This window comes from Halorussus amylolyticus, from assembly GCF_004143485.2.
Lineage (GTDB): Archaea > Halobacteriota > Halobacteria > Halobacteriales > Haladaptataceae > Halorussus > Halorussus amylolyticus.
Genome location: NZ_ML974131.1, coordinates 288,152 through 335,738, shown reverse-complemented (window position 1 = coordinate 335,738; position 47,587 = coordinate 288,152). Strand labels below are relative to the sequence as shown.

The 47,587-nt window shown below is 65.0% G+C and carries 46 protein-coding genes and 2 tRNA genes (1 of these 48 only partly in view); 16 read left to right on the top strand and 32 right to left on the bottom strand.

Translation table 11 applies throughout. The annotated features are described in order from the left end of the window. Nucleotides 1-119 precede the first annotated feature (119 nt). The 6 genes from EKH81_RS05540 to EKH81_RS05515 all read left to right on the top strand — a co-directional run bounded on the left by EKH81_RS05540 (nt 120) and on the right by EKH81_RS05515 (nt 5,891). On the top strand, nt 120-401 hold the full coding sequence (locus tag EKH81_RS05540; RefSeq protein ID WP_132056991.1) for a 50S ribosomal protein L37ae: 282 nt from the start codon (nt 120-122) through the stop codon (nt 399-401). After that, nucleotides 398-532 (top strand): DNA-directed RNA polymerase subunit P, encoded by a 135-nt coding sequence (locus tag EKH81_RS05535; protein WP_132056989.1) that lies wholly within the window; start codon nt 398-400, stop codon nt 530-532. Before EKH81_RS05540 ends, EKH81_RS05535 begins: the two co-directional genes overlap by 4 nt. 4 nt (nt 533-536) lie before the next feature. Further along, nucleotides 537-788: a KEOPS complex subunit Pcc1 gene (locus EKH81_RS05530; protein ID WP_132056987.1), complete on the top strand. Its 252-nt coding sequence runs from the start codon at nt 537-539 to the stop codon at nt 786-788. 86 nt (nt 789-874) lie between these two features. Beyond that, nucleotides 875-1,180, top strand: coding sequence for a DUF7518 family protein (locus tag EKH81_RS05525; protein ID WP_238392126.1), 306 nt, complete (start codon nt 875-877; stop codon nt 1,178-1,180). A gap of 21 nt (nt 1,181-1,201) precedes the next feature. Further along, on the top strand, nt 1,202-4,783 hold the full coding sequence (gene smc / locus EKH81_RS05520) for a chromosome segregation protein SMC (protein WP_132056983.1): 3,582 nt from the start codon (nt 1,202-1,204) through the stop codon (nt 4,781-4,783). Next, entirely contained in the window at nt 4,776-5,891 is a 1,116-nt protein-coding gene (locus EKH81_RS05515; RefSeq protein ID WP_162224502.1) for a segregation and condensation protein A, read from the top strand. Before smc ends, EKH81_RS05515 begins: the two co-directional genes overlap by 8 nt. Nucleotides 5,892-6,111: 220 nt before the next feature. Here EKH81_RS05515 and mtnP read toward each other — a convergent pair whose 3' ends face one another. From mtnP to EKH81_RS05500, 3 genes are all read right to left on the bottom strand, one after another. After that, nucleotides 6,112-6,966, bottom strand: coding sequence for an S-methyl-5'-thioadenosine phosphorylase (gene mtnP / locus EKH81_RS05510; RefSeq protein ID WP_132056979.1), 855 nt, complete (start codon nt 6,964-6,966; stop codon nt 6,112-6,114). Between the two features lie 32 nt (nt 6,967-6,998). After that, nucleotides 6,999-7,256 carry a hypothetical protein gene (locus tag EKH81_RS05505; RefSeq protein WP_132056977.1) on the bottom strand — a complete coding sequence of 86 codons (258 nt, stop codon included), beginning with the start codon at nt 7,254-7,256 and terminating at the stop codon, nt 6,999-7,001. Between the two features lie 396 nt (nt 7,257-7,652). Continuing rightward, nucleotides 7,653-8,363, bottom strand: coding sequence for a phosphoribosyltransferase (locus EKH81_RS05500; protein WP_132056975.1), 711 nt, complete (start codon nt 8,361-8,363; stop codon nt 7,653-7,655). Between the two features lie 120 nt (nt 8,364-8,483). Between EKH81_RS05500 and EKH81_RS05495 the strand changes: the two genes are divergently transcribed. Together EKH81_RS05495 and EKH81_RS05490 are read left to right on the top strand one after the other, a co-directional pair. Beyond that, nucleotides 8,484-9,389 carry a PhzF family phenazine biosynthesis protein gene (locus EKH81_RS05495; protein WP_132056973.1) on the top strand — a complete coding sequence of 302 codons (906 nt, stop codon included), beginning with the start codon at nt 8,484-8,486 and terminating at the stop codon, nt 9,387-9,389. Nucleotides 9,390-9,522: 133 nt separating this feature from the next. Then, nucleotides 9,523-10,263, top strand: a complete 741-nt coding sequence (locus EKH81_RS05490) for an SDR family oxidoreductase (RefSeq protein WP_132056971.1) — start codon at nt 9,523-9,525, stop codon at nt 10,261-10,263. A gap of 13 nt (nt 10,264-10,276) precedes the next feature. On the opposite strand, the gene EKH81_RS05485 is transcribed toward EKH81_RS05490, so the two are convergent. From EKH81_RS05485 to uvrA, 5 genes are all read right to left on the bottom strand, one after another. Further along, nucleotides 10,277-10,729 carry a CBS domain-containing protein gene (locus EKH81_RS05485; protein ID WP_132056969.1) on the bottom strand — a complete coding sequence of 151 codons (453 nt, stop codon included), beginning with the start codon at nt 10,727-10,729 and terminating at the stop codon, nt 10,277-10,279. A 50-nt stretch (nt 10,730-10,779) separates the two neighbouring features. After that, on the bottom strand, nt 10,780-10,938 hold the full coding sequence (locus EKH81_RS19255; protein ID WP_202935067.1) for a hypothetical protein: 159 nt from the start codon (nt 10,936-10,938) through the stop codon (nt 10,780-10,782). A gap of 2 nt (nt 10,939-10,940) precedes the next feature. Beyond that, nucleotides 10,941-12,032, bottom strand: coding sequence for a geranylgeranyl reductase family protein (locus EKH81_RS05475; RefSeq protein WP_132056967.1), 1,092 nt, complete (start codon nt 12,030-12,032; stop codon nt 10,941-10,943). A 63-nt stretch (nt 12,033-12,095) separates the two neighbouring features. Further along, complete coding sequence (locus EKH81_RS05470) at nt 12,096-12,650, bottom strand: DUF7344 domain-containing protein (protein WP_132056965.1); 555 nt, start codon at nt 12,648-12,650, stop codon at nt 12,096-12,098. 206 nt (nt 12,651-12,856) lie between these two features. Next, complete coding sequence (gene uvrA / locus EKH81_RS05465; RefSeq protein ID WP_132056963.1) at nt 12,857-15,817, bottom strand: excinuclease ABC subunit UvrA; 2,961 nt, start codon at nt 15,815-15,817, stop codon at nt 12,857-12,859. Nucleotides 15,818-16,240: 423 nt separating this feature from the next. On the opposite strand from uvrA, the gene EKH81_RS05460 reads away from it, so the two are divergent. After that, complete coding sequence (locus tag EKH81_RS05460; RefSeq protein ID WP_132056961.1) at nt 16,241-17,239, top strand: AI-2E family transporter; 999 nt, start codon at nt 16,241-16,243, stop codon at nt 17,237-17,239. A gap of 121 nt (nt 17,240-17,360) precedes the next feature. Here the strand turns inward: EKH81_RS05460 and ygfZ are convergent, their stop codons facing one another. Further along, a complete protein-coding gene (gene ygfZ, locus EKH81_RS05455) occupies nt 17,361-18,482 on the bottom strand; it encodes a CAF17-like 4Fe-4S cluster assembly/insertion protein YgfZ (RefSeq protein ID WP_132056959.1) in 1,122 nt (373 codons plus the stop codon). Between the two features lie 126 nt (nt 18,483-18,608). Beyond that, a complete protein-coding gene (locus EKH81_RS05450) occupies nt 18,609-18,905 on the bottom strand; it encodes a DUF6432 family protein (protein WP_132056957.1) in 297 nt (98 codons plus the stop codon). An 85-nt stretch (nt 18,906-18,990) separates the two neighbouring features. Between EKH81_RS05450 and EKH81_RS05445 the strand changes: the two genes are divergently transcribed. Next, a complete protein-coding gene (locus EKH81_RS05445) occupies nt 18,991-19,470 on the top strand; it encodes an RNA-binding protein (protein WP_132056955.1) in 480 nt (159 codons plus the stop codon). A gap of 141 nt (nt 19,471-19,611) precedes the next feature. Here the strand turns inward: EKH81_RS05445 and EKH81_RS05440 are convergent, their stop codons facing one another. Next, nucleotides 19,612-21,069 (bottom strand): S8 family peptidase, encoded by a 1,458-nt coding sequence (locus EKH81_RS05440; protein ID WP_132056953.1) that lies wholly within the window; start codon nt 21,067-21,069, stop codon nt 19,612-19,614. A gap of 152 nt (nt 21,070-21,221) precedes the next feature. Between EKH81_RS05440 and EKH81_RS05435 the strand changes: the two genes are divergently transcribed. Next, on the top strand, nt 21,222-21,581 hold the full coding sequence (locus EKH81_RS05435) for a cell division protein SepF (RefSeq protein WP_132056951.1): 360 nt from the start codon (nt 21,222-21,224) through the stop codon (nt 21,579-21,581). Nucleotides 21,582-21,679: 98 nt separating this feature from the next. On the opposite strand, the gene EKH81_RS05430 is transcribed toward EKH81_RS05435, so the two are convergent. Further along, the gene (locus EKH81_RS05430; RefSeq protein ID WP_132056949.1) at nt 21,680-22,072 is read right to left on the bottom strand and encodes a DUF5611 family protein; all 393 of its coding nucleotides are present in this window, start codon (nt 22,070-22,072) and stop codon (nt 21,680-21,682) included. A 69-nt stretch (nt 22,073-22,141) separates the two neighbouring features. After that, nucleotides 22,142-23,035, bottom strand: a complete 894-nt coding sequence (locus EKH81_RS05425; protein ID WP_132056947.1) for a DUF7093 family protein — start codon at nt 23,033-23,035, stop codon at nt 22,142-22,144. A gap of 107 nt (nt 23,036-23,142) precedes the next feature. Here EKH81_RS05425 and EKH81_RS05420 point away from each other — a divergent pair, with 107 nt between their 5' ends. Beyond that, nucleotides 23,143-24,162, top strand: a complete 1,020-nt coding sequence (locus EKH81_RS05420) for an NADP-dependent oxidoreductase (protein ID WP_132056945.1) — start codon at nt 23,143-23,145, stop codon at nt 24,160-24,162. Between the two features lie 375 nt (nt 24,163-24,537). Here the strand turns inward: EKH81_RS05420 and EKH81_RS05415 are convergent. The 8 genes from EKH81_RS05415 to EKH81_RS05380 all read right to left on the bottom strand — a co-directional run bounded on the left by EKH81_RS05415 (nt 24,538) and on the right by EKH81_RS05380 (nt 31,302). Further along, nucleotides 24,538-24,609, bottom strand: a tRNA-Ala gene (locus EKH81_RS05415). A 40-nt stretch (nt 24,610-24,649) separates the two neighbouring features. Beyond that, nucleotides 24,650-25,279 (bottom strand): rhomboid family intramembrane serine protease, encoded by a 630-nt coding sequence (locus EKH81_RS05410; protein ID WP_132056943.1) that lies wholly within the window; start codon nt 25,277-25,279, stop codon nt 24,650-24,652. A gap of 141 nt (nt 25,280-25,420) precedes the next feature. Continuing rightward, on the bottom strand, nt 25,421-25,729 hold the full coding sequence (gene rpsJ / locus EKH81_RS05405; RefSeq protein WP_115794767.1) for a 30S ribosomal protein S10: 309 nt from the start codon (nt 25,727-25,729) through the stop codon (nt 25,421-25,423). Nucleotides 25,730-25,731: 2 nt separating this feature from the next. Then, nucleotides 25,732-26,997 carry a translation elongation factor EF-1 subunit alpha gene (tuf, locus tag EKH81_RS05400; protein ID WP_132056941.1) on the bottom strand — a complete coding sequence of 422 codons (1,266 nt, stop codon included), beginning with the start codon at nt 26,995-26,997 and terminating at the stop codon, nt 25,732-25,734. 221 nt (nt 26,998-27,218) lie between these two features. Next, nucleotides 27,219-28,163, bottom strand: coding sequence for a homoserine dehydrogenase (locus EKH81_RS05395; RefSeq protein WP_132056939.1), 945 nt, complete (start codon nt 28,161-28,163; stop codon nt 27,219-27,221). Next, the gene (locus EKH81_RS05390) at nt 28,160-28,702 is read right to left on the bottom strand and encodes an amino acid-binding protein (RefSeq protein WP_132056937.1); all 543 of its coding nucleotides are present in this window, start codon (nt 28,700-28,702) and stop codon (nt 28,160-28,162) included. Before EKH81_RS05390 ends, EKH81_RS05395 begins: the two co-directional genes overlap by 4 nt. Before the next feature lie 87 nt (nt 28,703-28,789). Next, nucleotides 28,790-28,927, bottom strand: a complete 138-nt coding sequence (locus tag EKH81_RS05385; protein ID WP_162224501.1) for a hypothetical protein — start codon at nt 28,925-28,927, stop codon at nt 28,790-28,792. Nucleotides 28,928-29,115: 188 nt separating this feature from the next. After that, nucleotides 29,116-31,302, bottom strand: a complete 2,187-nt coding sequence (locus EKH81_RS05380) for an elongation factor EF-2 (RefSeq protein ID WP_132056936.1) — start codon at nt 31,300-31,302, stop codon at nt 29,116-29,118. Nucleotides 31,303-31,431: 129 nt separating this feature from the next. Here EKH81_RS05380 and EKH81_RS05375 point away from each other — a divergent pair, with 129 nt between their 5' ends. Further along, on the top strand, nt 31,432-32,205 hold the full coding sequence (locus EKH81_RS05375) for a DUF5781 family protein (RefSeq protein WP_132056934.1): 774 nt from the start codon (nt 31,432-31,434) through the stop codon (nt 32,203-32,205). Between the two features lie 3 nt (nt 32,206-32,208). On the opposite strand, the gene EKH81_RS05370 is transcribed toward EKH81_RS05375, so the two are convergent. The 3 genes from EKH81_RS05370 to EKH81_RS05360 all read right to left on the bottom strand — a co-directional run bounded on the left by EKH81_RS05370 (nt 32,209) and on the right by EKH81_RS05360 (nt 36,277). Beyond that, entirely contained in the window at nt 32,209-33,006 is a 798-nt protein-coding gene (locus EKH81_RS05370; RefSeq protein WP_132056932.1) for a phosphatase PAP2 family protein, read from the bottom strand. Between the two features lie 7 nt (nt 33,007-33,013). Then, a complete protein-coding gene (locus EKH81_RS05365) occupies nt 33,014-34,786 on the bottom strand; it encodes an ABC transporter substrate-binding protein (RefSeq protein ID WP_132056930.1) in 1,773 nt (590 codons plus the stop codon). 129 nt (nt 34,787-34,915) lie between these two features. Then, complete coding sequence (locus EKH81_RS05360; protein WP_132056928.1) at nt 34,916-36,277, bottom strand: PQQ-dependent sugar dehydrogenase; 1,362 nt, start codon at nt 36,275-36,277, stop codon at nt 34,916-34,918. An 84-nt stretch (nt 36,278-36,361) separates the two neighbouring features. Here EKH81_RS05360 and EKH81_RS05355 point away from each other — a divergent pair, with 84 nt between their 5' ends. Further along, complete coding sequence (locus EKH81_RS05355) at nt 36,362-36,688, top strand: cupin domain-containing protein (protein ID WP_132056926.1); 327 nt, start codon at nt 36,362-36,364, stop codon at nt 36,686-36,688. Nucleotides 36,689-36,776: 88 nt separating this feature from the next. Here the strand turns inward: EKH81_RS05355 and EKH81_RS05350 are convergent, their stop codons facing one another. The 8 genes from EKH81_RS05350 to EKH81_RS05315 all read right to left on the bottom strand — a co-directional run bounded on the left by EKH81_RS05350 (nt 36,777) and on the right by EKH81_RS05315 (nt 46,745). Continuing rightward, nucleotides 36,777-37,394: a 30S ribosomal protein S7 gene (locus EKH81_RS05350; protein WP_132056924.1), complete on the bottom strand. Its 618-nt coding sequence runs from the start codon at nt 37,392-37,394 to the stop codon at nt 36,777-36,779. A gap of 2 nt (nt 37,395-37,396) precedes the next feature. Next, on the bottom strand, nt 37,397-37,825 hold the full coding sequence (locus tag EKH81_RS05345; RefSeq protein ID WP_132056922.1) for a 30S ribosomal protein S12: 429 nt from the start codon (nt 37,823-37,825) through the stop codon (nt 37,397-37,399). Nucleotides 37,826-38,524: 699 nt separating this feature from the next. Continuing rightward, complete coding sequence (locus EKH81_RS05340; protein ID WP_132056920.1) at nt 38,525-38,980, bottom strand: NusA-like transcription termination signal-binding factor; 456 nt, start codon at nt 38,978-38,980, stop codon at nt 38,525-38,527. 1 nt (nt 38,981) lies between these two features. Then, entirely contained in the window at nt 38,982-40,175 is a 1,194-nt protein-coding gene (gene rpoA2, locus EKH81_RS05335) for a DNA-directed RNA polymerase subunit A'' (protein ID WP_132056918.1), read from the bottom strand. A gap of 12 nt (nt 40,176-40,187) precedes the next feature. Then, complete coding sequence (locus EKH81_RS05330) at nt 40,188-43,121, bottom strand: DNA-directed RNA polymerase subunit A' (RefSeq protein WP_132056917.1); 2,934 nt, start codon at nt 43,119-43,121, stop codon at nt 40,188-40,190. Nucleotides 43,122-43,124: 3 nt separating this feature from the next. Next, on the bottom strand, nt 43,125-44,951 hold the full coding sequence (gene rpoB, locus EKH81_RS05325; protein ID WP_132056915.1) for a DNA-directed RNA polymerase subunit B: 1,827 nt from the start codon (nt 44,949-44,951) through the stop codon (nt 43,125-43,127). Between the two features lies 1 nt (nt 44,952). Beyond that, a complete protein-coding gene (locus EKH81_RS05320) occupies nt 44,953-46,518 on the bottom strand; it encodes a DNA-directed RNA polymerase subunit B'' (RefSeq protein WP_132056913.1) in 1,566 nt (521 codons plus the stop codon). After that, on the bottom strand, nt 46,518-46,745 hold the full coding sequence (locus tag EKH81_RS05315) for a DNA-directed RNA polymerase subunit H (protein ID WP_132056911.1): 228 nt from the start codon (nt 46,743-46,745) through the stop codon (nt 46,518-46,520). The genes EKH81_RS05320 and EKH81_RS05315 overlap by 1 nt, the downstream gene beginning before the upstream one ends. Nucleotides 46,746-47,070: 325 nt before the next feature. On the opposite strand from EKH81_RS05315, the gene EKH81_RS05310 reads away from it, so the two are divergent. Beyond that, nucleotides 47,071-47,143, top strand: a tRNA-Asp gene (locus EKH81_RS05310). A gap of 327 nt (nt 47,144-47,470) precedes the next feature. Beyond that, nucleotides 47,471-47,587, top strand: the start of a protein-coding gene (locus EKH81_RS05305; protein ID WP_132056909.1) for a group I intron-associated PD-(D/E)XK endonuclease. It continues 309 nt past the right edge of the window; the window shows 117 of its 426 coding nt (coding positions 1-117); its start codon is at nt 47,471-47,473; the stop codon falls past the right edge of the window.

The following is a 47,587-nucleotide window of genomic DNA, read 5'->3' as shown; positions in this document are numbered from 1 at the left end:
CCCCCCCCCCCCCCCCCCCCCCCCCCCCCCGGGGGGGGGGGGGCCCCCCCCCCCCCCCCCCCCCCCCCCCCCCACGACTCAAAGCCTTTATCAGCGCGCCGGAGTAAATTCGCAGTACTATGGCCGAAGACACTCAGAGCCGAACCGGGAGCGCCGGTCGGTTCGGCGCGCGATACGGGCGGGTCGCCCGCAAGCGCGTCGCCGAAATCGAGAGCGACATGCACGACGACCACGCCTGTCCCGAGTGCGGGTCCACGACCGTGGACCGACAGGGCACCGGCATCTGGCAGTGTGGCAAGTGCGACTACAAGTTCGCCGGCGGCACGTACCGCCCCGAGACGCCCGCGGGTAAGTCCGTCACGCGGTCCATCCGCGCCGCGCTCGCAGACGACGAAGAATGAGTTACAAGTGTTCGCGGTGTAAGCGCGACGTCGAACTCGACGAGTACGGCGGGGTCCGGTGTCCCTACTGCGGCCACCGCGTCCTGCTGAAAGAGCGAAGCCGCGACGTGAAGGAAGTCGAAGTCAATTAGCGGGATGGGCGAGAGACCCCACGACGCCGCGTTTCGATTCGAGTACGAGACGCCAGCGCGCGCTCGCGTCGTGGCCCGCGCAGTTTCTCAGGAGGTGGGAGAAATCGGTGGTGACCGCTCGGTGGCGACCGTCGAGCGCGACGAGTCGGCAGTCGTCGTCCGAGTCGCCGCCGACGACCTCGTGGCGCTCCGAGCGGGATGCAACACGTGGCAGTCGCTGGTGTCGGTGGCCGAGCGGACCGTCGAAGCGGTGTAATATCGCGGGATTCCGGGGCAGAAGTGTCAAAGTTATTGACTTCGTCTGACGTACGTTTATGGTCCTTCCGTGGGGGTTCACAGATAATGAGTGACCCGGACGAACGAGTCGAGGAACTCGAAGCGCAGGTGGACCGACTCGAAGCGACCGTGCAGGGACTGACCGAGGAGCTAGTCGAAGTCAACGACCGACTCGAAACGCTGGAGTCGTCCGAGCGCGCCGACCGTTCGGATGGGTCGGCGCGCTCGGACGAGTCGGCGCGTTCGGCCGCGTCTGAGAGCGCGTCTCGCGCTCCCGAACCCGAAAACGACGAGTCTAAGACCGACGAGACCCAGACAGAAGACGAGACGGAAGACGATTCCGGGCTGGGCGACGACATCATCGTCGCGTAGCGCGGCCCGCCACGAGCAACCATGCACATCAAAACGCTCGTCCTAGACAACTTCAAGAGCTTCGGTCGCAGGACCGAAATCCCGTTCTACGAGGATTTCACGACGGTCAGCGGTCCGAACGGCTCCGGAAAGAGCAACATCATCGACAGCGTGCTGTTCGCGCTCGGTCTCGCCCGGACGCGGGGCATCCGAGCCGAGAAACTCACCGACCTCATCTACAACCCCGGCCACGCCGACGGGAGCGAGGAGCGAAGCGGTTCGCGCGAGGCCAGCGTCGAGGTCGTCCTCGACAACGCCGACCGGACCGTAGAGCGCGCGCAGGTGGTCAACGCCGCCGGAACCGAGAGCGTCGGCGACGTGGACGAAATCACCATCAAGCGCCGTGTCAAGGAGACCGAGGACAACTACTACTCCTACTACTACCTCAACGGACGGTCGGTGAACCTCTCGGACATCCAGGACCTGCTCGCTCAGGCGGGCGTCACCCCCGAGGGGTACAACGTCGTCATGCAGGGCGACGTGACCGAAATCATCAACATGACCCCGTTCGAGCGCCGCGAGATTCTCGACGAAATCGCGGGAGTCGCTGAGTTCGACGCCAAGAAGGCCGACGCGCTCGAAGAACTCGAAGTCGTCAAAGACCGGGTGGACGAGGCCGAACTCCGCATCGAGGAGAAGCGCGACCGCCTCGAACAGTTGGAAGACGAGCGCGAGACCGCCCTCGAATATCAAGGCCTGCGCGACGAGAAAGAGGAGTACGAGGGCTACCTCCGGGCCGCCGAACTCGAAGAGAAGCGCGACGACCTCAGCCACACTCGCGAGGACATCGACGAGCGCGAAGACGAACTCGCCGCGCTCCAGACCGAGTTGGACGAGAAACAGGGGAAGGTCATCCGACTCGAAGACGACCTCGAAGAACTCAACGCCGAAATCGAGCGGAAGGGCGAGGACGAACAGCTCGCGATTAAGAGCGAAATCGAGGAGGTCAAGGGCGAGATTTCGCGGCTCGAAGACGCCATCGACACCGCCGAAGAGAAGATTCAGGACGCCGAGAACACTCGCAGGCAGGCGTTCGTGGAAATCGACCGCAAGCAGGAGACGGTGGACGAACTCGCGGGCGACGTTCGGGACATCAAAATCGAGAAGTCGTCGGTGAAAGCCGACGTCCAGCAGAAAGAATCCGAGTTGGCGGACATCGAGGCCGAAATCGACGCCATCGACACCGAGTACGACGAGGTGAAGGCAGAACTCGCCGAGAAGAAATCCGAACTGGAAGACCTCAAGAGCGAGAAGAACGACCTCCAGCGCGAGAACGACCGCCTGCTCGACGAGGCGCGTCGGCGGTCGAACGCCGAGACCGAGACCGAAGCCGAGTTGGACGACGCCCGCGAGCGGATTCCCGAACTCGAATCGAAGCTCGACGACCTCGAAGACGAACTCGCGAAGGCAGAGCGGAATCGCGCCCAGATAGACGAGGTGGTCGAGGACCTCAAACAGGAGAAGCGCGGGCTTCAGGACGACCTCGACTCGGTCGAGGACGAACTCCAAGCCAAGCAGAGCGAGTACGCCCAACTGGAGGCGAAGGCCGACGAGACCGGCGACTCGTCGTACGGCCGGGCGGTCTCGACCGTGCTGAACGCCGAGAAGCCCGGCGTCCACGGCACGGTCGGCCAACTCGGCGGCGTCTCCGAGAAGTACGCCACCGCGTGCGAGACCGCGGCTGGCGGCCGGATGGCGAACGTCGTGGTGGACGACGACGGCGTGGGCCAATCGTGCATCGAGTACCTCAAATCTCGGAACGCGGGCCGGGCGACCTTCCTGCCGATGACCGAGATGCACAACCGGAATCTCCCGTCGGCCCCGAACGCGCCGGGCGTGGTGGACTTCGCGTACAACCTCGTGGAGTTCGACTCGCAGTACTCGGGCATCTTCTCGTACGTCCTCGGCGACACGCTGGTCGTGGAGAACATCGAGACGGCGCGGGACTTCATGGGCGACTACCGGCTCGTGACCCTCTCGGGCGAACTGGTCGAGAAGAGCGGCGCGATGACCGGCGGGTCGAAGTCGGGCTCGCGCTACTCGTTTTCGAAGTCGGGCAAGGGCCAACTGGAGCGAGTCGCCCGGCGAATCAACGAACTGGAGGACGAGCGCCGGTCCGTCCGCGAGGACGTACGCGACGTGGAGGGCCGACTTGACGACGCGCGCGACCGCAAGAGCGACGCCACCGACCAAGTTCGGTCCATCGAGGGCGACATCGAGCGCACCGAAGGCGAACTCGACTCGGTGCGCGAGCGCATCGCCGACCTCGAAGCCGACCTCGAATCGATGGCGGCCGACCGCGAGGCGGTCAACGAGCAGATGCAGGACCTCGAAGCCGAAATCGACGAGCGCGAGGAGGCGATTGCGGCGGTCGAAGACGACATCGCGGAACTCGAAGACGAACTCGCCGATTCGCGGATTCCCGAACTCACCGCGGAGGCCGACGACATCGAGGCCGAAATCGACGACTTGGAGGACAAGATAGACGACCTCGACGGCCAACTCAACGAACTCCAGTTGGAGAAGCAGTACGCCGAGGACGCCATCGAGGACCTCCACGACGACATCGAAGCCGCCCAGAACCGCAAGGCCGAACAGGAAGAGAAGATTGCGGAGTTGGAGGGGAAAGTCGAAGACCAGGAGTCGCTCCTCGAAGATAAGCGCGAGGCGGTCGCCGAACTCGAAGACGAACTCGCGGAACTGAAAGACGAGCGCACCGACCTCAAAGACGACCTCCGGGCGGCCCAACAGGAGCGCGACGAGAAGAAGTCGGAGGTCGAGTCGGTCCAGAATCGGCTCGAAAGCCTGCGCCGGGCCGAAGACCGCCTCGAAGCCGACGTGGCTGAACTCGAAGAACAGGTGGGCGAGTACGACGCCGACGAGATTCCCGACCTCGATTCGGTCGAGGAGAACATCGCGCGACTCGAACGCCAGATGGAAGCTCTCGAACCGGTGAACATGCTCGCCATCGAGGAGTACGACGACGTGAAGGCCGACTTGGACGACCTCGAAGACCGAAAGGCCGTCCTCGTCGAGGAGCGCGAGGGCATCCGCGAGCGAATCGACTCCTACGAGGACCAGAAGCGCGCCACCTTCATGGAGGCGTACGAGGCCATCGACGACCAGTTTCAGGACATCTTCGAGCGCCTCTCGAACGGGACCGGCGACCTCCACCTCGAAGACGAAGCCGACCCCTTCGACGGCGGCCTCACGATGAAGGCCCAACCGGGAGACAAGCCCATCCAGCGCCTCGACGCGATGAGCGGGGGCGAAAAGAGCCTGACCGCGCTCGCCTTTATCTTCGCCATCCAGCGGTACAACCCCGCGCCGTTCTACGCGCTCGACGAAATCGACGCCTTCCTCGACGCCGCCAACGCCGAGCGCGTCGGCGAGATGGTGGACGAACTCGCGGGCGACGCCCAGTTCATCGTGGTGAGCCACCGGTCGGCGATGATGGAGCGCTCCGAGCGCGCCATCGGCGTGACGATGCAGGGCGACAACGTGAGCACCGTGACGGGTATCCAGTTAGGCGAGAGGGATGGCGAGGTGCCCGCCGATGACTAGCGAGACTCCGAAGGAGTCTCGAAACGCGAGCGGCGAAGCCGCGAGCAGCGATTTTCGGGAGGAATCTCGGAACGGCGAGCGGGGAGGAGCGCAGCGACGACCCGCGAGCAGCGAGGAGCTTCGCTCTGACGGCGTCTCGGCGAGCGGAGCGAGTCGAGGCTCGTCGGAGCTTCGCTCCGACGGTGGCGTCCCGCTCAACATCGCAGGCCACGAGGAAGAAAAGCGCAAGCGAGAAGCCGAGGAGTCGGGAATCCTCGACGAAGTCGCCGCCGACGCTCCCGACGCGGACGACGAGGCCGAACCGGTCGAACTCCTCGTCCAGTTGGCCGAGGACGGCGAAATCGAGCCGTGGGACATCGACATCGTGACGGTGACCGACAAATTCCTCGACCGCCTGGACGCCGCCGACCTCCGAACGTCGGGCCGGGCGCTGTTCTACGCGAGCGTCCTCCTCCGGATGAAGAGCGACGCCATGCTCGCCGACGACGACGAGGAAGTCGAGGAGGAGGCGTGGGACGAGTGGGAGCCAGGGATGGAGCCACCGACCGAGGGCGACTTCCCGGCCCACGACCCCATCGACCAGCTCGAAGCCGAGATGGAGCGCCGACTCGACCGCAAGACTGCGCGCGGAAGCCCGGAGACCTTGGACGAACTCGTCCGGGAACTCCGCGAGCGCGAACGGGGGTCGTGGTGGAAAGAGTCCCGAAGCTACGACACCTCCGGGTCGCCCCAGGGGTTCCAGCGCGGCACCCAGACCCTCGACTACCGGGCCGACGACGCGATGCGAATCGAGGACGAACCCTCCGCCGACGACGTGACCGGCACCGCCCACGCCGAGGACATCGAGGTGGTTATCGACGACGTGCGCGCGGAACTCGACACCCACTACGACGCCGGGCGGACCGAGGTGCTGTACGCCGAAATCGAGACTGTCGGCGGGTCTCGCATCGAGACGTTCCTCGCGCTGCTCTTTCTGTCCCACCGCGAGACGGTCGTCCTCGAACAGGACGACCTGTTCGGGGATTTGTGGGTCCGGAACCCCGACTCGGTGGACGACGCGACGGACGCGGACGCCGACGACCCGGAGACGGAGACGCTCGCGGACTGATTCGGGAGTGAGCGGCGTCGGCGACACGCTTATCAGCAGTCGAGTAGTATGTTAACACATGACACCGGAACGGTTCCGCGAGCGCCTCGAAGAGACCGAGGGGCGGGTAGACCGCGAGACCCTCGCGGAGGCGCTCGAATACGTCCGCGGCAGGTAGTTTGAGCGAGTGGCGTCGAGACCAGAAGGTCCGCAGCGGTCGCTCGGACGAAGCGAGGACCGCTCAGTCGAGGTACTCGCCGACGAACGCATCGACGCGCTCGCGGGTCTCGTCGGGAATCGCCTCAGTCGGCGTGTTGATGGTCCCTTCCAGTGCGTGCCCGCAGTCGCAGTCGCGCTCGTCGGGCAGATTTCGAATCGCGTGCTCGACGACTTCCTTGATTGCGTCCTCGTTTTCGGCGGCGTTCTCCAGCACTTCCTGGAGCGTGACCTCGCTGTCGCGCTTCCACACGTCGTAGTCGGTGACGCCCGCGACCGTCGCGTAGCACATCTCGGCCTCGCGGGCCAACTTCGCTTCGGGAATCGTCGTCATGCCGATGACGTCCCAGCCTTGGTCGCGGTAGAACTCGCTCTCGGCGCGGGTCGAGTACTGCGGGCCCTCGATACAGACGTAGGTGCCGCCCTCCTCGCACTCCGCGTCGGTGGCGACCTCACACGACTCGGAGAGGTGCGAGACCATATGCGGACAGTACGGTTCTGCGAACGGCATGTGGACCACGATGCCGTCGCCGAAGAACGTCGAGTCGCGGTGCTTGGTCCGGTCGAACGTCTGGTCCGGGACGACGAGCGTCTGGGGCGGCAGGCCCTCGCGGAGGCTCCCGACCGCGTTGCTCGACAGCACGCGCTCGACACCGACCTGCTTGAGCGCGTGGATGTTCGCCTTGTACGGCGCGTTGGTCGGCGTGTGCTGGTGGTCCGGGCCGTGGCGCGGCAGGAACGCGACCTCCTCCCCGGCGAGTCGGCCGATGGTGACGGGCGCGCTCGGGTCGCCGAAGGGCGTCGAAATCTCCTCCTCGCGGGTGTCTTCGAGCGGTAGCGCGTCGTAGATTCCGCTTCCGCCGATAAAACCAATCGTCATGGCTTACAGTCGCGTCGGTGGGTACTAAACGGCTATCCTTTCGACTCTGGGCCGTGGATGATGGCGTGGCGTCGCTTTAGCTCGCGCTTTTCGTATTCGTCGCCAAGCATCGCACCTAAAACCGCGAACCCGATTGTCCCGGCGGGACCGAAAACCGACCCGAACGCCGCACCAGCGAACGCGCCGCCGACGCCTCCGATGCCGGAAGTGCCACCATCTACATCGTCCCAGTCTACGTTAGAACCGCCGTCGGCTATCGGTTCCGGCGACTGCTTGGCGGGATTGGTCATGTTTCTGAGTACATCCTCGATGCTCATAAGTTTCAGTATTACTGTGGCCGTTTGACCGGTGAGAAGTCCGAGTATCACGAACAGCAACTGCGTTCGAAAATCGAAGCTCTGGACTTGACTAATTGCCTCGACGACCGAAACCAAACCACGCCATAGCCGTGGTTGTAGTTTAAACAGAATCGCCTGAAAGAGTATCCAACCGCCGATACGGGCGGGAAGCGGAGCTTCTTGCAGTTTTCTGAGAAACCAATCCTTTCCCGCGATGATTCCACGAACCACTTGTGTTAGCCAGTCGGGCACTCGCTCGTGCATACACTCGCACCGAGTTGGTCCCGCCCTCGTATTTGAATCTCGGGGAAGAGAACAGTGAGAAATCGGGACGGCTAAGCCCCTTCGTCAGGGGTTCGCACTGTCGTTCTCCACTAACCGCCACGCCTCATCCTCGTTCTCCAACACTCCCCGGCGAGCCATCTCGTTCAGCACCTCGTCCATCCGGTCGGGTTGGGCGATTTCCATCTCGATGCGCTCGATGTCGTGGTACTCGCTCAGGTGGTGGCGAATCTCGTCGGTCGTGAACGTCTCGCCGTCGGCTTTCCCCATCACGCCCGCGGTGAGGTCTATCATGTCCTCGATGAAGTTCCACGGGTAGACGACCCACGCCCACTCCTCAAGACGCTCGCCGATGTAGTCGGGTTCGAACTCGCTGGTCTGGAGGAGTTGGAGCGTTGCGGTCCGAACTTCGCCGGAGTTGCGGTCGGTGACGTACTCGTAGGCGCGCTCGATGGACCCGCCGGTGTCGGCGATGTCGTCGATGATGAGGACGTCCTTATCCTCGACGCTCCCCTCGGGCATCGGGTAGCGTACTTCGGGGTCGCCGGTCTTCTGGGCGGTGCCAACGTAGTGTTCCATCTTGAGGCTGGTGAGGTCGTCGAGACCGAGGAAATCACAGATACACCGTCCCGCGAACCACCCGCCGCGGGCCAGCGCGACGACCACGTCGGGTTCGAACGAGTCGCGCTTGACCTGGTCGCTCACACCGCGACAAAGTCCGTAGATGTACTCCCAGTTGGTAATCGTGCACTTGAACTCGTCGGGGAGTTCGCTCATTTCACCTTGCGATTCGCACCGCAGCACACTTAACGGTTTACAGGTGGGTCTCGCGAGATTCGGTGGCTCGACACGGCCGACACGCCAACTGCTATGGGCGTCGAGTTCGTCGGACCATCCATGCGAACTCGACGCGCCCTCCAAGTGGACGCCTTCACCGACGAACCGTTCGCCGGAAACGCCGCCGGAGTGGTTCCCGACGCCGACGGCCTGACCGACGCACAGATGCAGGCCATCGCCAACGAACTCGCGGTCAGCGAGACCGCCTTCTTCCGCGAGAGCGACGACGCCGACCGGCGGATTCGGTACTTCACGCCCACGACCGAGGTGGACCTCTGCGGCCACGCCACCATCGCCTCCCACGCCCATTTGCTCGAAGATGGCGTCGTCGAACCCGGAACCCACACCCTCGAAACCAACGTCGGCGTCCTCGACATCGAGATTCGCGAGGACGGCGCGGTCTGGATGACCCAAGACGACCACGAGATTCGACGGGTGGACCTCGACTACGAGCGAATCGCGGGCGCGCTCGGCATCGACCACGCCGCGCTCCAAGACGTGGGCGCGGACCTTCCGCTCGCGGTCGCTTCGACCGGCCTGCCCTTCCTCGTGGTCCCCGTGAACTTCCTCGAACACGTGAGCGCGATGGACCCCGACTTCTCCGCAATCGAGACCATCAGCGAGGAGGTCGAGGCGGCGGGCATCTACGCCTTCACCTTCGACGCGCTCGGAGCCGACTCGACGCTCCACGGCCGGATGTTCGCGCCCGCCGCCGGGGTTCCGGAGGACCCCGTGACCGGTACCGCGAGCGGCGCGTGCGGGGCGTACCTTCGGGAGTACCGCGCCTTCGACGGGGAGTTCCCCGACGAGATGCGCTTCGAGCAGGGTCACTTCGTGGACCGGCCGGGCTACGTTCAGGTCCGCGTCGGCGACGAAGTGCAGGTCGGCGGGCGGGCCGCGACCGCACTCGACGGCGAACTCCGAGTCCCCGAGCGCGACGACGAGGACGAGATTATCGAGGTGTAACTCCCGCCGGGTTTCGGTCGGTCGCTTTCGGTCCTCGAAGTCGCTTTCACGGCTCCGAGTCGCTCCGCGACTCGGAGCCGTTCGGCCAATCGAAGCCTCAACACCGATATGTCCGGAGTCCGAACGCCCGAGCATGGTACGACCCGATTTGGACGGGCGAACCGCCTTGGTGACCGGGAGCGCGAAAGGCGTCGGCAGGGAACTCCTGTTCGCGCTCGCAGAATGCGGCGCGTCGGTCGCAGTCCACTACCGGTCGAGTTCGGACGCCGCCGAGCAGGTCGCCGAGACGGCCCGTGAGCGCGGCGCGCCCGCGGCGACCACCGTGCAGGGAGACGTGGGCGACCCCGACGACGTGGACGCGATGTTCGAAGCGGTCGAGGCAGACCTCGGTCCGGTGGACGTGCTGGTCAACAACGTCGGCCCGTTCGCGCCCCGCCACTGGGAAGACATCTCGTTCGAGGAGTGGAACACCGTCCTCCAGGCGAACGTCAACGGCACCTACCTCTGCTGTAAGCGCGCCCTGCCGAAGATGCGCGAAAGTGGGTGGGGCCGAATCGTGAACATCGGCTACGCGAGTTCCGAGAAGGGACTGATGTCGGCGAAGAACGCGCCGTACTTCATCGCCAAGCAGGGCGTGCTGATGTTCACCCGGATGCTGGCGAGCGACACCCAACACGACGGCATCACCGCAAACGCGGTGTCGCCCTACGTGGTCGAGAACTCCGACGAATTTCCCGACGACCTGCCGCGGGGTCGCCCGGCGGGGTTCGGCGATATTGCGCAGGCGGTGCTGTTCTTCTTGGAGGACGAGAGCGGATATATAAGTGGGGAGAATATCGAAGTGGACGGCGGGTGGTTGCCCGAGAAGGTGTGAGCAGCGAGAGGGCTCAGTAGTTGTCTAGATTCCACCGCTCCTGTTCGGGCGACCAGCCCTGTCGACCCTGCTCCAGTCGGTGAGCCTCGTCGATGAGTTCCTCCTGCTCGCGCACCACGTCGGTCATCGTCAGCATCCCGACGATTTCCATCGACTCCACGACGGGGAGTTTCTTCACGTCTTTCTCGTGCATCGTCCGGACCGCCTTGCGTATGGTCGTGTCTGGGGTAGTGGTCACCAGCGAGTCGCTGGCCGCCTTCGAGACCGGAACCTCGGTGAACGGTCGCTCGGATAGGTAGCCCACCTTCAGCGCGTCGGTCTCGGTCACGATTCCGACGGGCGTCCCGTCTCGCTTGAGGACGACGCTACCGACGCGCTCGCGGAGCATCCGGCCGACCGCCTGCTGGAGCGAGTCGTCGGTCTCGACGGTCACTACGTCGGTCGTCATCGCGTCTCGAACGAGCATGGTCGAGACGTGGTGCGAAGGGTACGTTTTTGTTTGGGTCGCAGTCGCGGTTACTGGCTTCCGAACGTCGCCTCACCTGCATCACGGAACGCTTCCTCGCCCCATTCCTCCTCCCGAGTCCGCGTTTCGAGGTCGAGGGTTTCGCAGTGCTTGCGGTCCGGCGTTTCGTCGCCCGAGCTCGTTGTTTCGTCCGATTCTGAACTGGTCATTTTTACGAACGAGAGAGTAACTTGGTCAGATGCTCTTTCGAGAAGAACGAACTCGGCTTGTCCATGTGGACGCCGATTTCGCCCGAGAACGCCGACAGTCCCGCCTTCTGGACGCCCTCGGGAAGCGAGTAGCACTTTCGAATCCAGTGACCCAGTCGTATCTCCGTACTCAAATCGTCGCGCCACGCCGTCTCGTAGTCTGCCAGCGTTGCAGGGTCCTCGGGGTCGATTTCGCGGGCGGCGTGGTCGGCCGCGGTCATGCCGTACAGAATCCCGCCGCCGGTGAAGGGCTTGGTCTGGGCCGCCGCATCCCCAATCAGAAAGCCGCGCCGACTCGTCACCGAGTCGGCCGGGCCGACCGGAATCATGCCCGCGCAGAACTCCCCGGTCTCGATGTCGTACTCCGCCGTGAACTCCTCGAACAGTTCCTTCGCGCCGGGTTCCGAACCCGGCGGGGCCGCGAGACCGTACTCGACTCCGGCGTCGCTTCGGGGGATGCGCCACGCGAAGAATCGGGGCGCGGTGAGGTGAACGTCAACGAAGTCGCCGGGGTCGTCCTCCGCGCTGAATCCGAGGACGCCCTGTAGCTTCTCGCCGGGTTCGGGCAGGCCGAGTTCGCGACGGACCCGCGAGACGGGTCCGTCGCATCCCGCGACCATCCGGGCCTCGAACGTCTCGGTGCCGTCCGGCCCGGTCGCGGTGACTTCCACCCGGTCGGCGTGTTCTTCGACCGTCGAGACGCTGTGGTTCTCCCGGAGGTCCGCGCCCGCCTCGCGGGCCGCCTCGGCGAGGTGGCGGTCGAGACCCACCCGGTCGATGACGTTCGAGACCACCTCGCGCTTGTAGAAGGGGTAGTCGTCGCTGTCCGGCCCGCCGACGTGGAATCGCGCGCCGTACACCTCGTTCTGGAGGAGGTCCTCTCGCGCGCCCTCGGGCGTGAACCCCCAGATGTCGGTGCTGACGTGGCCCGAGCACGCGAGCGGTTCGCCGACCGACCCGCGTTCGAGCGCCAGCACGTCGTACCCTCGCTCGGCCGCCCGGCGCGAGAACCGCGACCCGGCGGGACCCGCTCCGACCACGACGAAGTCGTACATTGATTGCCTGTACGTCGCTCCGTCTCAAGTATTCTACCCTTCGAGGCGCGTACCGGTCGATAGTCACTCTTCGAGGTTGGGCGGTCGCTCCTGACGGGCGAGCTGTCGCCGCCGAACGTAGTGGGCCATCGCCGAGAGCGCGAACGCCGCCACGATGAGCACGCCCCAGACCTCGTCGGGAATCGCCTCGAACGGCGGGATTCCGAGGAGGTCGCCGACCACCAAAATGCCGCTCACGACCGCGAGACCGAGGTAGTACCGAATCCACGGAAACTCGTCCTGCGGTCGGAGGTACCCCTCCAGTTGGGCCGCGTTTCCCGAGAGTTCGACCACGCCCCGGTTCTGGTTGTAGTCCACGATGCCCGCGTCGGCGAGTTTCGGGAGATGCGTCTGATACAGCGACGTGTACACCGACTTGCGCTCGTTGGCCGACAGCCCCTCGACCGTGGTGTCGTTCTCCCACGCCGCGACCTGTTCTGCGAGTTCGCTCAGCTCGACCGGCCGGTCCTCCTGCTTGAGGTAATGAAGCGTGTACCGCCGCCGCCGGTTCTTGAGTACGTCGAAGATGAGATCTTCGGACAGTGGTTCCTGTTCCGGTGAGTTATCAGCCGAGCTCATGCTACCGAAGTCGCTCAATCGCTTGTTGCCCCGGTGCCATCGCCACCCATCGTATCACGGTACGCGGATTTCACCCGGACCGCACTTTGTTATCCAGTACTTAGCCCGGCCAAATTGTAAGGTATTTTTAAATTACGGCCGGTAATGGGGGAGTTCCCGGAGTTAGTCCGACGATACGTCGGGACCCCGGAGAAGAGTTCGGGTGCTCAGTCGTCGGTCGGAGGCGCGGCGGGTTCGGGTTCGCGGTCGGCCCGGGGGCCGTCGAGGTCCACGTCGGGGAGCAGGTCACGGAGGTACCGGCCGGTGTACGACGACTCGGTTCGGGCGACTTCCTCGGGCGTCCCTTCGGCCACGATTTCGCCGCCGTTCTCGCCGCCCTCCGGCCCGAGGTCGATGACGTGGTCGGCGTTCTTCACGAGGTCGAGTTCGTGTTCGATGACGACCACGGTGTTGCCCTTGTCGGTGAGTCGCTGGAGCACCTCGATGAGCTTGCGCTCGTCGGCGCTGTGGAGGCCGGTGGTCGGCTCGTCGAGCAGATACAGGGTGTCGCCCGCATCCTTCTTGCCGAGTTCCTCGGCGAGTTTGACGCGCTGGGCTTCCCCGCCAGAGAGCGTGGTCGAGGGCTGACCGAGTTTCATGTAGTCCAGCCCTACGTCCTTCAGAAGTTTGAGTCGCCGGGCGATTCGCTGGTCGTGTTCGAAGAAGTCGTAGGCCTCCTCGACCGACATGTCGAGCACGTCGGCGATAGTCGCGCCCTTGTAGGTCACGTCGAGGGTCTCGTCGTTGTAGCGCGCGCCGCCGCACTCCTCACAGGGGACGTACACGTCCGAGAGGAAGTTCATCTCGATTTTGACGGTGCCCTGTCCGCGACACTCCTCGCACCGGCCGCCCTTGACGTTGAACGAGAACCGACCCACCTCGTAGCCGCGCTGTTTGGCGAGCTTCGTCTCGGCGAACAGGTCGCGGATGTGGTCGAAGACGTTGGTGTAGGTCGCGGGGTTCGACCGCGGGGTTCGACCGATGGGCGACTGGTCGATGAGTCGGACCTTCTCGACGGTGTCGAGACCCTCGATGGCGTCGTGGTCGCCGGGGTCCACGCTGGTGTTGTCGTTCATCTCGCGGGCGAGTCCCTTGTAGAGGATGTCGTGCATCAGGGTGGACTTACCCGACCCCGAGACGCCCGTTATCGCGGTGAACTGGCTCACCGGAATGTCAACGTCGAGATTTTTGAGGTTGTGCTGGCGCGCGCCCACGACCGTGAGCGCGTCGTCGCTGTCCCGGCGGTCGTCGGGCACGGGAATCGCCTTCCGCCCGGCGAGGTAGTCGCCCGTTATCGACTCCTCGCACGCCTTGATTTCCTCGGTGGTCCCCTGCACGACGACTTCGCCGCCGCGCTTGCCGGGGCCGGGACCCATGTCGATGACGTTGTCGGCCCGGCGCATCGTCTCCTCGTCGTGTTCCACGACGATGAGGGTGTTGCCCAAGTCCCGGAGTTCACAGAGCGTGTTGAGCAGTCGGTCGTTGTCGCGCTGATGAAGCCCGATGGAGGGTTCGTCCAGCACGTAGAGGACGCCGACCAGCCCGGAGCCGATTTGGGTGGCGAGCCGAATCCGCTGGCTCTCGCCGCCCGAGAGGGTCGAGGCCTCGCGGTCCAAGGTCAGGTACTCCAGTCCGACCTCCTCCATGAAGCCGAGGCGGGCGCGAATCTCCTTGAGAATCTCCTCGGCAATCGTGGTCTCGCGCTCGTTCAGCGTCTGCTCCAGCCCTTCGAAGTGGTCGAGCGCGTCGCCGATGGACATCTCGTTGACCTCGGTGATGGAAGTGCCGTCCACGTACACCGACCGGCTCTGGTCGTTGAGTCGAGTGCCCTCGCAGGCGGGACACTCGGTGACGGCCATGTATTCTTCGATGTGGTCGCGAGTGCTGTCCGAGTCGGTTTCGAGGTACCGGCGTTCGAGGTTGGGAATGACGCCCTCGAATCGCTCGTCCTTCTCGCGGATGCCGTTCTTGGTCCGCCACTCGAAGTGAACCACGTCGTCGGTTCCCCAGACGAACGCCGCTTGGACGTCCTCGGGGAGGTCCTCGAACGGTGTCGAAACGCTCACGCCGAAGTGGTCGGCCACGTTGTCGAGCTGGCGCTGGTAGTACGTTCGGTTGTAGCTCCACGGCTCGAACACGTGCTTCAGCGGCTTGCTCGGGTCGACGACGACGAGGTCCTCGTCCACCTCCTTCGTCTCGCCGATGCCCTCACACTCCGGACACGCGCCGTGGGGGCTGTTGAACGAGAAGCTCCGGGTCTCTATCTCCCGGAAGTCGATGCCACAGTGAGTGCAGGCGAGGTCCTCGGAGAACTCGACCACGAGGCGGTCGTCGGCCTCTCCGGCGAGGTCGCCGGTAGACCTCGCTGTCGCTCCGCCGATGGCGTCGGCCGCCTCCTCGGGCGGGTCGGGGAGGATGACCTTGAGCGCGCCGTCAGTCTCCTCCAAGGCGGTCTCGACGCTGTCGGTGATTCGACTCCGGGCGTCCTCTGAGACCCGTACCCGGTCCACGATTACGTCAACGTCGTGGTCGTAGTTCTTGTCGAGGTCGGGCCTGTCCATCGTCAGGTCGTACTCGTCGCCGTCAACCTCGACTCGGCTGTACCCCTCAGAAACGAGGTCGTCGAACAGGTCCTCGAACGCGCCCTTCTGGTCGCGGACGACCGGCGCGGCGATTTTGGCCTTGGTGCCTTCCGGCAAATCGAGGACGCGCCGAACCATGTTCTGGGCGCTCTGTTCGCCGACCTCCTGTCCGCACTCGGGACAGTGTGGCGTCCCGATGCGGGCGTACAGCAGGCGGAAGTAGTCGTGGAGTTCCGTCACCGTACCGACCGTCGAGCGGGGGTTGTTGGCCGCGTTCTTCTGGTCGATGGAGATGGCGGGCGAGAGACCTTCGACGTTCTCGACCTGCGGTTTGTCCATCTGCCCGAGGAAGTTCCGGGCGTACGCCGACAGGCTCTCGATGTACCGGCGCTGGCCCTCGGCGTACACCGTCTCGAACGCGAGCGAGGACTTCCCCGACCCCGACAGCCCCGTCACCACGTTGAACTTCTCGCGCGGAATGGAGATATCGAGGTCCTTGAGGTTGTGCTCTTCGGCCCCCCGAACGTCGATGTAGTCCTTGCTCATTCGTGCCGGGGTAGGAAAGCGAGGCGTGAAACGCTGTCGGTTCGATGCGATACCGGGGTGAAAGTGGTCGCCGATTTCGGGGCGTTCGGCGCGACGAACGCCGGATACGCGTCGAGGAGCGCGGCGACTCCCGCCGCGGTTCGCCCCCGTCGCTGGCCGTGCCACTTTTTACCACGGACGCCCTCGTTCCACGCGAAGGGGTGACGTACGACAGCGTTTCGGCCCGCCTGCTCGCAGGCGGGCCGATATCGCCTCTTCCGGTCGAATTCGGGGGACGCCCACACGCCAGTAACGCCATGGAACGCGGACGGGGGTGGGGTTCGACCCGACGTTCGCCGTCTTTCTTTCGACGCGAGTCCGTGAGCGACGACCACCGTCGAGCGCATCGCCGCGCTTTTCCCTTCAGTTCGCGTACGCGTCGGCATGAACGCCGAGAGAGCCTTCGCAGGCGCCCTCCTCGCGGTCTCAGTGTTCCTCTCGGTGCTCGTGATTCGGCCCTTCTTCACCTACGTCGCGCTCGCGGTGCTGTTGGCGTACACGCTCTTTCCGCTCCAGCGACGACTCTCGCCGCGATTCGTGGCGGCCCTCGGACCGCGCTTCGGCCCGCGAGCGTCGGCGATCGTGCTGATGGTCGCTTCGACCGTGCTGTTCGTGCTTCCGTTCGTCCTGCTCCTGCGAGTGGTCGTCCAGCAGGCGCTCGCCGTGGTCGAGGGCGTCCAGTCCGGCGCAATCGACGTGGGGTTCGTCGGGGAGTTCTTCGAGAGCGACCTTGGACAGGAGGTCGTGGCGGCCGCCCAGTCGGGCGTCGGCGAGGTCTTTCAGGGCACCATCGGCGTCCTCGGCGGCGCGTCGAACGTCGCGGTCGGTGTCACTGTGCTCGGGTTTCTGCTGTACTACCTGCTCGTGGGCGGCGAGTCGATAGTCGCGTGGTTCCGAAAGGTCACCCCGCTCGCCCACCACGTGCAGGACGAACTCATCGCCGACCTCGACCGCCTCACCTACGCGGTCCTCATCACGACGGGCGTCATCGCGGTCGTGCAGGCCGTCCTCACCGGCATCGCGCTCGCGGTCCTCGGCTTCTCGAACGTCGTCTTCTGGACCGTCGTGGCGGTCGTCCTCGGCATCCTGCCGTTCGTCGGGTCGATGTTCATCTGGGGACCCGCGGCGCTCTACCTCCTCGCGACCGGGAGCGTCCTGCCGGGTGCGGGACTCCTGCTCTACGGGTTCGGCGTGGTGAACCTCACCGACAACTACCTCCGGCCGGTCGTCGGCGGTCGGAGCGCGAACCTCAACCCCGCCATTCTCGTCCTCGGCATCTTCGGCGGTCTCGGGGTGTTCGGCTTCACCGGCATCTTCGTGGGTCCCATCGTCCTCGGATTCACGCGGACGCTGGCCGTCGTGGTGGCCCGCGAGTACGCGTGAGAGCGATTGCGTAAGTACGGTTGCGTGCGAACACGAAGACGCTCGCGGGCGAGACGCCCGCGAGCGTCCCCCGAGAGGCGGTCGTCGCGGCTTCGATGGTCGTGGACGCCGTCGGGGAGAGTTAATAAGAGGGAATCCGGGCCGACCGGTCGCTCCCCGTCACGAACGGCAGGTCCACCACCGACGCCAGCACCTCCTCGCCGCCGACGCGGGCGGTCAGAATCGGCGCGTCGTCGGCGACGTCGAAGTCCACGAGCGCGAACGCGATTGGCTCGCCGCGCGAGGGACTCGCGACCCCGCGAGTCACCTCGCCGACGGCCTCGTCGCCCGAGAAGACGGCCGCGCCCGGTTCGGGGACTGCATCGACTCGCAGGCCGACGAGTCGCTTGCTCGGTCGGCCGCGATTTTCGACGCGCGAGACGACCTCCTGGCCGACGAAACATCCCTTCTCGAAGTCCACCGCGTTCCGCACGCCGAGGACGTTCGGAATCCGACCGTCGAGTTCGGTGTCGAACAGCGGCGTCCCGGCTTCGAGCGTGAGCGATTCCCACGTCGTCCGGCCGAACGGCGCGGCGTTCAGGCCGTGAGTCAGCAGGGCGTCGTAGACGACCGCGGCGTTCGGACGCTGTTCGCCCTTCTCGGTCTCGATGGTCCCGGTGGTACAGACCACCTCGTAGCCCTCCTCGCCGGTCGGGGCGTCGGTCCGAATCACGGTGACACCCACGTCGCCCATCCGTCCGCGGACGAACGAGAGGTGGCCCTCGGGCGTGCTCGCGCCGTTGAGGACGCTCGCTATCTTCTCGGTCGCGTTCGGGCCGTGGACGCCGAACACGCCGAAGTCGTCGGTCGCGGCCTCGATGTCCACGTCCTGAATGAACACCTTCCCGCGCCACTCGTCGGCGAGCGACTCGGCTTCGCCCGGCGGGACAAAGAGGAGGAGTCGGTCCCCGGCGTTGTAGACGTACATGTCCATCTCCACGCCGCCCTGCGGGTCGAGCAGGAGGGCGTAGACCCCCTCGCCGTCGTCGGTCGGGACGCGGTTCGACACCACGTTATCGACGTACTCGATGCGGTCGTCGCCCGAGACGACTACGACGCCGTAGGGCATCTCGGTCACGCCGACCACGTTCCGGACCGCGCGGTGGGCGCGCTCTGGCCGCCCGTAGTCGGCCGGGACGCGACGACCCCCGACCTCGGTGAACGCCGCGCCGAGGTCCGACTGTTGGTCCTCGATGACTGTCATGGCTCGGTGTTGGACGCGAGGCGGGATTAAACGGTCGGAATCCGCGAGATTGTGGAGTGGCGAATCGGTTTCGCTCGCTCCGGACGCTAAACGGGGTTCGAGAGGGGACAGAACTTCGGCCCCGACTCAGAACGGAAATCGTTCGATGACGCGGTCCACGAACGACGGTTCCTGGTCGGCCTCCTCGGGGTCGGGAACCACGCGCTCGTCGGGCGTGATGAGAGTGCGGTGGTCGCCCGAACTGGCGTGGATGAGACCGTCCTCCTTGAGGTTGGCGAGCGCGGTTTCGAGGTCGTCGATATCGACATCGACGTCCGACCGGAGTTCGAACACGGTCATGCCGTCGTCGTTTCTGTCCACGAGCGCGTCGAGGACCGCGACCTCGACCGGCTCGCGGTTCCGATACTCCCGCTTTGCTTTCATACCCGAGCGTACGTCAGGCGGGTTCTTACGCTTATCCCCGCGTCGAAGCCGGGGGTATTAAGCCGCGAAGCGACGACGGTCGGGTATGGAAATCAAGTCTCGCCACCACCTTCGGAGCGACGGGGTGAGCGACATCGAAGAACAGGTCGCCGCGAACCTCGGGGTCGAGTTGGACGCCGACACCTACGAACTCGTGGAGTTGGAGGACTCGGAGTTCGACCTCGTGTTGGTCGACGGCGAACCCGCGGTTCTCTACGTGGACGACCGGCCGTTTCTGACCGTCCGGGGCGCGAACGAGTACCCGCCCGAGTCCCACGTCGTGACCGTGGACGCGGGCGCGGTGTCGTTCGTGAGCGACGGCGCGGACGTGATGCGACCCGGCATCGTGGAGGCCGACGCCGACATCTCGGAGGACGACCTCGTTGCCATCGCCGAGGAGTCCCACGGTAAAGTCCTCGCGGTCGGACGCGCGCTCGTGGACGGCGACGACATGGTGGGCGACTCCGGGAAGGTCGTCGAGTCGGTCCACCACGTCGGCGACGACCTGTACGAGTTCACCGTCTGAGCCGGCGGTTTGCGGTTTTTCGAGACGGTCGCCGTTCACGGGGAGTCCGACTGGCCGTCACACGACGAATGCAAAAAGAGAGAGTTCGGTCGGCCGCGCCGAGACCGCTACGCCGACTCGATTCGACGAATCGAGTCGTCTTCAGGCCGAAACGGTCTCGGTCCGGGTCGCGGTGTTACCGCTCGAATCCGTGACGGTGAGCGTCACGTCGTAGGAGCCGCTCCCCTTCTTCTCCTCCAGTTGGTCGGACCCCGACGCGCTCGACCCGCTGACCGAGGTGGTCGCGGAATCGACGGTCGAGCCGCTCTGAGTCAGTGCGAGTTCGACCGACGAGAGGTCGCCGTCGGCGTCCGAGACCGACCAGTCGGCGTCGAATCGTGCCCAACCGCCGTTACTGCTGTCGGCGACGCTGAGAGTGTCGATGGCGGGGGCGGCGTCGCCACCGTCACCGCCGTCGTCACCGTCATCGCCGTCGTCACCGTCATCTCCGGCGAGCGCGGCTTCCACGTCGAGCAGGCCCGCGCCCTGCTCGTTGCTGCTCAGTCCGATGTCCTCGGCGGTGTTCTTCAGCGTGTCCCGAGCCTCGGCGTTGGTCGCGCCGTTCGCCATCAACTGAGCGCCCGCACCCGAAACGTGCGGGCACGACATCGACGTGCCCGAGAGGGTGTCGTACTCGCCGCCGACGTAGGTCGAGTAGACGCTGCCGCCCGGTGCGGCGAGTTCGATTTCCGAACCGGTCGAGGAGAAACTCGACAGCGAATCGTCCTCGTCGGTCGAGGAGACGGCCACCGCGTTGTCGTACGCGGCCGGGTAGCCGACACAGTCGTTACACGGACCGGAGTTGCCCGCCGAGGAGACGACCAGCACGCCGTTTTCGTAGGCGTAATCGACGGCGTCCCGTAGCGCGGTCGTGCCGGAACTCGCGCCGAGGCTCAGGCTGACGACGTCGTAGCCTTGGTCGGCCGCCCATTCGATGCCCGCGGCAACGTCGGAGAACGACCCGCTGCCGTCGTCTCCCAGCACCTTCCCCGCGTGGAGGGTCGCCTCGGTCGAGACGCCCACGACGCCCTCGGAGTTGTTCACCGCGTTCGCGATACCCGCACAGTGGGTCCCGTGGCCGTCGCCGTCCTCCCACGTTCCCTTGCCGCTGAAGTCCTTGCCCTCGCCGAGGTTGGCTTCGAGGTCCGGGTGGTCGGACTGGATGCCCGTGTCGAGGATGGCGATGTCCGCGCCCGACCCGGTGTCGCCGTTGTCGTGTGCCACGTCGGCGTCCACGCGGTCGATACCCCACGGCAGGGTCTGAGCGTGGGCGTGGACCGTTCCGTTCTCCTCGACGTAGCGGACGTTCGGGTTGTTCCGTAGCCCTTCGGCCGCCTGCTTGGGCATCTTGGCCGTCACGATGTCGAGCGAGTCGAAGTCCCGAACCGTCTCGTCGGCCTTGTCGAGTGCGGCCTGTCGGCCGCGCTGGGACGCGAACCCGACGTTGACCTCGACCCTGTCGTTCGCGCTCGCGCTCCCGACGATTCCCGCGCCTGCAATCGAACCGCCCGCGATTTTCAGTACGTTTCGCCTCGAAATACCCATTGTCTTATCCGACATCCTGTGAAAACAAGAAGTCCGTATTTTTAAATATTTCTGTGAATATAATAATAAATTCTTATTAGCACGAAGTTTAGTCGGGGGCGGAGTCACCTCCCGACGGCAGTGCGTCTGACGTAAGAACTATACCCTTTCGCTCGGCCCATGTGCCTATGGGCTTCATGAGCAAAATCCTCGGGGAGCGTGACTCGACCACCGCCGAGGACTACGTCGAACTCAACCTCGACGACTTCGAGACGGCGTCGGGCGATGCCGCGATGCAGGTCCACATCGCCGAGATACAGGGCCAACAGGACGTCATCGCCATCAAGGACGCCGTCTACGACGGCGACCTCGTGGTCGCGGACATCACCCGCCTCCGGACCGAGGACACCACCGTCGAGCGCATCACGAACGAACTCCAGCAGGTCGCCCGCGAGGTAGACGGCGACATCGTCCAGAAGGGCGACGACCAGATTTTCGTCACCCCGACCGGCGTCAAAATCAGCCGCGAGAAGCTCGGGCGCGCGTGACCGAGTGGCGGGGATTCTGCGGGCGGCGGCGATTCCGACGTCGAAGTAACTGAGCGCTTCTCGGTTGGAATCGACTCGAACAGAAGGAGCGGGGCCGCCTACACGTTGTCGGGGGCGTCGGCGTCGTCCTCGACGGCGCGCTTCATCGACTCGCGCCGGGACTTGGCGTCTCGGCCGGTGGCTTCGAGCAGGAAGTCGTTTTTCTTGCTGACCGCGTCGGCCGCGGCGTCTGCGTTCCCTTCGGCGATGACGTCCTCGGCGGGACGCTCCTCGAAGTGGACCGCGAGTTTGTCCTTCTTGCCGCTGTACTGGGCCGCCCCGGCGAGAATCTTCTCGAAGACGGGGTTGTCGGGGTCACCGACGACGTAGAGTTCGTGGCCGTTGTGCTCTTCGGTCCCCGTGATTTCGCCGAAGTAATCCTCGATTTTCGCCTTCATGTCGGGGATGCGGTCTTCGAGATGCTCGCCGCGTCGCATCTTGTACTCCTTCATCGTGTCCTGCCTTTGGATTGGGGGATGTATACCCTTTTCGCGTCGTTCTCGTCCTTGAATCGTGCGATTTCACTCCTGTGCGATGTAGCCCTTTCGACACTCGGGACAGATGTCGCCCGCGCGAAGCGACGACCCCGCCACCGTGTCGCGGTGGCCGCACGCCGGACAGACGAACTCGGCGTCCACGCCGGGGTCCTCGGCGGGTCCGTCGGGCGTGGGGATGCTCCCGCTCGACGTGAATCCCGCCGAGAGGTCGGCCCGACCGGAGCGCTCGGCTCCGGTCTCGGCGTCCAAGGTGTCGCCCTCGGCGTTGACGAACTCTACCTCCTCGGACTCGTCTTCCTCGACCGCGGGCGCGGACTCGGGGGTGAGACCGCCGCCGAAATCCACGTCCGCGCTCGCGCCGTCGGCGGGTTCGGCGTCGAACCCCTCGTCTTCCCGGTCCACCTCGGGCCAGTCGGTGTAGCCGCCCTCCGAGTCGGCTTCGGCCGGGTGGGTCGTGTCGGCGTCGGGCCACTCGCCGGGTTGGCGGTCGTCGTCTGCGGCTTCCTCGTCGGCGTCGTCGAGGATGACGCCGTCGTCCTCCGCGGCGGACTGAGGCTGTTCGAAATCGTTGTTCACCGAGGGCGACGACACGTCGCTCTCGGCGGCGCTCCGGGTCCCGCCGGGACCCGGAGCGCCGCCTTCTCCGGAGCCGCCGCTTTCGGCGGAAACGTCGCCTCCCGACGCGGCGACCGGCGAGTCGGTCGCCGCGTCGTCGCTCTCGGACGGACTCCCGGACCTGCCGGGCGTTTCGAGCGCCGTGACCTCCTTGTTCTCGCTCACGACGCTCCGGTCGCCACACCGGCCGCACTCCTTGAACTCCCGGACGGTGACGACGACTTCGCTTCCCTGCTCCTCGCGCTCGCGCTCGATTTCGGCTTCCCCGTAGGTGTGGCCGAGGAGCGAACACCTGAGACTCATTGTACGTTCCCTTACGTTCATCAGTGGTAAATCCCCGTGTTTCGGCGTACGACGCCCGTCTGACGGCTATCGATATTCCCTTCCGAGTGGCGACCGAAACGCGACGTATGTCCGAAACGAATCGGAAGTTCCTGCTGGCGAAGCGCCCCGAAGGTACGCCCGACCGCGACACCTTCGAGTTGGTCGAAGAGGACCGGCCCGAACCCGGACCCGGCGAGGTCACGGTCCGGACGCTCTACCTCTCGGTAGACCCCTACATGCGCGGCCGGATGGACGCCGGAGAGTCGTACGCCGAACCGTGGGACGTGGGCGAACCGCTTCAGGGCGGCGTGGTCGGCGAAGTCGTCGAGTCGAACGGCGCGAGCTTCGAACCCGGCGACGTGGTGACGGGGAACCTCCAGTGGGCCGACTACGCCACCGCGAAAGCGAGCGACCTCCACCCCGTGAACCCCGACCTCGGCCCGATTTCGACCGCGCTCGGCGTCCTCGGGATGCCGGGCCGGACCGCCTACTTCGGGACCCGAGAGGTGGCCGAACCCAAAGCGGGCGACACCTTCGTCGTCACCGGCGCGGCGGGCGCGGTCGGCTCAGTCGCGGGCCAAATCGCGAAGCTCTCGGGTGCCCGCGTGGTCGGCTTCGCCGGGTCGGACGAGAAGGTTGCGTTCCTCGAAGACGACCTCGGCTTCGACGCTGGAATCAACTACAAGCAGACCGACGACTACCGCGCGGCGCTCGACGAGGCCGCTCCGGACGGCGTGGACGCCTACTTCGACAACGTCGGCGGTCCCATCACCGACGCGGTGTTCACGAAGCTCAACGTGGACGCCCGTGTGGCGGTCTGCGGCCAAATCTCGCTGTACAACGCCGAGGAGATGCCGATGGGGCCGCGAAAGCTCCCGCAACTCATCTCGACTCGTGCGCGCGTGCAGGGGCTTCTCGTCGGGGACTTCGCCCCGCGATTCGAGCAGGCCACGCGCGACCTCGCCGAGTGGGTCGCGAGCGGTGAGGTTCAGTACCGCGAGACGGTGACGGAGGGACTGGAGAACGCTCCCGACGCCTTCCTCGGCCTGTTCGAGGGCGAGAACATCGGCAAGCAGTTGGTGAAAGTCGGGGAGCGCGGGGAGTAACGCGAGGGCCGAATTTTGATGGCGGTGCGGTTCAACAAGTGACTCCACCGCGAGCGTAGCGAGCGGACCAAGGAACCCTCGACGGACGAAGAGGCGGCGAAGCCGCCTCGCCCGCGACGGAGGGGGTGACGCCGTGTTTTTCATCAACGTTTTGCCAGCGGAAGAACGGCGAGCCGTTGGCTCGCCGTTCTGGAGTGCAGCAAAAGGTTGAATGGACTCGCTGGGATTTGAACCCAGAGCCAGACGGTCCGGGCGTGCGGCGCAGAGCGCCGTTCCGGGCGTGCGACTGGCAGGGCTTCAAATCCACTCGTCGAGAACAGATTCGCGGCGCGGACTCCTCGCTTCGCTCGTCGTCGTTGCGCCGCGAAAATCTGATGGACTCGCTGGGATTTGAACCCAGGGCCTCTTCCTTGCGAAGGAAGCGATCTACCGCTGATCTACGAGCCCGCGAACGCAACCAATCGTAACGCCCGCACTTATTAGAAGCTTATGTTTCGACTCCGGCGCGCAACAGATGCGCACGGCCCGCGACCGCACCCAGCACGAAGCCCGTGAAGTGGGCGATGAGCGCGACTCCCGGCGCGGCGGTGAGCAGGGTCACGCCGAGCGCGAGCGCGAGCAGGAGCGCGACCCGACCTCGGCTACCGAGCGGGAGCTTTCGGAGGACCGCACCCGTGACCGCGTTGCCCGCCAGCAAGTACCCGAGCAGGCCGAACACCGCACCGCTCGCGCCGAGGACCGCGGGCACGGGACCGGTCGTGACGAGACCGGAGAGCGTGACCTGCGCGACGCCCGAGAGCATCCCGACAGCGGCGAAGAAGGCGTGGAATCGCCACTTGGTCGTGACGCGCTCGACCGCGAAGCCGACGAGCACGAGGACGAGCGCGTTCGACAGCAGGTGGCCGACGCCCGCGTGGGCGTACACGCTCACGACGAGCGTCCACGGGCGAGCGTCGATGGGGGGCGAGAGCGCAAACAGGCCGAACGCGAGCGATTCCGAGACGAACCCCACCACCGACTGGGCGGCGAAGACGACGGCGAACACCGCGAGCGTCTCGACTGTCGGGCTTCGACTGCGTGACCGTTCGGGTCGCCGGGACGCGGTTCGATGGCTCACGGAGAGGACTTCGACGTGATGTGACAAAAAGTTGCGGTCGCGCGACGGAGTCGTGCGCGCCACGCGTGGCTGGTCGGTGGGAAAGAGAGTCCGCCGAGGTCCGGCGGAGAGAGGTGTAGACCGCGCAGCTCGGTCGCGAAGTTAGTCCTCGAGGACGATTTCGATGCTCACGTCGTTCGGGACCTGAATCCGCATGAGCTGGCGGAGCGCGCGTTCGTCGGCGTCGATGTCGATGAGACGCTTGTGGACGCGCATCTCCCAGTGCTCCCACGTCGCCGTCCCCTCACCGTCCGGGGACTTGCGGGTGGGAATTTCCAGCGTTTTGGTCGGAAGCGGGATGGGCCCCGACAGCGAAACGCCGGTCTTGTTGGCGATTTCGCGGACGTCGTCGCAGATGTCGTCGAGGTCTTCGGGGCTCGTACCCGCCAGACGGACGCGTGCTTGCTGCATCGTCAGTTCTCGTTGACGCTGAGGACTTTGCCAGCCGCGATGGTCTGACCCATGTCGCGGACGGCGAAGCTACCGAGTTCCGGAATCTCGCTCGACGGCTCGATGCTGAGCGGCTTCTGGGGTCGCACGGTCACGACCGCGGCGTCACCGGACTGGATGAAGTCGGGGTTCTCCTCGGCGACCTCACCGGAGGCCGGGTCCATCTTCTTGTCGATGGATTCGATGGTACACGCGACCTGCGCCGTGTGGGCGTGGAAGACCGGCGTGTAGCCGTCGGTGATGACGCTCGGGTGCTGCATCACGACGATCTGGGCCTGGAACGTCTCGGCGACGCTCGGCGGGTCGTCGGCGGGACCACAGACGTCACCGCGGCGGATGTCGTCCTTGCCGATGCCGCGAACGTTGAATCCGACGTTGTCGCCGGGTTCGGCCTTCGGGACTTCCTCGTGGTGCATCTCGACGGTCTTGACCTCGCCGCCGACGTCGCTGGGCTGGAACGAGACGTTGTCGCCCGTGTTGAGGATGCCGGTCTCGACACGTCCGACCGGGACGGTACCGATACCGGAGATGGTGTACACGTCCTGAATCGGCAGGCGGAGCGGCGCGTCGGTCGGCGACTCCGGCGGTTCGAGGCTGTTGAGGGCGTCGAGGAGGATGTTGCCGTCGTACCACGGCGTGTTCTCGGACTCCTCGGCGATGTTGTCGCCCTCGAACGCCGAAATCGGGATGAATTCGGCGTCGTCGGTGTTGAACTGGACCTGCTTGAGGAGCTGCTTGACCTCCTCGACGACTTCCTTGTACTTGGCCTCCTCGTAGTCAACGAGGTCCATCTTGTTGATGCCGATGATGAGCTCGTTGATACCGAGGGTACGGGCCAGGAAGACGTGCTCCTGAGTCTGGGGCGCGACACCGTCGTCGGCCGCGACGACGAGGACCGCGTTGTCGGCCTGACTCGCGCCCGTAATCATGTTCTTCACGAAGTCGCGGTGGCCGGGGCAGTCCACGATAGTGAAGTCGTAGGCGTCCGTGCTGAACTCCTGGTGGGCGATGTCGATGGTGACACCGCGCTCACGCTCTTCGGCGAGGTTGTCCATGACGTAGGCGAATTCGAATCCGCCCTTGCCCTTCTCCTCGGCCTCTTCTTTGTGCTGTTCGATGACGTGCTCGGGTACGCTCCCCGTCTCGTAGAGGAGTCGTCCCACGAGCGTACTCTTTCCGTGGTCGACGTGGCCGATAATGGCCAGATTCTGGTGTTGTTCGTCGCTCATTTGTATCTCACGCGCAGACGCGCTCTATCGGAATCTTTTGGCAGAAGCAGTTAAAACCATTTCGATACGCTGTGCTACCTACCCCGACGCCTTCTTGCGGTTAGTGGTAGACAGTCACACGATTCGGGTCGGAGACTGTCCGCGAGTCGAAATGAAATCGGCCGTTCGAGGGTCGCCGAATGTGCCGTCCGAACGCCGTCGAGTCTATCGTTCGACCACCGTCACTCGCCGAGTCTGTTCACGTCCGCGAGCACCGCCGACGCGGTCTCGGGACCGCCCGCACCCCGCCCGCTGAGATTCAATCGGCCGGCGTGTTCGGTCTCCAACTGAACGATGTTCCGGGTCCCTGAGACCGCGAGCGTGCCGTTCTCGGGGACGAGTCGCGGGCCGACTCGGACGCCATCGGGCGTCGCCTCGCCGATGAGCCGAATGGTCCGACCGTCCTCGGTCGCGAGTTCGAGCGCGCTTCCGGGAAGGTCCTCGATACCTTCGACGTCGGCGTCGTCGAGCGAGTACTCCCGGTTCCCGAGGACGTTCGCCAGAATCACGCACTTGAGCGCGGCGTCGGTGCCGTTCACGTCGAACGACGGGTCGGCCTCCGCCACGCCGAGGTCCTGGGCCTCCGCGAGGACGTGTTCGTAGCCGAGACCCTCCGCGGCCATCCGCGAGAGCACGAAGTTCGCCGTGCCGTTGAGGACGCCGCGCGCCGCGGTGATGGTGTCGGGACCGTAGCTGTCGATGGTCGAGAGGACCGGAATCGCACCGCCCACGGTCGCCTCGAACCGGACCCGGCCCGCGCTCTCGCGTTCGAGTGCGCGCAGGTCGGCGTACCGCTGTGCGACCGGTCCCTTGTTCGCCAGCACGACGTGGCGGTCGCGTTCGAGCGCCGCGCGCACGTGGTCGAATCCGGGTTGAGCGTCGCCGAGCGTGGTCGGGGTCGCCTCGATTAGCGCGTCGTACTCCGCGTCGAGCGCGTCCTCGGGCGCGCCCGAACCCACGCGACCCTCCGCATCCTTGGCTTCGAGCGCGGCCGACACGTCGATACCGCCCGGGTCAACTGCGGCGCTCGACGAGTCGGCGAGCGCGGTCACGGTGTGGCCGTACCCGCCCGCGAGTTCGGCGACCGACCGGCCGACCGCGCCAGCGCCCAGAATCGCTAATTTCATGCCGACACCTCCAGTTCGGCCAACGGTTCGACCACGCGGAGGTCCTTCCGGTCGGCCACCTCGTTGACCGCGTCGAGGGCCTCGCCGGTCGCACCGGTCTCGGCCGCGAGTCTGAGTCGGGCGCTCGACACCTCGCAGGTGCCGTTCGGAGCCGACAGCGACACGTCCACGACCGAAGCGTCGGCCCGCGATTCGATGGTCGAGAGCGTCTCCGAGAAGTCGGTGTCGATGACATCGCCCACGAGCAGGACCGTCACTTCTTCGCCGTACCGCTCGGCCCCGGCCTGAATCACGTTGACGCCCGCGTCTCGGAGCGCCGAGACGATGGCGTCGAACTGCTCGGGGAGACATTCGAGGTCCACTTCGACCGGAATCCGTCCGCGGGGTGTGAGCGACCCGCGTTCGTGAAAGACCGAGAGAAGATTGCCGCCGTTGTCCGCGATTGGTTCGAGCGCACGGAGAAGTTCGCCCGGTTCGTCCACCAGTTCGAGCCTGACCGTGTGCGCTCGCAGTTCACCAGCGCTTGCGTCGTCACTCATCGTTACTCGTCATCACGCCCGGTCGGATATAAGACTTCAGGCGGTCACAAATAGTGCAGCGTCGAAACGGTGGTCCGTTTCGTTTCTCTACTCGTTCGGCGCGCCGCCCGAGGCGTTCGGCCGGCGCCTCCGACCGGCGTACACCACTGCCCAGATTCCCGCGGTGACGGCGACCCACAGAACGGTGACGAGACCGACCCAGAGCAGGGTGACGACGAAGGACATGACGTTCGCGAGAACGTATGCGAACGGCTCACTTGAGTATGCGCCGCGTACGCCCGACCGGCCGAGAGACAGGCCGTGCTTGACTCGTCGCGGTCAAAACAGACGGGAGCGAATCGACCCGTCGAAACCGAATGGGCCGTCGAAACCGAGTCGAACCGCCGAAAGACGGCGGGCGACGAAAGAGTCGGTTAGAAGTAATCGACTGCCTGCGGGAGTTCGAGCTTCATGCCCTTGCGCTCGCGAATCTCCATGATGGTCTCCTCCTGGAGATTGTCGGCCATGACGCGGAATCCGGCGTTCTCGGTGTTCCACGACGCGCGACCCTCGGTCGCGCTCCGGATGTCCGACGAGAATCCAATCATCTCGTCAACCGGCGCGATGCCCTCGACGACCATCAGGTCGCCCTCCTGGTACATGTCGTCGACGCGGCCGCGGCGACCCTGAATCTCGCCGGAGGCCGACCCCATGTACTCGTTGGGCACGTCGATGCGCACGTCCTGAATCGGTTCGAGGAGTCGAATCTTCCCCGCGACGAGCGCGTTGTGGACCGCGTGTCGGACCGCAGGGATGACCTGCGCGGGACCGCGGTGGATGGTGTCCTCGTGGAGCTTGGCGTCCTTCAGGCGGAGGAGCGTCCCCTGAACGGGTTCGCCCGCGAGCGGACCGTCGTCGAGCGCCTCTTCGAGACCCTCGATGACGAGCTCCATCGTCTCGTTGAGGTGCTGGATACCCTTCGTGTCGTCGATGAGGATGTTGGTCCCGTGAATGTGCTCGACGTTCTGTGAGGTGTCCTTGTCCATGCCAGCGTCTTGGAGCGCCTCGCGGCGCTCCTGTTCGGGCATGTCCATCGACACGTCGCCCATCTTCACGGTCTCGACGATGTCCTGGTCGAGCGGCTGGGCCTCGATGTAGAACCGGTTGTGGCGGTTCGGCGAGATGCCCTCGATGACCTCGGTGGCCTGCTGGATGGCCTCGCGGAACACGACGATGGGTTCGCCGGTGTTGACCGGGATGCCCTGATTGCGCTCGATGCGCTGGGTGATGACTTCGAGGTGAAGCTCGCCCTGCCCGGAGATGAGGTGTTCGCCGGTGTCCTCGTTGATTGTGACCTGAATCGTGGGGTCCTCCTTCGAGACCTGACGGAGCGTCTCGATGAGCTTCGGCAGGTCGTCCATGTTCTTCGCCTCGACGGACTTCGTGATGACCGGCTCGGAGATGTGCTCGATGGACTCGAACGGCGTCATTTCGACGCTGGAGACGGTGGAACCGGCGATGGCGTCCTTGAGACCGGTGACCGCCGCGATGTTTCCGGCGGGAACTCGCTCGACTTCCTCGCGCTCGCCGCCCATGTAGATGCCGACGCTCTGGACGCGGTTCGTCCCGGCCGTTCCGGAGACGTAGAGGTCCTGGCCCTTCTCGATGGTTCCCGAGAAGACACGACCGGCCGCGATTTCGCCGGCGTGCGGGTCGATGCCGATGTCGGTGACCATCAGGACGACTTCGCCGTCCTCGTTGACCAGACGCATGTCCTCGGCGAGTTCGGATTCGTCGTCGCCACGCCAGACGCGCGGGATACGACGGGGCTGGGCCTCGATGGGGTCCGGGAAGTGCTCACAGACCATGTCGAGGACGACGTCCGAGAGCGGCGTCTGCTCGTGAAGCTCCTGGCGCTTGTCGGCGCGTTCGAGCTCCATGATGTCGCCGAAGTCCATCCCGGTGCGCTGCATCGACGGCATCGAGACGCCCCACTTGTAGAGCGCGGACCCGAAGCCGACGGTGCCGCCCTCGACCGAGACGGTCCAGTCGTCGATGTCGTCCATGTCCTCGGTCATGCCGCGAATCAGCTCGTTCACGTCGTCGATGACGCTGAGCAGGCGGCGCTGCATCTCCTCGGGACCCTCCTGAAGCTCCGAGATGAGGCGGTCCACCTTGTTGATGAACAGCGTGGGCTTGACGCCCTCCCGAAGCGCCTGTCGGAGGACGGTCTCGGTCTGAGGCATCGCGCCCTCGACCGCGTCAACGACCACGAGCGCGCCGTCGACCGCGCGCATCGCGCGGGTCACGTCGCCACCGAAGTCCACGTGGCCGGGCGTGTCGATGAGGTTGATGAGGTGGGCGGTGTCCTCGTACTCGTGAGTCATCGAGACGTTCGCGGCGTCGATGGTGATGCCGCGCTCCTGCTCGTCCTCCTCGGTGTCCATCATCAGCTGTGTCGCCTCTCCCTGGTCGGCAATCATGCCGGCACCAGCGAGAAGGTTGTCAGTGAGCGTCGTCTTGCCGTGGTCGACGTGTGCGGCGATTGCGATGTTCCGGATGTGCTCCGGCTCGTCCATCAATCGCTCGCACTGTTCGACGATCTTCTTTCGTCTACCCATTATGGATGTTCTACCCGTAGGAAGTTGAAAAGCGTAGTGTTTCCCATCCGCCAAACCGCACGCAGACCCTGCGAAATACTCACAACCAACGCAAGAGTCTTACTCGCCGAGACCTTGGCAAGAGTACGCATGGAGGTGCACGTTCACGGTCCGGGTCCGGCGACGCCCTTTCTCCGCGCTCGCGACCTCTTCGAGACCGGCCACGACCTCGACGCGCCGATTCACGTCCACGTCCGGGAGAGCCCCGACGAGCGGACGTGGACCGCCCACCCCGAGGACAGACACGTTCTGAACATCTCGCGACAGGCCGCCACCAGCGCGATGGCGCGCGAGCTCGCGCTCCACGAGTACGCCCACATGGCGCGCCACGAGCAGGCCCACCCCTCTCACACCCAGTCCATCGAGGAGGTGCTGTTTCTCGCGCTCTCGGGCGAGTCGGTCGAGCGCAGGCGCGTCACCCAGTGTTACCAGATAGCGAACCACATGAAAGACATCTACGCCGACGACATCACCCTCCGGGTGGGGCCGACGGACAAACTCGTCTCCTTCCTCGAATCCGAACTCGCGGCGTCGGTCGCCGACCGACCGAAGGGAGACCGTCACGCCCCGAAATCGGGGCGTGACGGTCTCCGTCTCACGAGCACTGCCGACCCCGAGATGACCGCGGTCAACGCCGCGTTCGCGCTGGCACTGGTCGAGCGCCACGACCTCGTGGATTCGGACCACAGATTGTACGACCTCGCGCACGCGGCCGCGAACGACGCGCCCGAGGTGGACGTGGACGCGTTCAAGGACCGATTCGTGTCGCTGGGTCCCGACCCCGACGAGAGCGAGTATCGCCGGGACCTCGTGGACGCGACTCAGGAGTACGCGGTCGGCCGGGGAAATCGGGCCGCCGACTGACGGCTACTCCCAGTCGAACCACGACGATTCGGCGAGTCGGACGCTCGCGACCGCGAGGAGTATCCCCGCCACGACGTCGATTCCCCAGTGGATACCGAGATACATGGTCGAAATCACGACGCTCGTCGCGATGACGGTCGCGACGTACCACCACCCGCGGTAGATGTCGCGCGTGCGCGCCGCGAGGAGCGCCACCGTGACCGACAGCGACGTGTGGAGCGACGGAAACACGTTCGTGTTACTGTTGACCTCGGCGGTCAGGAGCTGGTACTGCGGATACGTGCTGAACAACAGCCCGTCTACCAGTTCGGGCATCAGATTCCGGGGGCCGTACGCGATGAACGCGATGTAGCATATCACGCCAAGCCCGTAGTTGAGACCGTAGGCGACGATGGTCCGGCGGAGCGGCCCGGTGTCCGCGAGCGCGAAGTACGCGACCAGCGGGAACAGCAGCAGGAACGTGTAGCCGTACACGTAGATGAACGAGAAGTACGCCGTGAGGGCGGGGTGGAAAAGCGCCGACTGGAGGTGTGCGACGAACTGGCCCTCTATCGCGTGGATGCCGCCCGTGATGTTCCAGCCGACTATCCACGAGAACTCGGGACCGAGGTCCCGGATGACGCTGTTGAGAACGAGCAAAACGGCCAGCGCGACGAAGTACGGGAGAACCGCTCGAATCCGCCGTCGGGCGTCGCCCGGCGTGCGAACGAGCCGCTCTCGGCCGACGAACGCCACCGTTGCAACGACGAGCATCGAGAGAACGATGGCTAGAACCAACCCCAGCACGCGAAATGCAAACATACGCTACTCACCGGTTTCGAAGCGACCCGTCTTTGGCGTATCGGTATCCGGCGTCCCGGAACGCGGCGTGGGCCTCGTCGGTGTCGAGGTCGCCGCCGGAGCCGAAGAACGGAACGACCGGGTCCTCGCCGTCCCATTCGAGGTCGGGGGCGGCCCAGTCGGTGACCGCGAGCGGGGTCGCGGCCGGAACCGCGTAGTCGTCGAACACCTCCGAAACGATTGTCCCCTTGTCGAGGAGGCGCGCGACGTTCTGGCGGAAGCGCGGATTACCGAGCGGCGCTCGCTCGACGTTGAATCCGAGGTGGTAGAACGAGCGGGACGCTTTCGAGACGACTTCGACGTCGTCGCTCTCGGCGACCTCCGGGACGAATTTGGGCATGATGGTGGACGCGGCGGCGTCCGCACGCGCCTCCGTGAGCACCTCGATGGCGGCGTCGTTCGACGGCACGACCTGAAGCTGAAGCGTCTCGAACGTAGCTCCGAACCGGGAGGCGACTTCGTCGCCGTGGAGGAAGTGGTCGTCGAACCGGGAGAAGACGACGCTGTCGGCCGGTTCGCGCTCTTCGAACTGGAGCGGTCCGCTTCCGACCGGATTGGGGTTGTCCCAGACGACCGCCTCGGTCGTCTGGCCGCCGAGACCGATGCCCGCGAAGTTCGCCTCCGACGCTTTCGACTCCCACTCGGCCTCCGGGAGGACCGGGACGGCGAACGCGCGGACTGCGACCTCGGGGTCGCAGTCCGCGAACGCGAACTCGACGGTCCGAGAACCGACCGCGCGAACCGTCTCGACCAGCGAGACGCGCCCGCGGAACCGCGGTGCGGGAATCGGGTCCTCCTCGCGACCGAGCGACGTATCGGCAAGTAGTTCGTACGTGAACGCCACGTCGTCGGCGGTGAGGGGTTCGCCGTCGTGCCACGTCAGGTCCTCGCGCAGGTCCACCCGTGCGGCCGGGCGGCCGCCCTCGGACGACCACTCCCAGTCGGCCGCGAGCCACGGTCTGACCTCGCCGTCGTACCGGCGGCCGAGCGAGTCGTACAGCAGTCCCACGAACGTGCCTCGGTTGCGGAACTCGCTCGCCAGCGGATTCAGATTCTTGGTCAGCCTGTCGTCGGTCGTCACGAGGTCGAGTCGGTCCGGGTCGTCGGTTTCGGCGTCGAGTCCGAGGATGCCGAGCGCACGCCTGAGACCGAACCTATTCCACCCTACGAACCTATCGGTTCGAACCGCCCAGATGTCGTCGGGGAACGCCACGACCGAGAACGGCTGTTGGCGAGCGACGGCGCGCTGGAGTTCGGACAACTGCCGACGGCGGCGGTCGCCCGAACTCCGGCGCTGGGCGTCGAGGAGGTCGTCCACTTCGAGGTCGGTGAAGCCGAACGGGTTCTGCCAACCGGGCTCCTCCACGAAGTCCGAGTGAAGGAGCGGCCGCAGAAAGTCGGGGTCGTCGTACCCCGGATGGCGAGCGACGTAGAGGTCGAAGTCGTTGTTGATGAGTACGTCCCGGAGGAGTTCCTGTTCGTCCATCGGGGTCACGGTGGCGCCGATACCGACCGCTTCGAGGTTGTCGGCGACGTCTCGGGCGATGTGAATCCCTCGCGGGTCGATGTCGGCCGGGACCGTCTTCACTTCGAGGGAGACGTCTCTCGGCGAATTCCGGTTCGCCATGCTTCGAAACTGCTGGAGACAGCCAGCGGTCGCCCCCGTGGAGACACCGGCGAGTCCGGCCAGCAACCGCCTTCTGCGACCGTCGATTCGGTCGAGTCTATCACCTGCAACCATGTTGTAGACGTACCATCCAACTACGGTCAGGGTAGTTACAAGTGAGACGGTATAGGTTTGACGATACGGATAGCGCGCCACGTCGCGGACCGCGACCCTCCCCGAACCTCTGACGCAGGCGGCCCGGAACTACGTCGTGAGACGCAGACGCACCAGTGCGTCGTCGCGCTTGCGCGGGAATCGGTCGCCGCGCGGGCGACCGTCCCGGTTCGACGTGATGGCGTAGAGGTCGCCGTCCGGGCCCTGCTCGACGTGGCGCACCCGACCCAGAACGTCCTCGAAGGTGCGGTGGGAGGTGGCCGCGAGCGCGTCGTCGTACCACGCGTCGTCGAAGACCTGTGCGTCGTCGTCCCGGGGAGGGGTCTCGCCGTCGCGGTTCAGGGTCACGAGGTTGACGTGCTGGCCGATGAGCGTCCCGACGACCAGCCGATTCGTCCACTCCGGAACCGACTCGCCGGTGTAGAACACGCACCCACAGATTCCCCACGACTCCTCGCCGGTGTTGGCGAGCGGATGGGCGTACTCGTCGGCGGCGGCGTACTCGTCCGGGAACCGCACCTCGGGCCAGCCGTAGTTCTCGCCCGCCCGGAGAAGGTTCACCTCGTCGTGGCCGTCGGGACCGTGTTCCGTGATTAGGGGGCGAGCGTCGGGAAGCCACGTGATTCCCTGTGGGTTCCGGTGGCCGTAGGTGAAGACTCGCGGGTCGCCCACGTCGGGGTTGTCGGGGTGCGGGTCGCCGTCGGGCGTGAGTCGCAGGACGCTTCCGGGGAGCGAGTCGGGGTCTTGAGCGAGGTCGGCCTCCCCCGCGTCGCCGACCGTCACCCAGAGGTAGTTCGCGGGACCGAACGCGATTCGGCCGCCGTTGTGGACCGTGTCGGCCGGAACGTCGTCCAGAATCGTCTCGGCCGTCTCGGCCGGGTCGTCGGCATCGACGTCGTACCGGACGATACGGTTCACCTTGCCGTCGTCGGTCTCCGCGGTGAAGTAGACGTAGACGTACGGTGGAGCCGGATACTCCGGGTGGACCGCGACACCGAGCATGCCGCCCTCGCCGCCCTCCACGAACCACGTCTCCCAGTGTTCCTCGTCGTCGGGACCGGGCGGAAACGCCTCGGCGTCGATAATCGAATCGGGTTCGGTCACCGTCTGGAGGTCGTCACCGTCGAATTCGAGGACGCGGCCCGTCCGCTCGGTGACGAACAGTTCGCCCGACGGCGCGAACGCGAGGTCCCACGGGATTTCGAGGTTCTCGACCAGCACCTCGGGTTCGACCGCGGCGGGGAGCGGCGGGTCGGTCGGTCCCGCCCAGTCGGGGTCGTAGTCCTCCCAGGTCGTCTCGTCGTGAGTCACCTCGTAGTCGTACTCGGGCGTGGTGGTCCCGTCTTCGATTTCGACCTTACCGCATCCGGCGAGGGCCGCCGCACCCGCGACCGCGAGAAACTGGCGTCGCGTCGCATTCGGGGTTGAGATTGGGGTCGGGGACTCGTCCATACGCGAGTGTGATTTAGGCACGCCTAAAATCTATCTATCTCCGCCGGGACCACGTATTTACCCGACGCGACCGTACTCGGTCGCGTGTCCCACACCAAAGTCGATTCACGCGATGTCGAACCGATTGCGGACGGACTCCGATTCCTCCGCGACCCGCTCGACTGCGAAAAGCTCGGCGTGTCCGTCTTGGAAGCCGACCCCGGCTGGACCGGCAAGGAGCACGACCACGCCGAGGACGGTCAGGAGGAGGTGTACGTCCTCCTCGACGGGTCGGCGACCGTCACAGTCGACGGCGAGGACGTATCGCTGGAGTCCGGCGAGGCTCTCCGAATCTCGCCCGACGCGACCCGCCAGATTCGGAACGGCGACACCGAGAGCACGTTCGTTCTGGTCGGTGCGTCCGGGGAGTGACCGCGACTCGAAGCCGGACGGCTTCGAGTCGCGCCGCTCGGGGCGAAGCGACCGTCCGCCGAGCGAGAGTAGAAAATAAAAGCGAGCGTTAGCGGGCCGCGGCCGCGACGCGCTCTTTTTCCTCTTTCTGGTTGATAGCGTAGGCCTGCACGTCGTAGTCGGCCGCGCCGATGAGCTGAGTGGCGAGCGCGTCGGCGGCGTCGGTCGAGGTCTTGAACGACGCGCTTTGGACGCCCTCGGCGATGAACTTCAGCGACTGGTCAACTCGGCGCTGCGGGGCCACGTCCACGGCCTTCGGGACCGAGATGCCGCCGTACTTCAGGCGGACGGTCTCCTCGCGCGGGGCGGCGTTCTCGACGGCCTCGACGAGGACCTGAATCGGGTTCTCGTCGGTCTGGGCGTGAACGCTCTCGAAGGCGTCCCGGACGATTTGGAGCGCCTGCTGTTTCTTGCCCGTGTTCTCCTCGGTCTGCATCAGGCGGTTGGTGAGTCGCTCGACGATGGACACCTCGCTCTTCTGGAACTGCTTTCCGGCGTGGCGGCCCATCGTGTGGGCGACCGGCGTGACCGTGATGTAGCGTTCGGTCGAGGGGTCGCTGTACTCGATGTCGGTGACGTCCCACTCGCCGAACAGCTTCGCGGCGGCGGTCTCCTCGTCGTCGGTGCCGACGGCGTCGTCGGGTTCGGGTTGGTCTTCGGCAGCCATGATTATCGCACCGGTTTCTCCGCGTTTCCGCGAACCAGTTCTTCCATGCTCACGCCGTTGACCTTCTCGACCTTGTAGTTGACACCACCGAGGTCGCCCATCGCGCGGCCCTTCGCGCCGCCGATGCCCGCGATGGTGACCTCGTCGTGCTCGTCGATGAACGAAATCGCGCCGTCACCGGGACAGAACGCGGTGACCTGCTTGCCGTTCTTGATGAGCTGGACTCGGACGCACTTCCGAATCGCAGAATTGGGCTGTTTCGCTTCGACGCCCACCTTCTCTAGGACGATACCTCGGCCCTGCGGCGCGCCTTCGAGCGGGTCGGACTTCACGTTGAGGCCGCGCTCGCGTCGGGCGTAATCTGAGTCGGACCATCGGTAGTTCTGACGGTCCTTTTTTAGCTTCCGTGCTGCGTACTTGCCGTTCGCCATATGGCGTGAGCTATCCGGCGGAGCTACTTAAGCCTCCCTCTTTCGAGACGGAGTTACGCCCGCAGGTCGGCCGAGAGGGGTCGATTACGGAATCTGAGCGCGTTTCAGCGAACCGCTCTGCTCGCATCTTAGGCCCGATTCGTTCTGTAGAGCTAGTGGCTTGGGGTGAAACACGGTCAACGATTCATCCCGTTCGTTCGAGCGATTCGTAGCACGCTCTAAACCGCAGTCGAGACAGAGAAATCCCTCCCCCCTCGCGGGCGCTCCGTGGACTGGTCCACCGGCTGACTTCCGGTGAACCGTTCACCTCGGCGCGCGCTGGCGTCTTGTCGAACGGAGTGAGACAAGGCTCGTGGGAGGTCGTCTCCCACGGCGCTCCCTCGTGGAGCGCCATCAGTCGCGCGAGGGATGACTGAGTGACGCGCCGGAGGCGCGAACGAGGGAATCGGTTGGGGAGGGCGTGGCCTGCGGTCGCGGTGTTGTGCGGTCCTCATAGGTACCGGGAGTAGCTAGCTTCTCCGACACAGCCATCGCGTCGAGTCGAGGAAAATTACCATCACGTCGAATCGAGGAGAGTCACCGTCACGTCGAGCAAATTAGCCACTCCCGATATTGAGGAACGCCAGTCGCCCGCTTCGTCCGCAGTCGTGGTTACTCTGAGTCGCGAAAAGCAGCGACCGACGAAGGGAAAAATCCGAGCTACGTCAACTGGATGTCGTCGATGTCGTAGTGTCGCTTCGCGAGTTTCTCGGCCGCGAGGATGTTCCGGCCGCCCTCGCCGATGGCGACGCCGGTGTCGGCCGAATCGACCTCGGCGTAGGCCACCGTCTCGTCGTCCTCGCTGACGGTGACGTTGTACACCGCCGCGGGGGCGAGCGCGTTGGCGACGAAGTTCTCGGCGGTGTCGGCGTCCTCGACCAGCGTCACGTCCTTGCCCAACTGGGCTTCGACCTTCCGGACGTTCTCGCCGCCCGACCCGATTGCCCGGCCCATGTCGCCGGACTTGACGAGGAAGACGACGCGCTCGTCGGTCTTGGCGTCGTCTTCCCCGGCGTCCGCAGCGTCGAACACCACGCAGTCGCGAGCCGTCGCGCCCGTTTCGTCCTCGAAGAGCGCGATGTACTGGCGGGCCGTATCCGAGAGCGTGACGCGCATCTCAGTCGGACGCTTCGGGTTCGGCGTCCTGGGAAATCGACCCCATCCGGAGGTCCACGTCGCCGGTGCCGAGCTTGATCGGCTTGCCGACGATGACGTTCTCGGTCACGCCGTTCAGGTCGTCCACTTCGCCGTGGATGGCGGCGTCGAGCAGGTGATTGACCGTGACTTCGAACGCCGCGCGCGCGAGAACCGAGTCCTTGTTCCCGGAGATGCCGTGGCGACCGATAGATTCGATGGTGCCCTGATTCGTCATGATGTCGGCCACGAGCATCAGGTGGCGGACGTTCACGTCGTCGAGACCCTGCTCTTCGAGGGTGTCCATCGTCTCCTCGATGATGGCCTCGCGGGCCGCCTCGATACCGAGGTTCTTGTGGACCTCGTGGATGTTGTTCGAGGTGGTCCGCGTCGCGTCCACGCCCTCGATTTCGATAACGTCGCCGAACGCCGAGCCTTCGGTGTAGAGGACGAACTCCTCGCCGGATTCGAGGTCCTCCTTTCGGATGACGACCCGCGAGATGTCCTCGATGCCCTTGAACACGATGTCTCGGAGCTGTTCGACCAACTGGAGCAGGTCCCGATAGCTCGGCTCCTGCGGGCCGAACTCCACGACGGTTCCCTGCTGATTGGCCTTGACACCGAGTTCGTCCTCGATGATGTCCGCGATTTCGTCGGGCGCAATCATCCGCTCTTCGAGGGTGTCCTCGTTCAGGTCGATGGACACTATCATGTCGGCGACGTTCGTCGAGATGTCGCCGAGCGCCAGAATCTTGGTCGCCTCTATCTGCCAGACGACCTCGTGGGCCTTCTCGCGGTCGGTGGCGTACTCGCCGTCGAGGTGGACGGTCATCATCGGCGTGTCGGGGGTCTTCCGAGCGTCCACTAATTCGATGAGTCGCGGGAGACCCTGTGTAACGTCAATCTCCGCGACCCCTGCGTAGTGGAACGTGTTCATCGTCATCTGCGTTCCGGGCTCTCCGATGGACTGAGCCGAAACCGTCCCTACGGGGTCGAGCGGGTCCACGCGGGTGTCGAGATATCGGCTCTCGACCGCCTTCGCGATGTGGTCGGCCTGCTCGTCGGTGACGCCGTCGCGGTCTTCGATGGTGCGGTACACCTCGTCTTTGAGTCGTCGCGGGAGGTCGGTGTCCTCCACGACGGCCTCGGTGTTCTCGGATACGTCGTAGTCGGTCATGGTTGATTGGAGTTAGTCGTCGCTCTCGACCTGTCGTGCGTCGGCGTGCTCCGAGAGGTTCGTCGGCGGGCGCTTCTCGCCGACGAACTCCCCTTTCGCCGCCTCGTCGTCGAACTCGGCGTCGAGCACGCGGTCTGCGATTTGGTCCACCTCGATGTCGTTGTCGTCGTCGGACGAGACCAACACCGGACTGGTGCCGTCCTCGCCGAACTCGAACTGGACGATGGTGTCGCTCGTGTCGCGCACCGTGCCGTCGTACTGGGTTTCGAGCTCCGACAGCGCGTTGATGAGTCGGCGCTGGAGATACCCGGACTTCGAGGTTCGGACCGCAGTGTCCACGAGACCCTCGCGGCCGCCCATCGCGTGGAAGAAGAACTCCCGCGGGTTCAGCCCGCCGGTGTAGGAGTGCTCCACGAAGCCGTGGGCCTCCGCCGAGAGGTCGTTGGGCTGGTAGTGGCTCAGGGTTCGGTCCTCGTAGCCGCGGTTGATGCGCTCGCCCCGAACCGCTTGCTGGCCGACGCAGCCGGCCATCTGCGTGAGGTTGAGCATCGACCCACGCGCGCCGGACTCGGCCATCACGACCGCGGGGTTGTCGTCGTCGAAGTGGTCCTCCGCGATGTCGCCCGCAGAGTCACGCGCCTTGCCGAGCGTCTGCATGATTTTCATCTCGAGCGTCTCGTCCACCGTCCGGCCGGGCAGCGATTCGAGGTTGCCCGCCTGGTAGGTCTCGATGAGTTCCTCGACGCGGTCGTAGGCGTTGTCGATGGCTTCGTCGATGCGGTCCTGGGCCTCGGTCGGGACGGTCTCGTCGTCGATACCGATGGAGAACCCGAAGTGCATGATAGAGCGCATCGCGAGCGCCGCGACCTCGTTGATGAAGATGCGGGCGCGCGTGTTGCCGTAGGTCTTGCAGATGGTGTCGACGATTTCGCCGCCGAAGCCGCCGACCTCGTCCTCGGCGATGGTACCTTCGACGAACTGGCCGTTCTCGATTATCACGTCCTCGCCGACCGTCCCGGTGAATTCGAGCGAGAGGTCGCTCGGCAGGAGCTCCGAGAAGATGTCGCGGCCGGACCAGTAGGGTTCGCCGTCGTCGTGACCCGACGGCTCCGGAAGTTCGTCGATACGAGTCGCCCGGAGCAGGTCGAGCGCCTGCGTCTCGTTGAAGTGCGGATTCTCGTTGGTGAGCAGGTAGGTGCCCGAGATGTGGTCCTGAATCGCGCCGATGATGTTCTCGCCGAAGCGTGGAGACAGGATTTGTTCCTGCACGCGCATGAGCACGCGCGCCTCCGCGCGGGCCTCCTCGTTCTGGAGCGCGTGCATGTTCATCTCGTCGCCGTCGAAGTCGGCGTTGTACGGCGGACAGACGACGGTGTTGAGCCGGAACGTCTTGTACGGCATCACCACGACCTCGTGGGCCATGATGGACATCCGGTGGAGCGACGGCTGACGGTTGAAGATGATGATGTCGCCGTCCACCATGTGGCGGTTGACCTCCCACCCGGCCTCGACCTTGGTCGAAAGCTCCTCGCAGTTCTTCTCGGTCACTTTGAGTCGGCGGCCGTCAGGTCGCTTGACGTAGTTCGCGCCGGGGTGGCCCTCGGGACCGTTGGCGACGTACCGACGCGCCTCCTCGACGTTTCGCTCGGTCACGTTCATCGTCTGAGTCATCTCCCGAGCCACGCGCTCGGGGACACCGACCTCGTTCAGGCTCAGTGTGGGGTCGGGCGAGATGACCGTCCGGGCCGAGAAGTTCACGCGCTTGCCCGACAGGCTCCCGCGGAATCGGCCTTCCTTGCCCTTCAGCCGCTGGCTGAGCGTCTTGAGCGGACGCCCGGAGCGGTGGCGGGCGGGCGGCGTGCCCGAAATCTCGTTGTCCATGAAGGTGGTGACGTGGTACTGAAGCAGTTCCCAGAGGTCCTCGATGATGAGTTGGGGCGCGCCAGCCTCACGATTCTCCATGAACCGCTGATTGATGCGGATGATGTCCACCAGCTTGTGGGTCAGGTCGTCCTCGCTCCGCTGGCCGTTGTCGAGCGTAATCGACGGACGGGCCGTGACCGGCGGCACCGGCAGGACGGTCAGAATCATCCACTCGGGTCGCGAGCGCTCGGAGTTGATGCCGAGCGCCTCGACGTCCTCGTCGGGGATGTCCTCGAACCAATCGCGGATGTCCGAGGGCATCAGCTTGTTCATGTCCTCCTCGGTGAGGTCGATGTCGAGCGCCTTTTCGAGCGCCTTCCGGTCGGACTCGCGCGGTCGGAACTCGCCCGACATGATGTCGTTGACCCGCGAGAGGTCGATGCCGGTCTGGTCGGCGAGCTCTTGGGGCGCGATTGGCTCGCGTCCGTTCTCCTCGTCGTCGTCCCCGTCGGGACTTTTGCCCTGCATCGCGGCGGCAATCTGCTCGGAGTACTCGCTAGTGAGGACCTGCTGGACCTCGTAGTAGGTGGTGGGCTTCTCGTGGTTGATGTCGTACTGGACCTCGCCGCAGTACGGACACCGGTCCTTCTTGCGGGCCTCCCGGATGGCGGCCTTCGTGACGTCGTTGACGTCGTTGCCGAGCTGTTTGGTCCGGGTGAGCTTCGAGGCGTACTGCTCTTTTTCCTCCTCGGTCAGCAGGAGGCGCGAGCAGTTCCGACAGGTGCCCCGAAGCAGGCGGCGGATGAGCTTCGTGAACCCGACGTGGATGACGGGCGCGGCGAGTTCGATGTGGCCGAAGTGGCCGTTGCACGACCCCGAGTGCTTCCCGCACGTCTTGCACTCCAGTCCGGGGTCGATGACGCCGAGTCGCGGGTCCATCAGCCCCATGTCGATGGGGAAGCCGTCGTCGTCGTAGGTGTCGGCAGTGATTATCTTCGTGGCCGACATCTCTCGGTACTCTTCGGGGTCCATCAGCCCGAAGCTAATCTCGCCGATTTCCTTGGGTGTTTGTCCTGTAGCCATGGTTTAGACTGCGTCCTCCAGTTCGAGTCGCGGGGCGATGCCGAGCGCCTTCATCTCGTCGAGCAGGAGCTTGAACGCGTAGCTCATCTCGATTTCGTGGATGTCGGTCTCCTCGTCGCAGTTCGGGCAGTAGACGCGGTTCTGCTCGACGTTCTCGACCGCACTCATGCCGCAGTTCGCACAGACGTAAATCCACTCGCGGTCAGATTCGTCCAGCAGTCGCTCCTTGAGGGTCAGAGCGGCACCGTGCCCGATGAGCACGTCGCGCTCCATCTCCCCGACACGCAGGCCGCCTTCGCGGGCGCGACCCTCGGTGGGCTGGCGCGTGAGCACCTGCACCGGCCCGCGCGAGCGGGCGTGGAGCTTGTTCGAGACCATGTGGTAGAGCTTCTGGTAGAAGATGGTCCCGATGAAGATTTCGGCCTCGATTTTCTCGCCGGTGACGCCGGAGTACATAATCTCCTTGCCCGACGACTTGAAGCCCTTCTCTTCGAGCGCCGACCGAAGCTCCTCTTCGTCTTCGCCCGTGAACGCGGTTCCGTCCACGCGTCGGCCTTCGAGCGCGCCGACCTTTCCGCCAATCATCTCCAGCACGTGGCCGACCGTCATCCGGGACGGGAGCGCGTGAGGGTTGATGACGAGGTCGGGCACGACGCCCTCCTCGGTGAACGGCATGTCCTCCTGGGGCGCGATGTGGCCGACGACGCCCTTCTGTCCGTGCCGGGACGCGAACTTGTCGCCGAGTTCCGGGATGCGCTCGTCGCGCACCGACACCTTCGAGAGCTTCGAGCCGTCCTCGCCCTCCATCAGGGTCACTGTGTCCACGACGCCGGACTCGCCCGACCGCATCGTCACGGAGGTCTCTCGGCGCTTCTGCGGCGAGAGACCGCCCATGTCGTCGGGCTCTTCGAGGAACCGGGGCGGGCTGGTCTTGCCGAGCAGGACGCTGTTCTCGTCCACTCGGGTCTCGGGGTTGACCAGTCCGTCCTCGTCGAGGTGGGTGTACGCGTCTTCACCGCGCGCGCCGCGCACGTCGTCGTCCGGAATCTCGAAGCGGTCCTCCTGTCCGCCGGGGTATCTGCGTTCTTCGCCCTCGTAGGTCCGGAAGAAGTGCGAGCGAGCCAGCGCGCGGTCCACCGAGCCGCCGTTCATGACGAGCGCGTCCTCGATGTTGAACCCCTCGTAGCTCATCACGGCGACCGTGAAGTTCTGGGCGGCGGGGCGGTCGTCGTACCCGATTTGCTCGGTGGTCTGGGTCTTGACCATCGAGAGCTGCGGGTAGTGGAGCAGGTGCTGGCGTGTGTCGGGCCGGATGCGGTAGTTCGCCGCGGGAAGCCCGAGCGACTGCTTAATCATCCCCGACCCCATCGTAATCCGGGGCGACGCGTTGTGCTCGGGGTACGGAATCATCCCCGCGCCGATGCCGAAGATGAGCTGCGGGTCGACTTCGAGGTGGGTGTGGTCCTCGTTGAGGTCCTCGCGGTCCACCGCGACGTAGATGTCCTCTTCCTCCTCGGCGTCGATGAACTCGACCTTGCCGCGCTCGACGAGGTCCTCGAAGTCGAGGTCGCCGTTCTCGACCGCCTTAATCTCCTCGTCGGTGATGAGCGCCTCGCCGTTCTCGATGACGAGGAGCGGGCGGCGCGCGCGGCCCGCGTCGGCGTTGATGATGACTTCGCGGGTGCGCTCCTTGATGGACACGTTGACCATGTCGGACACGTCGCCGCGTCGGCGAGCGTGGCGCACTTGTTCTGCGAGCTGTTCGGGGTCGGGATGCGTCCCGACCAAACTACCGTTGACGTACACTTTGGCTTCTCGTCCCTGACTCATGTTAGTCGTCCGCGCTTGCGGTTGGTTCGACGCCCTCGATTCCGGGGATGCCTTCGACACCCATCGACGCCAGTTCTCGTTTGAGTCCCTGTTCGTCCTCGACGTTCTGCGACAGTTCCATCGCTTGGGCGAAGTTCTTCACCAGCCCACAGTTCGGCCCCTCCGGCGTCTCGGAGGGACAGATGCGACCCCACTGGGTCGCGTGGAGGTCCCGCGCCTCGAAGTGGGGCTGAGACCGACTCAGCGGCGACCGGAGCCGCCGGAGGTGTGACAGAACCCCCATGAAGTCGGTCCGGTCCACGAGCTGAGAGACGCCCGACCGGCCGCCGACCCAGTTCCCGGTCGCAATCGGGTGTTCGAGCCGCTCGGTCAGCACGTCCGACCGGACCACGGTGTTGACCGAGAGCTGACGGTTGCGCATGTTCGCGCGTTCGAGCTGGTACTTCACGTCGCGTGCCAGCTTGTTGAGCGCCGTCCGGAACAGGTCCTTCATCAGGTCGCCCGACACCTTCAGCCGCTTGTTCGCGTAGTGGTCCTTGTCGTCGGGTTCGCGGCGCTGAAGCGCCAACTCGAAGCACGCCTCGGCCATCCGGCAGAGGTAGTACGCCTTGTTGATGCGCACGTCCTCCTCCTCGACGCCCTCCTCGTGGAGGTGCGGCAGGAGGTAGCGGTCGATGACGTAGTTCGCGCGCTTGAGCTGGTAGTTCTTGCCCTGCCCGGAGGCGACTCGCTTGCCGAGCGACTCGATTGCCTCCTCCTCGGTCTGGACCTCGGCGGCCTCCAGATTTTCGAGCATGAACTTCACGATTTCGGGGTCGTCCGAGACGCGGTGGACGATTTCCTCGTCGGATTCGAGTCCGAGCGCCCGGACGAGCGTGACGAAGTTGACGCTCCCCGAAACCGAGGGGAACGACACTTCGAGCAGGCCGTCGCGGGTGCGCTCGACCAGCACGAGGGCGCGATAGCCCCGGCGCTGGCTGAACGTCTTGGCGACCTGAATCTCGTCGCCGTACTTGGTGTCGTACTCCGCGAGAATCTTGTTCGGCGCGAGGTCCTCGCTCGTCATCAGCACGCGCTCGGAGCCGTTGACGATGAAGTAGCCGCCGGGGTCGGCGGGGTCCTCGCCGATGTCCACGAGTTCGTCGTCCGAGAAGCCCGCGATGTTACACTTCTCGGAGCCGACCATGATGGGCATCCGGCCCACCTTGGTCTCGGTCGAATCGACCACTCGCTCGTCCTCGCCCTCGCCCTTCACGATGGACATCTCCATGAACACGGGCGCGGAGTAGGTGATGTTCCGCAGGCGGGCCTCCTGAGGGTAGAGCAACTCCTCGCTCCCGTCGGCTTCGCGCACGCGCGGAGTCACCACACGAACGTCGCTGAGTTCGACGTGGACCGGCTCTTCGTCCTCCTTGTCGCCGATGTCGGTCTCGATTGTCTCCTTCTCGTCGACGACCTGTTGCATCCCCCGGAGGAGGAACGCGTTGAACGAGCGGTAGTGGTGTTCTGCGAGTCGTTCCTTCGAAAAGTACTCCTTCGAGATTGTGCGTCGGTTTTCCCTATTCATTATTCTACGACGAGTCGGTATACGGTCGCGATGTCTGTCGTTCGGGAGTCGCGCACGATTTTGATTACGTCGCCGACCTCGGCGTCGTCGGGGAGCGCCGGGTCGGTGCGTTTTATTTTGGGTAAGTCGGTTGATTGGATGTTGTACTCCTCCAACAGGCCGTCTAACTCCTCGTCATCGACGACGCTGTGGTCCGGGACTAGGTTGTGTTGGCTTACGTCTACCATGTGTGGCGGTGGGTTCTCTGGGCGAATGGAGAAATGGCTGTCACGAGATACTACAGGGTATTACACGCGAGGGTGATTTAAGACTTGCTAAGTCGAGCGCACCACGAGCTATTCGACCCCGCCGTGTCGGGGAATCCCGACCGCGACGAGGTGTCCGTTAGTCACGTTCACTCGACGGAAGTATAAATCGTTTGGGGCGGCGGGACACGTCCGCTCGGGCGGGCCCTCGCTCGATGCGACTCGAATCCACGTGACTGCACGCCACGCCGACTCCGTTTGGGAAGTCTTAAGTTCGATAGGGCACAAGCAGAAGATGCGTTCGAAAGCCCGGGTGGTGTAGTGGCCCATCATACAACCCTGTCACGGTTGTGACGCGGGTTCAAATCCCGCCTCGGGCGCTTTCTGTTGACGCCAACTCGTGAGCGAGGAGCACCGCGACAAGCGAACGCTGGCGTCAGCGAAGCAACTTCGAAGGGATTTGAACCCTAGAAGTCGCACGCCCGGAACGGCCGAACAAAGTGAGGCCGCATGCCCGGACCGTCTTCGTCCGGTTCAAATCCCGCCTCGGGCGCTTTCCTGATTCCAATTCGCCAGCGAGACGTTATTCTGTCACCACTTAGAGAGTCCGTCATCGAGGGTCTCCACGAAGCGGAGAGAAACGACTCGACATCACCTTGTAGTCAAAATAGCCTAAACTTATGTTTGAAGAGAATGAAAACTGAAGCATGGTCAAAGGTGCAGTAAATACGAAGGACAAAGGCGACGAGACGGAGGCGAAGGTCATCCACGAGCTGATTTCGAACGGATACAGCGTTTCGGTACCGTTCGGAGATAACGACAAA

What these genes read in the sequence shown, in the direction of transcription:
- EKH81_RS05330 (WP_132056917.1), bottom strand. Translation starts at nt 43,121, where the DNA reads ATGGCTACAGGACAAACACCCAAGGAAATCGGCGAGATTAGCTTCGGG.
- rpsJ (WP_115794767.1), bottom strand. Translation starts at nt 25,729, where the DNA reads ATGCAGCAAGCACGCGTCCGTCTGGCGGGTACGAGCCCCGAAGACCTC.
- EKH81_RS05515 (WP_162224502.1), top strand. Translation starts at nt 4,776, where the DNA reads ATGACTAGCGAGACTCCGAAGGAGTCTCGAAACGCGAGCGGCGAAGCC.
- EKH81_RS05530 (WP_132056987.1), top strand. Translation starts at nt 537, where the DNA reads ATGGGCGAGAGACCCCACGACGCCGCGTTTCGATTCGAGTACGAGACG.
- EKH81_RS05460 (WP_132056961.1), top strand. Translation starts at nt 16,241, where the DNA reads ATGAACGCCGAGAGAGCCTTCGCAGGCGCCCTCCTCGCGGTCTCAGTG.
- rpoB (WP_132056915.1), bottom strand. Translation starts at nt 44,951, where the DNA reads ATGAGTCAGGGACGAGAAGCCAAAGTGTACGTCAACGGTAGTTTGGTC.
- EKH81_RS05505 (WP_132056977.1), bottom strand. Translation starts at nt 7,256, where the DNA reads ATGACCAATCCCGCCAAGCAGTCGCCGGAACCGATAGCCGACGGCGGT.
- EKH81_RS05540 (WP_132056991.1), top strand. Translation starts at nt 120, where the DNA reads ATGGCCGAAGACACTCAGAGCCGAACCGGGAGCGCCGGTCGGTTCGGC.
- rpoA2 (WP_132056918.1), bottom strand. Translation starts at nt 40,175, where the DNA reads ATGACCGACTACGACGTATCCGAGAACACCGAGGCCGTCGTGGAGGAC.
- EKH81_RS05365 (WP_132056930.1), bottom strand. Translation starts at nt 34,786, where the DNA reads ATGGTTGCAGGTGATAGACTCGACCGAATCGACGGTCGCAGAAGGCGG.
- EKH81_RS05435 (WP_132056951.1), top strand. Translation starts at nt 21,222, where the DNA reads ATGGGCTTCATGAGCAAAATCCTCGGGGAGCGTGACTCGACCACCGCC.
- EKH81_RS05340 (WP_132056920.1), bottom strand. Translation starts at nt 38,980, where the DNA reads ATGCGCGTCACGCTCTCGGATACGGCCCGCCAGTACATCGCGCTCTTC.
- EKH81_RS05445 (WP_132056955.1), top strand. Translation starts at nt 18,991, where the DNA reads ATGGAAATCAAGTCTCGCCACCACCTTCGGAGCGACGGGGTGAGCGAC.
- EKH81_RS05475 (WP_132056967.1), bottom strand. Translation starts at nt 12,032, where the DNA reads ATGTACGACTTCGTCGTGGTCGGAGCGGGTCCCGCCGGGTCGCGGTTC.
- EKH81_RS05525 (WP_238392126.1), top strand. Translation starts at nt 875, where the DNA reads ATGAGTGACCCGGACGAACGAGTCGAGGAACTCGAAGCGCAGGTGGAC.
- EKH81_RS05470 (WP_132056965.1), bottom strand. Translation starts at nt 12,650, where the DNA reads ATGAGCTCGGCTGATAACTCACCGGAACAGGAACCACTGTCCGAAGAT.
- EKH81_RS05430 (WP_132056949.1), bottom strand. Translation starts at nt 22,072, where the DNA reads ATGAAGGAGTACAAGATGCGACGCGGCGAGCATCTCGAAGACCGCATC.
- EKH81_RS05390 (WP_132056937.1), bottom strand. Translation starts at nt 28,702, where the DNA reads ATGAGTGACGACGCAAGCGCTGGTGAACTGCGAGCGCACACGGTCAGG.
- EKH81_RS05425 (WP_132056947.1), bottom strand. Translation starts at nt 23,035, where the DNA reads ATGAGTCTCAGGTGTTCGCTCCTCGGCCACACCTACGGGGAAGCCGAA.
- EKH81_RS19255 (WP_202935067.1), bottom strand. Translation starts at nt 10,938, where the DNA reads ATGACCAGTTCAGAATCGGACGAAACAACGAGCTCGGGCGACGAAACG.
- ygfZ (WP_132056959.1), bottom strand. Translation starts at nt 18,482, where the DNA reads ATGACAGTCATCGAGGACCAACAGTCGGACCTCGGCGCGGCGTTCACC.
- EKH81_RS05345 (WP_132056922.1), bottom strand. Translation starts at nt 37,825, where the DNA reads ATGGCGAACGGCAAGTACGCAGCACGGAAGCTAAAAAAGGACCGTCAG.
- EKH81_RS05350 (WP_132056924.1), bottom strand. Translation starts at nt 37,394, where the DNA reads ATGGCTGCCGAAGACCAACCCGAACCCGACGACGCCGTCGGCACCGAC.
- EKH81_RS05370 (WP_132056932.1), bottom strand. Translation starts at nt 33,006, where the DNA reads ATGTTTGCATTTCGCGTGCTGGGGTTGGTTCTAGCCATCGTTCTCTCG.
- EKH81_RS05490 (WP_132056971.1), top strand. Translation starts at nt 9,523, where the DNA reads ATGGTACGACCCGATTTGGACGGGCGAACCGCCTTGGTGACCGGGAGC.
- EKH81_RS05395 (WP_132056939.1), bottom strand. Translation starts at nt 28,163, where the DNA reads ATGAAATTAGCGATTCTGGGCGCTGGCGCGGTCGGCCGGTCGGTCGCC.
- EKH81_RS05535 (WP_132056989.1), top strand. Translation starts at nt 398, where the DNA reads ATGAGTTACAAGTGTTCGCGGTGTAAGCGCGACGTCGAACTCGACGAG.
- EKH81_RS05485 (WP_132056969.1), bottom strand. Translation starts at nt 10,729, where the DNA reads ATGCTCGTTCGAGACGCGATGACGACCGACGTAGTGACCGTCGAGACC.
- EKH81_RS05320 (WP_132056913.1), bottom strand. Translation starts at nt 46,518, where the DNA reads ATGAATAGGGAAAACCGACGCACAATCTCGAAGGAGTACTTTTCGAAG.
- EKH81_RS05360 (WP_132056928.1), bottom strand. Translation starts at nt 36,277, where the DNA reads ATGGACGAGTCCCCGACCCCAATCTCAACCCCGAATGCGACGCGACGC.
- EKH81_RS05375 (WP_132056934.1), top strand. Translation starts at nt 31,432, where the DNA reads ATGGAGGTGCACGTTCACGGTCCGGGTCCGGCGACGCCCTTTCTCCGC.
- smc (WP_132056983.1), top strand. Translation starts at nt 1,202, where the DNA reads ATGCACATCAAAACGCTCGTCCTAGACAACTTCAAGAGCTTCGGTCGC.
- EKH81_RS05500 (WP_132056975.1), bottom strand. Translation starts at nt 8,363, where the DNA reads ATGAGCGAACTCCCCGACGAGTTCAAGTGCACGATTACCAACTGGGAG.
- tuf (WP_132056941.1), bottom strand. Translation starts at nt 26,997, where the DNA reads ATGAGCGACGAACAACACCAGAATCTGGCCATTATCGGCCACGTCGAC.
- mtnP (WP_132056979.1), bottom strand. Translation starts at nt 6,966, where the DNA reads ATGACGATTGGTTTTATCGGCGGAAGCGGAATCTACGACGCGCTACCG.
- EKH81_RS05385 (WP_162224501.1), bottom strand. Translation starts at nt 28,927, where the DNA reads ATGTCCTTCGTCGTCACCCTGCTCTGGGTCGGTCTCGTCACCGTTCTG.
- EKH81_RS05450 (WP_132056957.1), bottom strand. Translation starts at nt 18,905, where the DNA reads ATGAAAGCAAAGCGGGAGTATCGGAACCGCGAGCCGGTCGAGGTCGCG.
- EKH81_RS05315 (WP_132056911.1), bottom strand. Translation starts at nt 46,745, where the DNA reads ATGGTAGACGTAAGCCAACACAACCTAGTCCCGGACCACAGCGTCGTC.
- EKH81_RS05380 (WP_132056936.1), bottom strand. Translation starts at nt 31,302, where the DNA reads ATGGGTAGACGAAAGAAGATCGTCGAACAGTGCGAGCGATTGATGGAC.
- EKH81_RS05495 (WP_132056973.1), top strand. Translation starts at nt 8,484, where the DNA reads ATGCGAACTCGACGCGCCCTCCAAGTGGACGCCTTCACCGACGAACCG.
- uvrA (WP_132056963.1), bottom strand. Translation starts at nt 15,817, where the DNA reads ATGAGCAAGGACTACATCGACGTTCGGGGGGCCGAAGAGCACAACCTC.
- EKH81_RS05420 (WP_132056945.1), top strand. Translation starts at nt 23,143, where the DNA reads ATGTCCGAAACGAATCGGAAGTTCCTGCTGGCGAAGCGCCCCGAAGGT.
- EKH81_RS05440 (WP_132056953.1), bottom strand. Translation starts at nt 21,069, where the DNA reads ATGTCGGATAAGACAATGGGTATTTCGAGGCGAAACGTACTGAAAATC.